At 64.2% G+C, this 57,671-nt stretch carries 45 protein-coding genes (1 of these 45 running past the window's edge); 17 read left to right on the top strand and 28 right to left on the bottom strand.

The genetic code is table 11. From position 1 onward, the window contains the following. Both E4L98_RS00445 and smpB read right to left on the bottom strand, forming a co-directional pair. On the bottom strand, positions 1 to 103 hold the 5' end (the start) of the coding sequence (locus E4L98_RS00445; protein WP_135199589.1) for a hypothetical protein. It extends 590 nt beyond the left edge of the window; only the first 103 of its 693 coding nucleotides appear in the window; its start codon is at positions 101 to 103; its stop codon lies beyond the left edge, outside the window. Between the two features lie 152 nt (positions 104 to 255). Further along, positions 256 to 705, bottom strand: a complete 450-nt coding sequence (smpB, locus tag E4L98_RS00440) for an SsrA-binding protein SmpB (protein ID WP_135199588.1) — start codon at positions 703 to 705, stop codon at positions 256 to 258. 75 nt (positions 706 to 780) lie between these two features. On the opposite strand from smpB, the gene E4L98_RS00435 reads away from it, so the two are divergent. Both E4L98_RS00435 and E4L98_RS00430 read left to right on the top strand, forming a co-directional pair. Next, the gene (locus tag E4L98_RS00435; protein ID WP_135199587.1) at positions 781 to 1,215 is read left to right on the top strand and encodes a type II toxin-antitoxin system RatA family toxin; all 435 of its coding nucleotides are present in this window, start codon (positions 781 to 783) and stop codon (positions 1,213 to 1,215) included. Next, positions 1,205 to 1,495, top strand: coding sequence for an RnfH family protein (locus E4L98_RS00430; protein ID WP_135199586.1), 291 nt, complete (start codon positions 1,205 to 1,207; stop codon positions 1,493 to 1,495). Before E4L98_RS00435 ends, E4L98_RS00430 begins: the two co-directional genes overlap by 11 nt. On the opposite strand, the gene E4L98_RS00425 is transcribed toward E4L98_RS00430, so the two are convergent. Continuing rightward, complete coding sequence (locus tag E4L98_RS00425) at positions 1,492 to 2,712, bottom strand: esterase/lipase family protein (protein ID WP_135199585.1); 1,221 nt, start codon at positions 2,710 to 2,712, stop codon at positions 1,492 to 1,494. The two genes, E4L98_RS00430 and E4L98_RS00425, sit on opposite strands and share 4 nt — an antisense overlap. A gap of 128 nt (positions 2,713 to 2,840) precedes the next feature. Here E4L98_RS00425 and E4L98_RS00420 point away from each other — a divergent pair, with 128 nt between their 5' ends. Beyond that, positions 2,841 to 3,677: a substrate-binding periplasmic protein gene (locus E4L98_RS00420; RefSeq protein WP_135199584.1), complete on the top strand. Its 837-nt coding sequence runs from the start codon at positions 2,841 to 2,843 to the stop codon at positions 3,675 to 3,677. Positions 3,678 to 3,684: 7 nt separating this feature from the next. On the opposite strand, the gene E4L98_RS00415 is transcribed toward E4L98_RS00420, so the two are convergent. The 8 genes from E4L98_RS00415 to E4L98_RS00380 form a co-directional block, all read right to left on the bottom strand. Further along, entirely contained in the window at positions 3,685 to 5,895 is a 2,211-nt protein-coding gene (locus E4L98_RS00415; RefSeq protein WP_229257163.1) for a beta-glucosidase family protein, read from the bottom strand. Between the two features lie 77 nt (positions 5,896 to 5,972). Continuing rightward, positions 5,973 to 8,342 (bottom strand): GH36-type glycosyl hydrolase domain-containing protein, encoded by a 2,370-nt coding sequence (locus E4L98_RS00410; RefSeq protein WP_135199582.1) that lies wholly within the window; start codon positions 8,340 to 8,342, stop codon positions 5,973 to 5,975. Between the two features lie 14 nt (positions 8,343 to 8,356). Further along, positions 8,357 to 9,694 carry an MFS transporter gene (locus E4L98_RS00405; protein WP_229257162.1) on the bottom strand — a complete coding sequence of 446 codons (1,338 nt, stop codon included), beginning with the start codon at positions 9,692 to 9,694 and terminating at the stop codon, positions 8,357 to 8,359. 66 nt (positions 9,695 to 9,760) lie between these two features. Then, positions 9,761 to 10,300, bottom strand: coding sequence for a gluconokinase (locus E4L98_RS00400; RefSeq protein ID WP_229257161.1), 540 nt, complete (start codon positions 10,298 to 10,300; stop codon positions 9,761 to 9,763). Positions 10,301 to 10,394: 94 nt separating this feature from the next. Beyond that, the gene (gntR, locus tag E4L98_RS00395) at positions 10,395 to 11,423 is read right to left on the bottom strand and encodes an HTH-type transcriptional regulator GntR (protein ID WP_135199580.1); all 1,029 of its coding nucleotides are present in this window, start codon (positions 11,421 to 11,423) and stop codon (positions 10,395 to 10,397) included. Positions 11,424 to 11,489: 66 nt separating this feature from the next. Next, positions 11,490 to 11,978 (bottom strand): DUF4124 domain-containing protein, encoded by a 489-nt coding sequence (locus E4L98_RS00390; RefSeq protein ID WP_135199579.1) that lies wholly within the window; start codon positions 11,976 to 11,978, stop codon positions 11,490 to 11,492. Positions 11,979 to 12,052: 74 nt separating this feature from the next. Beyond that, positions 12,053 to 12,535 carry an FxDxF family PEP-CTERM protein gene (locus E4L98_RS00385; RefSeq protein WP_135199578.1) on the bottom strand — a complete coding sequence of 161 codons (483 nt, stop codon included), beginning with the start codon at positions 12,533 to 12,535 and terminating at the stop codon, positions 12,053 to 12,055. A 240-nt stretch (positions 12,536 to 12,775) separates the two neighbouring features. After that, positions 12,776 to 13,321 (bottom strand): FxDxF family PEP-CTERM protein, encoded by a 546-nt coding sequence (locus E4L98_RS00380; RefSeq protein ID WP_205746638.1) that lies wholly within the window; start codon positions 13,319 to 13,321, stop codon positions 12,776 to 12,778. Between the two features lie 248 nt (positions 13,322 to 13,569). On the opposite strand from E4L98_RS00380, the gene guaB reads away from it, so the two are divergent. Together guaB and guaA are read left to right on the top strand one after the other, a co-directional pair. Then, a complete protein-coding gene (gene guaB, locus E4L98_RS00375) occupies positions 13,570 to 15,033 on the top strand; it encodes an IMP dehydrogenase (RefSeq protein WP_135199577.1) in 1,464 nt (487 codons plus the stop codon). Positions 15,034 to 15,111: 78 nt separating this feature from the next. Beyond that, positions 15,112 to 16,722: a glutamine-hydrolyzing GMP synthase gene (guaA, locus tag E4L98_RS00370; RefSeq protein ID WP_135199576.1), complete on the top strand. Its 1,611-nt coding sequence runs from the start codon at positions 15,112 to 15,114 to the stop codon at positions 16,720 to 16,722. 160 nt (positions 16,723 to 16,882) lie between these two features. Here guaA and E4L98_RS00365 read toward each other — a convergent pair whose 3' ends face one another. Further along, a complete protein-coding gene (locus E4L98_RS00365; protein WP_135199575.1) occupies positions 16,883 to 17,158 on the bottom strand; it encodes a hypothetical protein in 276 nt (91 codons plus the stop codon). Between the two features lie 237 nt (positions 17,159 to 17,395). Here E4L98_RS00365 and E4L98_RS30290 point away from each other — a divergent pair, with 237 nt between their 5' ends. Both E4L98_RS30290 and E4L98_RS30285 read left to right on the top strand, forming a co-directional pair. After that, entirely contained in the window at positions 17,396 to 17,572 is a 177-nt protein-coding gene (locus tag E4L98_RS30290; protein WP_205746637.1) for a hypothetical protein, read from the top strand. Next, positions 17,560 to 18,099 carry a methyl-accepting chemotaxis protein gene (locus tag E4L98_RS30285; RefSeq protein ID WP_371857154.1) on the top strand — a complete coding sequence of 180 codons (540 nt, stop codon included), beginning with the start codon at positions 17,560 to 17,562 and terminating at the stop codon, positions 18,097 to 18,099. Before E4L98_RS30290 ends, E4L98_RS30285 begins: the two co-directional genes overlap by 13 nt. Here the strand turns inward: E4L98_RS30285 and E4L98_RS00355 are convergent. From E4L98_RS00355 to E4L98_RS00345, 3 genes are read right to left on the bottom strand one after another with little or no spacing between them, the layout of a single operon-like run. After that, on the bottom strand, positions 18,021 to 20,147 hold the full coding sequence (locus tag E4L98_RS00355) for a hybrid sensor histidine kinase/response regulator (RefSeq protein ID WP_135199574.1): 2,127 nt from the start codon (positions 20,145 to 20,147) through the stop codon (positions 18,021 to 18,023). The genes E4L98_RS30285 and E4L98_RS00355 overlap by 79 nt on opposite strands. Next, positions 20,131 to 20,484: an Hpt domain-containing protein gene (locus tag E4L98_RS00350; protein WP_167761237.1), complete on the bottom strand. Its 354-nt coding sequence runs from the start codon at positions 20,482 to 20,484 to the stop codon at positions 20,131 to 20,133. The genes E4L98_RS00355 and E4L98_RS00350 overlap by 17 nt, the downstream gene beginning before the upstream one ends. Then, positions 20,481 to 21,569: a sensor histidine kinase gene (locus E4L98_RS00345; RefSeq protein WP_135199572.1), complete on the bottom strand. Its 1,089-nt coding sequence runs from the start codon at positions 21,567 to 21,569 to the stop codon at positions 20,481 to 20,483. The genes E4L98_RS00350 and E4L98_RS00345 overlap by 4 nt, the downstream gene beginning before the upstream one ends. 41 nt (positions 21,570 to 21,610) lie before the next feature. On the opposite strand from E4L98_RS00345, the gene E4L98_RS00340 reads away from it, so the two are divergent. After that, positions 21,611 to 24,667: a hybrid sensor histidine kinase/response regulator gene (locus tag E4L98_RS00340; RefSeq protein WP_167761236.1), complete on the top strand. Its 3,057-nt coding sequence runs from the start codon at positions 21,611 to 21,613 to the stop codon at positions 24,665 to 24,667. A gap of 331 nt (positions 24,668 to 24,998) precedes the next feature. Then, positions 24,999 to 25,760, top strand: coding sequence for a meso-2,3-butanediol dehydrogenase (budC, locus tag E4L98_RS00335; RefSeq protein ID WP_135199570.1), 762 nt, complete (start codon positions 24,999 to 25,001; stop codon positions 25,758 to 25,760). A 178-nt stretch (positions 25,761 to 25,938) separates the two neighbouring features. Here the strand turns inward: budC and E4L98_RS00330 are convergent, their stop codons facing one another. After that, positions 25,939 to 26,385 carry a DoxX family protein gene (locus tag E4L98_RS00330; RefSeq protein ID WP_135199569.1) on the bottom strand — a complete coding sequence of 149 codons (447 nt, stop codon included), beginning with the start codon at positions 26,383 to 26,385 and terminating at the stop codon, positions 25,939 to 25,941. A 62-nt stretch (positions 26,386 to 26,447) separates the two neighbouring features. Between E4L98_RS00330 and E4L98_RS00325 the strand changes: the two genes are divergently transcribed. Further along, on the top strand, positions 26,448 to 27,395 hold the full coding sequence (locus tag E4L98_RS00325; RefSeq protein WP_229257159.1) for a LysR family transcriptional regulator: 948 nt from the start codon (positions 26,448 to 26,450) through the stop codon (positions 27,393 to 27,395). Between the two features lie 150 nt (positions 27,396 to 27,545). Here the strand turns inward: E4L98_RS00325 and E4L98_RS00320 are convergent, their stop codons facing one another. From E4L98_RS00320 to E4L98_RS00310, 3 genes are all read right to left on the bottom strand, one after another. Then, a complete protein-coding gene (locus E4L98_RS00320; protein ID WP_229257158.1) occupies positions 27,546 to 28,916 on the bottom strand; it encodes an efflux transporter outer membrane subunit in 1,371 nt (456 codons plus the stop codon). 53 nt (positions 28,917 to 28,969) lie between these two features. Beyond that, positions 28,970 to 30,211, bottom strand: a complete 1,242-nt coding sequence (locus E4L98_RS00315; RefSeq protein ID WP_229257157.1) for an efflux RND transporter periplasmic adaptor subunit — start codon at positions 30,209 to 30,211, stop codon at positions 28,970 to 28,972. A gap of 66 nt (positions 30,212 to 30,277) precedes the next feature. Further along, the gene (locus E4L98_RS00310; RefSeq protein WP_135199567.1) at positions 30,278 to 31,045 is read right to left on the bottom strand and encodes a substrate-binding periplasmic protein; all 768 of its coding nucleotides are present in this window, start codon (positions 31,043 to 31,045) and stop codon (positions 30,278 to 30,280) included. A 533-nt stretch (positions 31,046 to 31,578) separates the two neighbouring features. Here E4L98_RS00310 and E4L98_RS29875 point away from each other — a divergent pair. From E4L98_RS29875 to E4L98_RS00295, 4 genes are all read left to right on the top strand, one after another. Beyond that, positions 31,579 to 31,749, top strand: a complete 171-nt coding sequence (locus tag E4L98_RS29875; protein ID WP_167761235.1) for a hypothetical protein — start codon at positions 31,579 to 31,581, stop codon at positions 31,747 to 31,749. A gap of 131 nt (positions 31,750 to 31,880) precedes the next feature. After that, positions 31,881 to 34,730 (top strand): outer membrane beta-barrel protein, encoded by a 2,850-nt coding sequence (locus E4L98_RS00305; RefSeq protein WP_135199566.1) that lies wholly within the window; start codon positions 31,881 to 31,883, stop codon positions 34,728 to 34,730. Next, positions 34,660 to 34,848, top strand: coding sequence for a hypothetical protein (locus E4L98_RS00300; protein WP_135199565.1), 189 nt, complete (start codon positions 34,660 to 34,662; stop codon positions 34,846 to 34,848). Before E4L98_RS00305 ends, E4L98_RS00300 begins: the two co-directional genes overlap by 71 nt. Positions 34,849 to 35,144: 296 nt before the next feature. Further along, positions 35,145 to 38,132: a TonB-dependent receptor gene (locus E4L98_RS00295; RefSeq protein ID WP_135199564.1), complete on the top strand. Its 2,988-nt coding sequence runs from the start codon at positions 35,145 to 35,147 to the stop codon at positions 38,130 to 38,132. 24 nt (positions 38,133 to 38,156) lie between these two features. Here the strand turns inward: E4L98_RS00295 and E4L98_RS00290 are convergent, their stop codons facing one another. Further along, positions 38,157 to 38,690 carry a DNA/RNA non-specific endonuclease gene (locus E4L98_RS00290; protein ID WP_135199563.1) on the bottom strand — a complete coding sequence of 178 codons (534 nt, stop codon included), beginning with the start codon at positions 38,688 to 38,690 and terminating at the stop codon, positions 38,157 to 38,159. A 211-nt stretch (positions 38,691 to 38,901) separates the two neighbouring features. Here E4L98_RS00290 and acnB point away from each other — a divergent pair, with 211 nt between their 5' ends. Further along, complete coding sequence (acnB, locus tag E4L98_RS00285) at positions 38,902 to 41,487, top strand: bifunctional aconitate hydratase 2/2-methylisocitrate dehydratase (protein WP_135199562.1); 2,586 nt, start codon at positions 38,902 to 38,904, stop codon at positions 41,485 to 41,487. A gap of 130 nt (positions 41,488 to 41,617) precedes the next feature. Here acnB and E4L98_RS00280 read toward each other — a convergent pair whose 3' ends face one another. From E4L98_RS00280 to E4L98_RS00270, 3 genes are read right to left on the bottom strand one after another with little or no spacing between them, the layout of a single operon-like run. Further along, positions 41,618 to 41,992 (bottom strand): acetyltransferase, encoded by a 375-nt coding sequence (locus tag E4L98_RS00280; RefSeq protein WP_135199561.1) that lies wholly within the window; start codon positions 41,990 to 41,992, stop codon positions 41,618 to 41,620. Beyond that, a complete protein-coding gene (locus E4L98_RS00275) occupies positions 41,992 to 45,405 on the bottom strand; it encodes a DUF4450 domain-containing protein (RefSeq protein ID WP_135199560.1) in 3,414 nt (1,137 codons plus the stop codon). Before E4L98_RS00275 ends, E4L98_RS00280 begins: the two co-directional genes overlap by 1 nt. Positions 45,406 to 45,407: 2 nt before the next feature. Next, positions 45,408 to 48,917 carry a TonB-dependent receptor gene (locus E4L98_RS00270; protein WP_229257156.1) on the bottom strand — a complete coding sequence of 1,170 codons (3,510 nt, stop codon included), beginning with the start codon at positions 48,915 to 48,917 and terminating at the stop codon, positions 45,408 to 45,410. A gap of 162 nt (positions 48,918 to 49,079) precedes the next feature. On the opposite strand from E4L98_RS00270, the gene E4L98_RS00265 reads away from it, so the two are divergent. Beyond that, positions 49,080 to 49,460 carry a hypothetical protein gene (locus tag E4L98_RS00265; RefSeq protein WP_135199558.1) on the top strand — a complete coding sequence of 127 codons (381 nt, stop codon included), beginning with the start codon at positions 49,080 to 49,082 and terminating at the stop codon, positions 49,458 to 49,460. A gap of 7 nt (positions 49,461 to 49,467) precedes the next feature. Here E4L98_RS00265 and E4L98_RS00260 read toward each other — a convergent pair whose 3' ends face one another. The 5 genes from E4L98_RS00260 to E4L98_RS00240 all read right to left on the bottom strand — a co-directional run bounded on the left by E4L98_RS00260 (position 49,468) and on the right by E4L98_RS00240 (position 56,412). Then, positions 49,468 to 50,403, bottom strand: coding sequence for a FecR family protein (locus tag E4L98_RS00260; RefSeq protein WP_135199557.1), 936 nt, complete (start codon positions 50,401 to 50,403; stop codon positions 49,468 to 49,470). Beyond that, positions 50,390 to 50,974, bottom strand: a complete 585-nt coding sequence (locus E4L98_RS00255; RefSeq protein WP_135199604.1) for an RNA polymerase sigma factor — start codon at positions 50,972 to 50,974, stop codon at positions 50,390 to 50,392. The genes E4L98_RS00260 and E4L98_RS00255 overlap by 14 nt, the downstream gene beginning before the upstream one ends. 61 nt (positions 50,975 to 51,035) lie before the next feature. After that, entirely contained in the window at positions 51,036 to 52,853 is a 1,818-nt protein-coding gene (locus E4L98_RS00250) for a glycoside hydrolase family 28 protein (RefSeq protein ID WP_135199556.1), read from the bottom strand. A 41-nt stretch (positions 52,854 to 52,894) separates the two neighbouring features. Further along, on the bottom strand, positions 52,895 to 55,024 hold the full coding sequence (locus tag E4L98_RS00245; protein WP_205746636.1) for a glycoside hydrolase family 65 protein: 2,130 nt from the start codon (positions 55,022 to 55,024) through the stop codon (positions 52,895 to 52,897). Next, entirely contained in the window at positions 55,021 to 56,412 is a 1,392-nt protein-coding gene (locus E4L98_RS00240; RefSeq protein ID WP_135199555.1) for a glycoside hydrolase family 28 protein, read from the bottom strand. Before E4L98_RS00240 ends, E4L98_RS00245 begins: the two co-directional genes overlap by 4 nt. A gap of 295 nt (positions 56,413 to 56,707) precedes the next feature. Here E4L98_RS00240 and E4L98_RS00235 point away from each other — a divergent pair. Next, positions 56,708 to 57,671 (top strand): CFI-box-CTERM domain-containing protein (locus tag E4L98_RS00235; RefSeq protein ID WP_307722065.1); only part of this gene is annotated, 964 nt, incomplete at its 3' end.

Genomic DNA, 57,671 nt, shown 5'->3' with positions numbered 1-57,671 from the left:
TGGTGGTCGGAAAGTTCGCGGCCAGCGGGGTCGGCGTGTAGCGCGACGCGCATCCTGCCAGCAGCATGCCGGCTGCCAGAGCCATTGCAGTTTTCAGCGCCATGATTGCCTCATCGTAGTAAGTCGCGGCCATGCGGCGGCCGCGAATGTAAAATCGCACTTCGGCAGTGTAGCATGGATGTTTCTACTTAGAAATTCGTGCGGCCATAAAAAACCCGGTGCGGGACCGGGTGGTGTCCGCGCTGCGCAACAGTCTCAGCGCTTGTGCACCTTCATGGCTTTTTCCACCTCGCGCTTGCCGTCGCGATCTTTCTCGGTTGCACGTTTGTCATGCATTTTCTTGCCCTTGGCCAGGCCGATCTCGCATTTGATGCGGCCGCCCTTGTAGTGCAGGTTGAGCGGCACCAGGGTGTAGCCGGAGCGCGTGACCTTGCCGATCAGCTTGTCGATCTCCTGGCGGTGCAGCAACAGCTTGCGGGTGCGCACGGCCTCCGGGCTGATGTGGGTGGAGGCGGTCGGCAGGGCGCTGATGTGGGCGCCGAACAGGAACAGCTCGTCGCCCTTGACGGTGACGTAGGCTTCCTTGATCTGCACCTTGTTGTCGCGGATGGCCTTGACTTCCCAGCCTTCGAGCGCGATGCCCGCTTCAAAGCGGTCTTCGATGAAGTAGTCAAAAAAGGCTTTTTTGTTATCGGCTATGGTCATGTGTTGGTATCGGTTAAACTACTGCTGCGCGCCGTTCAGCGCGGATAATTCGACATCATAGCAAATGGTTAGATAATGGCAGTAGTACACAAATCAGTTTTACTCGGTTACAGCGCCCGGCAGATGTTCGACCTGGTGGCGGGCATCGAGGACTATCCCAAATTTCTGCCGTGGTGCGGTGGTGTGGAGGTCAAGGAACGCAATGGCGACACGGTGGTGGCCAGTGTCGGCATCAACTACCATGGCGTGAAGCAGAGTTTTACCACCTCCAACGAAAACGTGCCGGGCGTGTCGATCAAGATGACGCTGGTGGACGGGCCTTTCAAGTGCCTGGACGGGGTGTGGACCTTCAAGGCGCTGCGCGAGGACGCGTGCAAGATCGATCTGGATCTGCATTACGAATTTTCCAGCGCGCTGCTGGCCAAGCTGGTGGGACCGGTGTTCGGCATGATCGCCAACAGCATGGTGGATTCCTTCTGCAAACGGGCGGAAACGGTGTATGGCGGCTGAGCTGATCAACATCCAGGTGTGCTACGCCAGCGACGCGGTGCAGTTCCTGCGCGCGCTGCAAGTGCCGGCCGGCACCACCATCGAGCAGGCGCTGGCGCTGAGCGGCGTTCAGCAAGCCGTGCCCGGCCTCGACCTTTCTGCGCTGCAGGCCGGCATCTACGCCAAGAAGAAACCGCTGGATACCGTGCTGCGCGAGCACGACCGCATTGAACTCTACCGTCCCCTGATCGCCGACCCCAAGCATGCGCGCCGCCGCCGCAAGGCAGCGGTGGCTGATTAATCGCGGTTCGTCAGGATTTGAAGCAAAAAGTCGCGGGTGGCGGCTTGCCGGAAAAATTCGGTGTGCCAGACCTGGTTTTGCTTGTGCTCGGCAGTGCCGAAGTTGAGGATGTGGTCGGCGGCCGGAGCGGCGCCGGGAAGCAGGACGCCGGCGTAGGGGACGACCAGGTCGTTGTCGGCCTCGATCAGGGCGCGGCTGAGCAGGGCGCCGGTGCGCTCGAGCGCCGAGCTGCCGTAGTCGAAATTCGCGCGGGCATACCAGCTGCGCTCCGGAGCGATCAGGCCGCCAGCCCGGTTCAGCGTGGCAATCAGCGCCGAGTCGTCGGTCAGCGCCTGCACAGCGGGACGGTCGTAGCCCAGTGAAACCACCATGCGCGCCAGCCCGATCACCACGTCCAGTCCCATGCCGGCGCTGAAGGAGGCCAGCATGGCGGCCACATTCAGGAATTCCAGGATATCGTCCGGCGACGCCAGCTTCGAGCCCTGATTGGCCGCCGCGACAAAAGTCACCTTGCCCACCCTGGCAATGCGCCCAGCGCGCTCGCGGCCGATCTGCGCCAGCACCGCGTCGCCGTCCGCGCCGTCCGCCAGCAGCGAACGCAGCACCAGACCGCCACGGCTGTGGCAGACCACGTCCAGTGCCCAGTCCGCCGCCGGCGGCATGTGCTGCAACAGATCGAGGGCGTTTTGCTGCGGCGTCTTGGCGATGGTCCAGTGATCCCAGCCGAACACGCGACCTTCATACCGCTCGATCAAGGGCTGCAGATCGAGCGCGCCAAAGCCGCCCTCGGTCGAACTGAACAGCCCGTGCACCAGCAGCAGCACCCGCTTGCCGCGTGCCGCAGCGAGGTCGGCCGGTCGTGCGCTCTGCTGAAATCCGCGCGACAGCGCCAACAGCCGTTCCGGCTTGTGATGCGCCTCGATCTTCTCGACCATGGCCTGCGTCATGTGCTCGCCGGCGCGCAAGGTGGCCTGCACGATCCAGTCCCAGCCCTCCTTCAACAGCGGCTGACCCGGCGGCGGAAAGACGAACTGCACGCAGCCGCTGTCCTTGTGCCGCACCACATGAAGTTCCTCGTCGGCAATGTGCGCCAGCGGCAGCGGCGGGGTGCCGATCAGGGGTTCCACCCCGGGCGGGGCCGACAGCAGGGCGTGGTCTGCCAGCGCGTCATCCAGTGCGCGCTGGAGTTCAGCTTGCTTGGCAGGCGGCAGTTTCATGACGCTAGTGTAGCGCTGTCCCGGCGGCGGGCTTTGCACTGTTGCAAAGTGGCTTTGCAGGTTTGTGGCTTCCTCGCCGCAACGCACCAACCTAAGATACACTCATCGTTACTACCTGCAAAGAGTCCATGATGACGCGCAACCGGTTGCTTGTGATTGCCTGTTTATGCTCGAGCGCGTCCACCGCGTACGCCGGGACGGCATGTCCGCCGCTCACCCGCGTCGGTTTCAGCGACCTGGGCTCTGCATCGTTTCGCGAGAATGGCCAGATCAAGGGGCTCACGGTCGATATCGCCAGCGAACTTGCGCGCCGCACCGGCTGCAAATTCGAATTCCACTGGTATCCGCGCCAACGCTTGTTCGTCGAGCTGTCGGCCGGCCGCATCGACATGACGCTGGGCGCGATACGCGCACCGGAACGCGACGCCTATGCCACCTACCTTCCTTACGCCTGGCTGCAATACGATCTGGTGCTGCGCACCACCGCCGACAGCCATTACAACAGTCTGACGGACTTCGTCGAACGGGGCAGCGGGCGGCTGAATGTCACGCGCGGCGTCGTCTACGACAGCGCGGTCGAGACCCAACTGGCGATCCTGCTGTCGCGCGGCAGGCTGGAGTTGGTGAACGATTACGAAACGGTGTTCGGCAAGCTGGAGATGGGCCGCGCCGACGGCACGCTGGCCACGCCGCCGATTTATACGCGCTATGTGAAGGACCGGCATCTGAAGAATCTCAGCGTGATCCCGATGCCGGAGGCGGCGCCGCGCTTCACCGGCATCTATGTCTCGCGGCAGACTGTGCCGACGGCGGCGCGCTTGCGCTACGCCGCGGCCTTGAAGGACATGATAGTCGACCAGCAGATCGCGCGGCTGTACGAACGTTATTTTGACGAGCCCACGGTCAGGCGCATCTTCCGGCCAGGCACGCCAGCGTTGCTGACGGCCTTGTCCAACGTCGAATAAGGCCGGATCAGCGGCCGTTGACGTCCAGCGTGCGGGCGTCCAGCTTGACCTTGACGGTGGCGGCGGGCTTGGCGCCGGCCGATTCCGCCAGGGTCACGATGTACTCGCCGGCGGCGATCTTCCAGGTCTTGCTGGCGCTATCGTACACGCCCAGCAGACGTGGATCGATCTGCACGGTGGCCTTGCCGCTGGCGCCGGCCTTCACATCCAGCTTGTCCCAGCCGCCCAGGCGCTTGGGCGCTTCCCAGCCGCCGGCCGCCGACGAGACGTAGACCTGACCGACCGCCTTGCCATCACGCTTGCCGGTGTTCCTGACGCTGAAGCTGACTTCGATGCCTTTGCCGCCTTCGGCCGGCTTGGCGCTCAGATCGCCCAGCGCGAAGCTGGTGTACGACAGGCCGTAACCGAACGGGAACAGCGGCTTGTGGTTCTTCAGATCGAACCACTTGTAGCCGATGGCCGCGCCTTCGATGTTGTAGTCGGTCTGCACCTTCTCGATGATGTTCTCGTCCTTGGTCTTGCTGTCGCCATCGATGGTCGGACGCGGCAGTTGTGCCACCGAGGCCGGGAACGTGGCCGGCAGGTGGCCGGACGGATTGACTTCGCCGGTCAGCACGCGGGCAATGGCCGCGCCGCCGCTGGTGCCCGGATACCACGCTTCCAATACCGCGCCCACCTTGTTCAGCCATGGCATCACCACCGGGCCGCCGGTCTGCAGCACCACCACGGTCTTGCTGTTGGCCTTGGCCACGGCGTCGATCAGCGCATCCTGCTTGTTCGGCAGGTTCAGGTCTTCGGCGTCGAAGCTCTCTGCCAGCCACTGGGTGCCGAACACGATCACCACGTCGCTGCCGGCAGCCAGTTTGGCGGCGGCGGCGACGTCCTTGCCGTCGTTGTAGGTGATCTTGGCCTTGGTCAGCTTGGCCAGTTCGCCCATCGGCGACGAGCGGTGATAGACGATAGGACCGGGGAAATGCGTCGGACCTTCATTCGGCACGGCCGAACCGCCGATCGGATACACCTGCGCCGAGCCGCCGCCCGACAGCACGCCCACGTCCGCGTGGCCGCCGATGATGGCGATGCTGCGCACGCCGGACGACAGCGGCAGCAGGTTGTCGTGGTTCTTCAGCAGCACGATGGCTTCTTCGGCGTCGGCCTGGGTGACCTTGGCGTGGGCGGCGAAATCGATGCCGGCATCGGCGGAGGTCGGCGTCGTCACCGGATGTTCGACCAGGCCGTTGGCGAACATGGCGCGGGTGATGCGCTTGACCATGTCGTCCAGACGCGCCATCGGCACGTGGCGGTTGGTCACGGCTTCCTTCAGCGCGCCGTTGAAGTAGTCCGACTTGTCGAACGGATGGCCGGACTGCTGATCCAGCCCGCGGTTGGCGGCCGGGATGGTGGAGTGGGTCGCGCCCCAGTCGGACATCACATAGCCCGGATATTTCCAGTCCTGCTTCAGCACCTGGTTCAGCAGGTAGTCGTTCTCGCAGGCGTAGTCGCCGTTGACGCGGTTGTACGCGCACATCACCGAACCAGGCTGGCCGCGTTCGATCGCGAACTGGAAGGCCAGCAGGTCGGACATGCGGCCGGCCTTGTCGTCGATGTGGACGTTGACGTGATTGCGGTTGGTTTCCTGGTCGTTGAAGGCGTAGTGCTTAACGGTGGAAATAATATGGTTCGATTGCATGCCGCGAATCTGCTCGCCGACGATCACGCCGGCCAGCAGCGGATCTTCGCCGCCGTATTCGAAGTTGCGGCCATTGCGCGGATCGCGCATCAGGTTGACGCCACCGGCCAGCTGCACGTTGAAACCGGTGCTGCGCGCTTCGCTGCCGATCATGGCGCCGCCGGCGAAGGCCAGCTTGGGGTTCCAGGTCGCTGCCGTGGCCAGGCCGGCCGGCAGGGAAGTGCGTTCATACGGTTTCTTGGACACGGCCTGGGTGGCGACGCCGACGCCGGCGTCGGTCTGCCACTGCGGCGGCAGGCCCAGACGGGCGATGCCCGGCACATAACCGGCCGAATCGGGACGGCCTTCCTTCGGCGCCTCGAATTTCTTGGGCGCGAACTCGGTCGAGAAGTAGGCGAACACGGTCTGGATTTTTTCGTCCAGCGTCATGGCCTTCACCAGCTGCTCGGCGCGCGCATCCGGCGACTGCGCAGCGTCGAGCCAGGGTTGGTTTGCGTCTGCGGCGTGCGCGGCGCCGGTTAACATCATTGGATAAGCCAGTGCCAGAGACAGCCAGAGACGCTTCTTCATTTGTTACGTGTCCTTATACTTGTTTGTAGTGATGGTCAGCGGGGGATCAAAACCTCCACCGCGTATGCTCCGCCCGCAACGATACCGGTGATGCGCGCTTCAGTCAAACGATTACCGTCGCACCAGACCTGGATTTCCTCCACATCCGCGCGCTGGATGAAGACATTGAATGTCGCGTGGCGGAACTGGCGCTCCACCTTGATGCCGTCCCAGTCCTTGGGCAGCTGCGGCTGGATGGTCAGGCCGTCGGCATCGCCCTTCAGACCGCACAGTCCCTCGACGAAGCACAGGTAGACCCAGGACACGGTGCCGGTGTTGAACAGCTGGCTGGAGCGGCCGGCCGTGCGCGGATATTCGCGCCACGCGCCGCGGTAGTAATTCGGGATGAACACCGGCAGCTGGCCGCGCTGCAGGTAGTCCGCCTCGCTCGGGCCGGGCAGCATGCGGCGCAGCAGATCGTAGGCGCGCTCGCCTTCGCCGGCGGCGTACAGGCTGTAGATGTAGAACACGGCGGCGTGGTTGTATACCGCGCCGTTTTCCGCCGAACCCGGATGCTTCTGCGTCACGCGGCCGACGTCGTCGCGCATGGCGCTGAATGGCGGCGCGAACATCTGCACGCCATAGGGCGTGTACAGCTGTTGCTCGACCTGCGCCATCATCGACGCGCGCTGGCTGTCGCTGGCGGCGCCGCCCAGGATGGCCCAGGCCTGCGGATTGAGCCAGATCCGGCCTTCCTTGTCGTCGCGGATGCCGAAGGTGACGTCGTCGTCGGTGATGCCGCGCGCGAACCATTCGCCGTCCCAGAAATGCTCGTTGGCGGCGCGGTTGACCGCGTGCGCGCCGGCGCGGAAATGTTTGGCGCTTTCCGCCAGCGAGGAGCTGGCGCCGGTGGTTTCGCAGATCTCCGCCCACAGGTTCAGCGCGTAGGCGGTGGCCACGGTCAGCCAGCCGGACACGCCGCGGCCCTTGTAGCCGACCATGTTCATCGGATCGCACCAGTCGCCCTGGGCGATGTAGCTGAGGCCACGCTTGTCGCGCGCCTGCAGCAGCCAGTCCATGGCGCTGCTCACGCGCTCGGAGACGGTGAGGGCGACCCCGCTGTCCTTGCCGATCACGTCTTCGTGCAGGATATCGTAGTCGCCGGTTTCGTCCAGGTACACCTTGAGCGCCACCGGCAGCCACACGCAGTGGTCGGTGTGCGGCACCTGGTTGATGTATTTGAGCTCCGCGCCTTCGACCAGCAGAATCCCGTCCGGCATGGCGCCGCTGGCTTCCTGCTGCGACAGCGCGTGCAGGAAGGCCGCGCGCATCACGCTCGGCTTGATGAAGCTCATGCCCATGTTGTCCTGCAGGTAGTTGCGGGTCTGCGGATCGGTGCTGAGGCGGTTGACGTCGCCGTGGTAGAACACCTGGCGCGGCAACCAGTGATTGACGAAGTTATCCAGGTCGGCGTCGGGCGTCTGGATGCGCAGGCATCCGCGGCCGCTGGCGACGTAGGCGGCGTATTCGTCCTGCGCGGCCTTGAAGGCGTCCGCGCTCAGGTACTTGTCGCGCATGGCGCGGATTTCGTTGTCGTCGAAGGCAGGACCGAACAGGAAGCGGTAGTCGCGTAATTCGCCCTCGGCCAGCGCCAGGCGGTACTGCACCGCGGCGGTCGGGGTCTCGTAGCGTGCATCGCTGCCGGTCAGCAGCTCGGCGCCGACCGCGCACGGATAGTGCAGACCGCCTTCGCCTTCGAATGCGGACTGGCGCACGTCCCAGGCGTCGGGCGCATGCTCGCACAGGAAGTAGGTCTTGTCCTTGAAGTCCTTCTGCTTGAAGTAGTCGGCCACCTTCTGGTACGGTGTGACGCTGCTGGCGACCACGCCGCCCAGGTCCGGACGGTATTCGCCCGACTGGTTCATCCACGACATGTAGCCGATCGGGAAGTAAGGATAGACGCTGATCTTGCGCTTGCGGCCGGACAGATTGGTGACGCGCAGCGACCACAGTTCCACCACCTCGCGCGCCGGCAGGCTCAGATTCAGCTCGATGCGGATGCCCAGGTGCTCGATGGTCCAGGCGATGTCGCTTTTGCCGACCGAGAAGGCATAGCTGTCGACCGGCGTGCGTACCGGTTCGTAAGGCGCGGAAAACAGTTCGCCCGTCTCCTCGTCCTTGACGTAGAAGAAGCGGCCCGGATGATGCGCGTAGTAGTTCTGCTCCGGCTGCATGAAGGTCTTGGCCTCCAGGTTGGGCGCGTGCGCATACTTGGCCGGTTCCGGCTGCATGAACTGGGCGGTGGCGTAGCCGCGGCAGGTGATCTGTATCATCATCTTCTGATTCCACAGGAAGCCGGCCGCCTGCGGCATGGCCGTGGCGCTGGTCAGTTCATAGCGGTCGCCGTTGTGGGTGGGGCGTAACATTGGGTCGATCTCCGTCAGGATTTGCGCGCTTCCAGGTCGGCCTGGATCTGCCGCAGCTTGTTGTTGTCGAGGTTATAGAAGAACATCACGGCCACCGCCAGCAGCGCGAAGGCGGCCGGGATGAAGGACATCAGCCAGACGATGCCGGCCTGCGAACCCTCGGTCTGGGCGGCGTTGGCGACGTAGCCGAGGCGGGTGAAGATCCAGCCGATCACCGCGACGCCGATGGCGGTGCCCAGCTTCTGCGAGAAAGTGGCGGCGGCGAAGGTCATGGCGGTGGCGCGGCGGCCGGTGCGCCATTCATTGTAGTCGGCGGTGTCGGCGTACATCGAGAAGGCCAGCGGCGACTTCGGTCCCAGCGCCAGGCCCATGCCGATCTGCAGCGCGAACATCAGCCAGATGTGGTCGCGCGGGACGAAGAAAAAGGCCGAGGACAGCACGGCGGTAATGCTCATCAGGATGATCATCAGCTTCTTCTTGTCGACGAAACGCGTCATCACCGGCGTCAGCGAGGCGCCGGCGGCGGCGGCCAGCATATACGCCGGGACGAAGCCGGCCATCAGGTCCGGGCGCTGCACCACGTACTTGAAGTAATACGCCGCGCTGCTGGTGCGCAGGGTGATGGTGATCATGATGATCAGCGCCAGGAAGAACAGCGCCACCCACGGGCGGTTCTGCGACAGGTCGCGCACGTCCTGCCAGACATTGGATTTCTGCTCGGCCGGCGGGGCGATGCGCTCGCGCGTGTTCAGGAAGGTCAGCACGAACAGCATCGTGGCCAGCACGCTCCAGGCCAGCATGGTCAGCTGCCAGCCCAGCTTGTCGTTGCCGCCGCCCAGCCAGTGCACCATCGCCGGCGTGGCGGCCGTCACCAGCGTGCCGCCGGCGAAGGCGAAGATGAAGCGCAGGCCGTTGACCACGGAGCGTTCCTGCGCGTCTGCCGAGAGCACGCCGGACAGCGCGTTGTAGGGGATGTTGACGCCGGTGTAGCACACCATCATGGCGAGATACGTGGCGTAGGCCCAGGCGAGCTTGCCATCCGCCGACAGGTCCGGGGTGGTGTAGGTGAGGAAGGCCGCGCCGGCCAGCGGCAGCGGCATCCACAGCAGCCATGGACGGAACTTGCCCCAGCGCGTGCTGGTGCGGTCGGCGGCGGCGCCGATCATCGGATCGGTGAAGGCGTTGACGATTTTGATCGTGAACATCATCGACGCGGCGGCGGCGGCCGAAATGCCGAAGGTGTCGGTGTAATAAATCAGCAGGAAGGTGGCGATATTGGTCCAGTAAAAATTGAACCCCATGTCGGCCACGCCGTAGCTGATTTTTTCCCGCCAGGTCAGTTGTGTGTTCACGATCGCTTTCATACGCATGTAAAAACAGGCAGTAAGATTATCACTGCCTGAACAGGACGGCGGATCTCACCGTCCCGGGAGAGCCCGGATGTTTGATAGCGGTAACGGCTGCATGATCTGTTGCACCAGCTGGGCCGGCGCCTGCGTGATATCGAGCACCACGCCGGCTTCGTCGTCTTCCAGCGGTTCCAGCGCGGCCAGCTGGCTGTCGAGCAGCGCCGGCGGCATGTAATGGTCCTTGCGTGCGGCCATGCGTTCGGCGATCAGCTCGCGCGGGCCAGCCAGGTGGGCGAAGCGCAATTCCGGGTCGGCGCTGCGCAGCAGGTCGCGATAGCGGCGCTTGAGCGCGGAGCAGGACAGCACCACGCCGTTGCCCTTCAGGCGCGCTTCGCGGATTTCGCGGTGCAGCGCCCACAGCCAGTCGGCGCGGTCGGCATCGGTCAGCGGCACGCCGGCCGACATTTTGGCGACGTTGGCGTAGGAATGGTAGGTGTCGCCTTCGAGAAATGGCACTTGCAGCGCCCCCGCCAGCTGCAGGCCGACCGAACTCTTGCCGCAACCGCTGACCCCCATGACGACCCAGCGCCCCTGATTTTGTGTACTCATTGCCAAATAATGATAGCGCTAACAGATGCAGGGAGTTTAAAGGGATGGCGAAATTTGTAAAGAAGAATCGATGCTGCGTCGCACCAAGCCGTGCTCAGGCACTTTCACGCGCCATCAGTGTAAAACCGAGGTCGATCTGTTTGTTGACCGGGACTTCACCTTTGATGACGCTGCGCAGCAGGGTGGCCGCTTCGTAGCCGATGCGGTAGCGCGGGGTGCCGATGGTGGTCAGCGAGGGGTTCATCCAGGCCGATGCCGGCAGATCGTTGAAGCCGCAGATCGCCAGCTGCGCCGGCACCGCAATGCCGCGCCGCTGGGATTGGTAAATGGCGCCGTGTGCCAGGTCGTCGTTGCAACAGAATACGGCGTCGCAATCGGGCGCCTGCGCCAGCATGCGGCCCAGCAGCTCGGCGCCCAGCGCGATGGTGGACGGCTCGGCCACCATCACTTCCAGCCGCGGGTCGGCGCGGCCGGCGTCCTGCATGGCCTTGCGATAGCCTTCGGCGCGGCGCAGCGTTCGTTCGTCCAGCTGGGCGCCGATGAAGCCGATGCGCTGGTGGCCCTTGTCGAGCAGGTAGCGCGTCATGGCGTAACCGGCCTGAAATTGCGAAAAGCCGACGGTCATCTGTTCGGGATCGGTGGACATGTCCATCATCGACACCACCGGCACCCGCGAGGTGGTCAGGATCTGCTGCACCCTGGGGCTGTGCGTCAGGCCCGACAGCAACATGCCGTCGGGATTGGATTGCAGATAGGTGCCGATCAGCTTTTCCTCTTCCTTGTCGGAATAGCGCGTGTTGCCGATCAGGATCTGGTAATCGTCGGCATCCAGCGCGTCCTGGATGCCGGCCAGCACGTCGGTGAACACGGCGTTCGACAGCGAGGGCACCAGTACCGCGATCACCTTGGACTGCGACGAGGCCAGCGCGCGGGCAGCGCGGTTGGGGACATAGCCCAGCTCGGCCACGGCCTTGTCGACACGGTCGCGCAGCGCCTGCGAGACCATGTCCGGCTGGGTGATCGCGCGCGAGGCGGTCATGGTCGCCACGCCGGCACGTTCCGCCACCATCGCCAGGGTGATACGGCCACTGGCCCGGCTTTTGCCCGCTTGAGTCTTTGTCATTCGCTAGTTGTCTATAGTGATGTTGATAGCGATATCATACGGCAGGCCGGCCGAAAGGGAGAGTGGCTATTTGCAGTCAGCCAACACTTTTTGCGTCTTTTTACGCAAATCCTCGCGTTGCTCCTCGTTCATGTAGCCGCGTTCGCCGTTTTTGTCGATGCTGCTCAGGCGCAGTCCCTGGTCCAGCGCCATCTGGTTCTGGCGCGCGGCCTCGCAGTTGGCGGCGGTGTCGGCCTTGCGCTGGGCCTCGGCGGCGGCACGCTGCTGCGCTTCGGCGGCCTCGGTGCGGCGCTGATTGAAATCGGCGTCGCGTTCGGCCAGCGTGGGCGCGCGGGGCGTAGCCGGGGAGGCCGGCTCGACCTGCAAATCGGTCACCGCATCGGGATTGAAGGATGGTTTGCCCGGGGCTTTCAGGATGCGCTTGTCCGGCACGTTGGGCGGAGGCGGGCGGTCGGACAGGTGTTTGATGCCCTTGTCATCGACCCAGACGTATTGGGCCAGGGCCGGCAGGGCGGTGAGCCACAGGGTGCAGCAGAGGGTATAGCGGAAGATCATAAGGCGCTCCAGTGATGCCTGGACAGATTTCGCCATGTCTGGCGAAACATGTCAACTGGAGCGCCGCAGCGCGATTAAGCTTGTTTCTTGCGGCGGGCAGCAACGGCGCCCAGGATACCCAGGCCGCCCAGCAACATGCCATAGGTTTCTGGTTCCGGCACGGCGGTCACGGTGATCTGGCCGGAATACGCGGCCAGCGAGGCGTTGGTCAGAATGCCGTTCAGGCTCAGCGTCAGCGGCGAGCTGGTGGTGATCTCGAACAGGGCGCTGGCCGACTTGCTGCCGTTCACCAGGCTCAGTGGCATTTCGTTGTTCAGCCAAGCCGAGCTCAGCTTTACGTAGTTGCCGCTGAACGACAGCACTGCTTCGTACATGCCTGGGGCCAGACCTTCAAAGGTGATGGTGTCGTTGCCACCCGACAGCAGGCCGTCGGTCGGCGTGGAGATGCCCTTGAAGTCGTAGGTCAAATCTGGCGTGATCTGCACGACTTGATCCGCAGCGCTGGCGGAGAAGGCGGCGCAAGCCAGAATAGCGGCAACAGCAAACTTGAATTTCATCGTAGAACCCCTTTTACTTGCAGTTTATAAGATTAGCTTAGATAGCTAGATTGTCATTTCGCCAAAAGGCAAGTAAGGATAGCAATTTTTAAAAATTAGTGCCGAAACAACGTCAATTCCGCGCGGCAACTCTTTAAATTGTTATTCAATCAGCTTTACTTTGTTATCTGCAATGCAATCGGGACGAAAAAAAGCCGCAACCGGTTTGGCCGGATGCGGCTTTCGGGAAAGCGCAGCTAATTAAGCCTGGCTGGCTTTTTTGCGACGCGCCATCGCGCCTACCAGACCCAGGCCGCCCAGCAGCATGCCGTAGGTGGCTGGCTCAGGTACCGGGCTGACTTCCAGGGTCAGGTTGCCGCCGTAGCTGCCGGCTTTGTTCGCCAGGGAGGTGGCGCCGGTCAGGTTGAAGCCGTAATTGCCGGCAACCAGCGACGACAGAGGGAAGAAGTCATGGCCATCGATGGTGGTGCTGATGGTGGTGTGGCTGCCATCGCCATTGACTTTGAAGAAGCTGATCGCGCTGAAGCTCACGTTGTCCAGCTTGGAGCTGCCGACGCGCACGGTGCCGGCGATCACGTTGCCGGTCGGGTCGCCGATGGTGCCCGCGCCGATGCTGAACAGGTAGTCGTCCGAGAACGAGCTGTTGGCAGCGAAGCTCTGGTTGAACGAGGCCGCGCCCGAGGAGACATCCAGCACATAGGTGCCAGCGGAAGCGGCGCCGGCGGCCAGCAGACCGGCGGACAGAACGGCCGAAGCCATGACTTTGGAGAAGAACGAGGTTTGCATTAAAACTCCTGGTTGTTTTTGTTGAAAAACGTCGAAGGGCAACGCTTCAAGTGCAGCTTGGTGCTTTTACAACTATGGTCAGTGTATCAAGTAAGATATGCAGAATGCAAGTGCAGTTACAATTTCGTAAATAAATATTTTGCGCTGCAAGATTGCAGGATGCTAGTCACAAGCGAGTCCTTGCGGAGGTTGCAGACAAAAAACCTCAACCGGCGTATAATCTGCTTTTGCGCCTATAGGAAAATGCTATGCGTCTACTCCAAAAAGCACTCACCTTCGATGACGTGCTTCTCGTCCCAGCGTACTCCAATGTTTTGCCCGCGGAGACGTCCCTCAAAACCCGTCTGACTCGCAATATCAGCCTGAACATCCCGCTGCTGTCGGCCGCGATGGATACGGTCACCGAGGCCCGCCTGGCGATCGCCATGGCGCAGGAAGGCGGCATCGGCATCATCCACAAGAATCTGAGCCCGAAAGACCAGGCGCGCGAAGTGGCGCGCGTCAAGCGTTTCGAGGCCGGCGTGCTGCGTGACCCGATCACCATTCCGCCGACCATGAAGATCCGCGAAGTCATCAAGCTGACCGAGCAGTATGGCATTTCCGGCTTCCCTGTCGTCGAAGGCAAGGAAGTGGTGGGCATCATCACCAACCGCGACCTGCGCTTCGAACAGGAACTGGACGCCGAAGTGCGTTCCAAGATGACCCCGCGCGAAAAGCTGGTCTACGTCAAGGAAGACGCCGACACCGCCGAAGCCAAGCGCCTGATGAACAAGCACCGCCTGGAGCGCGTGCTGGTGGTCAACGACGCGTTCGAACTGCGCGGCCTGATCACCGTCAAGGATATCCAGAAATCGCACGAGCACCCGCTGGCGTCCAAGGATTCGCAGGGCAAGCTGCTGGTCGGCGCCGCGGTCGGCGTGGGCGCCAAGGATGAAGAGCGCATCGACCTGCTGGTCGCCGCCGGCGTGGACGTGCTGGTGGTCGACACCGCCCACGGTCACTCGCAGGGCATCCTCGACCGCGTGAAATGGATCAAGAGCAAGTATCCGCAAGTGGACGTCATCGGCGGCAACATCGCCACCGCGGCTGCGGCCAAGGCGCTGGTGGAGTACGGCGCCGACGCGGTCAAGGTCGGCATCGGTCCCGGCTCCATCTGCACCACCCGTATCGTCGCCGGCGTCGGCGTGCCGCAGATCACCGCCATCTCGAACGTGGCCGAGGCGCTGGAAGGCACCGGCGTGCCGTGCATCGCCGACGGCGGCATCCGCTTCTCGGGCGACATCTCCAAGGCGCTGGCCGCCGGCGCCTCGACCGTGATGATGGGCTCGATGTTTGCCGGCACCGAAGAGGCGCCGGGCGAAGTGATCCTGTACCAGGGCCGTTCGTACAAGTCGTATCGCGGCATGGGTTCGCTGGGCGCGATGTCGGACGGCTCGGCCGACCGCTACTTCCAGGACGCCACCATGAAGGCCGACAAGTTCGTGCCGGAAGGTATCGAAGGCCGGGTCGCCTACAAGGGTTCGGTGCTGGCGATCATCTTCCAGCTGGTCGGCGGCGTGCGCCAGTCGATGGGCTACTGCGGCTGCGCCACCATCGATGAACTGCGCAACAAGGCCGAGTTCGTCGAGATCACCTCGGCCGGCATGCGCGAATCGCACGTGCACGACGTGCAGATCACCAAGGAAGCGCCGAACTACCGTTCGGGCGACTAAGACGTCCTTGCAACGCCGGCTCGCCGTGAACAACGCAGCCGGCGTTTTTCTATTCTTCTAGCTTTTCAGTCCATATCCATGCACTCTAAAATCCTCATTCTCGATTTCGGCTCCCAGGTGACCCAGCTGATCGCGCGCCGCGTGCGCGATTCCGGCGTGTTCTCGGAAGTCTACCCGTACGACGTCAGCGACGAATTCGTCCGCAACTACGGCGCCGCCGGCGTGATCCTGTCAGGCAGCCACAGCTCGACCCTGGGCGAAGACGCGCCGCAAGCGCCGGCCGCCGTATTCGAACTGGGCGTGCCGGTGCTGGGCATTTGCTACGGCATGCAGACCATGGCCGCGCAACTGGGCGGCAAGGTCGAGAACGGCAAGGTGCGGGAATTCGGCTATGCGGAAGTGCGCGCGCGCAACCACACCAAGCTGCTCGACGGTATCGCCGACTTCGTTACCGACGAGGGCCACGGCATGCTGAAAGTGTGGATGAGCCACGGCGACAAGGTGCTGGAAATGCCGCCGGGCTTCGTCCTGATGGGCAACACGCCAAGCTGCCCGATCGCCGCCATGGCCCACGAAGAGAAGCAGTTCTACGGCGTGCAGTGGCACCCGGAAGTCACCCACACGGTGCAGGGCAAGGTCATGCTGAGCCGCTTCGTGCACGAAATCTGCGGTTGCAAGTCGGACTGGAACATGCCGGACTACATCTCCGAAGCGGTCGAGAAAATCCGCACGCAGGTGGGCACGGATGAGGTTATCCTGGGCCTGTCGGGCGGCGTCGACTCGTCGGTGGCGGCGGCGCTGATCCACCGCGCGATCGGCGACCAGCTGACCTGCGTGTTCGTCGACCACGGCCTGCTGCGCCTGAATGAAGGCAAGATGGTCATGGACATGTTCGCCAAGAACTTGGGCGTGAAAGTGATCCGCATCGACGCCGAAGAACAGTTCATGGGCCACTTGGCCGGCGTCACCGATCCCGAGCAGAAGCGCAAGATCATCGGCCGCGAATTCGTCGAAGTGTTCGACCGCGAATCGGCCAAGCTGGTCAACGCGAAATGGCTGGCGCAGGGCACCATCTATCCGGACGTGATCGAGTCGGCCGGCAAGGGCAAGAAGGGCCAGACCATCAAGTCGCACCACAACGTCGGCGGCCTGCCGGAACACATGAAGCTGCAGCTGCTGGAACCGCTGCGCGAACTGTTCAAGGACGAAGTGCGCAAGCTGGGCGTGGCGCTGGGCCTGCCACATGACATGGTCTACCGTCACCCCTTCCCAGGGCCGGGTCTGGGCGTGCGCATTCTGGGCGAGGTGAAGAAGGAATACGCCGACCTGCTGCGCCAGGCCGACGCCATCTTCATCGAAGAACTGCGCAACACGCCGTACGAATTCGTCGCCGGTCAGGCGGTGGATCAGGAAAATCTGCCGAAGAACTGGTACGAAGCGACCTCGCAAGCGTTTGCCGTGTTCCTGCCGGTGAAGTCGGTGGGCGTGATGGGTGACGGCCGCACCTACGACTACGTGGTGGCGCTGCGCGCCGTGCAGACGCAGGACTTCATGACCGCCCACTGGGCGCATCTGCCGCATGCGCTGCTGGGCAAGGTGTCTAACAGGATCATCAATGAAGTACGCGGACTCAACCGTGTGGTCTACGATATTTCCGGCAAGCCACCTGCGACCATCGAGTGGGAATAATCCGCGCGCCAGCAGCGGCTGGCGCGGCTTGGCAAATGGCTGAGATTAAGCCCCTGATTTTCAGGGGCTTTTTCTTTTTGTGCGGGCGAATATTGGCAAGCTCAGGCAATCATTGGTGAGGTACGATTAAAAACACTTCTTCCGCACAACCGCTGCTGACTCAGTGCGCGATGCCGCGGAAGGTGCGCAGCCGCTCGTCCACAAGTTGCGCCACGTTTAGTATCTTTTGTTCGCGGGCTGAATGAAACTTCGCGAGTAAATCCTTAAAGACCCTGGTCTTGTCACGGTCGCGCGAAATATCGGATTCGTCAAAATCGAGTACGAACTTGGTCTCCATGGCGGTCAGCCCGGTAAAAACGGTCTTACCGTTTTCGTCTATTGCGAGAATGCCGGCACCGAAAAGGGCGGCACGTGTGTCATCTTCAAACTGGATCATGACCTCTCCTTGGCGTCGTACAATCGTTGATTTTATACCGCAACGCACAAACTGCAAGCAAACTTCGGGGTTGTTGCTGTCAACCGACACACAGGTTAGCGGTTATTCCGAGTAAGAGTTGATCGGGGCACCGCAAAATATCGTGCGCCACCCGCATATGCCGCGAAGCCCATCAGGAACGGTAGTCTGTGGACCAGTTGGCTACCTGTCGGCGCGTACAAGCCCAGTCGTGAACAGGTGCGCGAGGCGGAACTTGCCTACCGTGACATCCGCTCCGGCAATCCGCACCGCTTGCGCGTGCTCGATGGCCGCGTGGTTTCGACCGGCATGGTCGCGCGCGTGAAGGAAAAAATGCGCATGTCGCGCGACCGTCAGATCGGGCGGTGCGCACCGCGGCCGGCATGGAGCAGCTGACATCGACGGCCAAGCAGAGCGCCAGCAGTGTGGACCTTGCCAACCAACTGGCCGAGCGCGCGCGGCAGATTGCCGCGGAAGGCGGCGACATCGTGTCGCAAGTGGTGCGACCCATGGGCGACATCAGCAGGTCCTCCGGCTGGATACGGGACATCATCGGCATCATTGACGGAATCGCGTTCCAGACCAACATCCTGGCGCTGAATGCCGCCGTTGAGGCGGCACGCGCAGGCGAACGAGGAGAGTCATGGCATCGGCCAAGTCAACCAAGCCGTCATACGGATCGACGACCTGACGCAACAGAATGCGGCGCTGGTGGAGCAGGCCGCGGCGGCGGCCGGCAATCTGGCGCAGCAGACACGCTGCGTGTCGCAAGCCATTGGCCGTGTTCAAGTCAAGCAGGACCTGCGCACACGCCAAAACTCGACGGCCAAGGTCGGTTCCCCGGTCACGACAGGGTGGGTGTTCCGCTCCAGCGCGCCAGCATCGCGGTGAAGGCCGCCGCGGTGAAGGGTTTACTCAGATAATCGTCGGCCCCCGCCGCCAGGCAGCGTTCGCGCTCGCCCTCGACCGCGCTGGCGGTCAGCGCCACCACTGGCACGCGTGTCCGGGCGTGCGCCGTTTCCAGCGCGCGCAGGCGGCTGGTTGCCTCGTAGCCGTCCATGACCGGCATCATGCAATCCATCAGTACGATGTCGTACACATTGGTTTCCAGCGCTGCGAGCGCCTGTGCGCCGTCGTGGGCTTCGTCGACTTGCCAGCCCATGCGCTGCAACAGGATCCTTGCCAATTGACGGTTCATCTCGGTGTCTTCCACCAGCAGCACGCGGCGCGCGTTGGCGGACGATGCAGGCACGGGCTTCGTCGGCGGCGACGCCGCAAGCTGACAGCGCAGCTCGAAACTGATGCATGAGTCATGGTCCGCCAGGCTGCTGCAGGTCAGCCTGGCGCCCATCAGGTGCAGCAGCCGGTTGCAGATGGCCAGACCCAGGCCTGTGCCGGTATCGAGTGTATTGCCGACTTGCGCGGCTTCGCACCATGGTTCGAACAGCCGTTGTGGCCGCAGCGGGCCGACGCCGTTACCAGAATGGCTCACGCTGTAGCGCAACAGCCAGCCGGCGTCGTCGGGATGGGCGCTGCAGCGCAGTGCAAGCGTACCGGGGGCGGCGCACGTGATGGCGTAGCCGACCAGCTTGTTCAGGACCTGGCGTAGCCGGCCACCATCGCCATCAGCCAGGCCCGGTGGGGCGGCCAGGCTGGTGGTGATCAGCAACCCCTGGCGTTGCGCGGCCAGGCGGTGGCGCGCCGCCACCTGCTCCAGCAACTGGGCCGGGTCGTAAGGGCGCGGTAGCAGACGGAGCCGGTCGGCGTCCAGTTCGGCAAAATCCATGACATCGTCGACGATATCCAGCAGCGCCAGCGTGCCGTCGCGCAGGCTGCCGACATAGGCGCGCTGGGTGATGTCGAGCTCGGTGTCGAGCAGCAATTCCGACATGCCGAGCACCGCGTTCATGGGTGTGCGGATTTCGTGGCTCATCATGGCCAGAAAGCGCGACTTGGCGGCGTTGGCCTGGTCGGCCCGGGCCTTGAGCGCGAGCGCATGGCCGGCGTCGAGTTCGCGCCGCCTGAGCAGCCGCGCGACCAGCGCAAATGCCACCAGCGTGGCCGTCAGTCCGGCCAGCGCCACAGCGCCCAGCAGGGTCATCGCGCCCCACCAGCCCGCCAGCACGGTATCGCGGCCGACACCTGCGCTGATCACCAACGGATAGTCGCGCACCGCGCGCACCGCGCTCACGCCGCCGGCGGCGTCGGTGAGTACGGCGTGGCCCAGGCCGGCTGTGAGCACCTGGCGGGTTGCGGCGTCCAGATCGGGACCGGCCGGCGCGGCGGTGACGGGCCAGGACGCCAGCGGGGTATGGTCGTTGCGGTAGATGGCGATGGCGGTCGTGCCGGACGGGCTGGCGTTGCGGAAGCTATCGCTGAAGAATTCGCAGGCCAGGCCCACCACCACCACGCCGGCGAACCGGCCCTGGGGATCGTCGATGCGCTGGCTCAAATAAAATGTCCAGCGGCCGTCGCTGGGGGAGCGTTCCGGCCCGCTCAGGTAAGGCTGAGCGAGCGGGTGGCTGCGGTGATGGCGAAAATGTGCGCGTGCGGCGTGACTGGTGCCGATCGCCGGATAGCCGCGCGTCGTGTTCAGGACCGTGCCGTCGGCGCCAATGATGGTCGCCACCGCCACCTGCGGCAGCGCGGCGGCCTGGTCGCGCAGGCTGCGGTAGACTTCCGCGCTGGCCAGCGTGTCGCGGCTGGTGCCGTGCGCCAGGCCAGCCAGGCTGTCGAGCAGCAAATAGCTGGAACCCATGGTTTGCGCCACATTTTCAGCCATCAGCCGGCTCAGGTTGTCCAACCCAAGGCGCCAGTCCGCCACCTCGTGGCGGTACAACAGCCAGGCGGCCGCTGTGGCGGAGGCGGCCAGCAGGCACAACATGCCGGCCGCGATGGCGGCGATGGGCCAGCGCCTGTCGGGTCGCCAGCGCGCGCGGCGGGGCGTGCCGGTGTCAGGCGCCGATGCCATCGTCTTCCAGGCTGGCGGTGACTTCGGCCAGCACCTGCAGGAAAACCTGGCCGAGTTCCGGCGCATCGGTCACCGACTGCCGGCGCGCGGCAGCTTCCATCGACCGTAACAGTTCCGCCAGGCGCTCGGCGCCGACCAGGCTGGCCATGCCCTTGAGCGTGTGGCAACAGCGACCGATGACCGCGTGATCGCGTTGCTGCAGGGCCGCCACCAACTGGCGGAATTGCTCGGGTGCGTGGTCGACGAAGGTCTGCGCCAGCAGACGGAAGGTGGCAAGGTCGCCGGCCAGCTGCAGCAACACCGCCGGATTGATCGCCCGATAGCTGATGGCATTCACGATGCTGCCTCCTCGCTCTGGATGATGGCGCCGGCCGGATCCTGCAGGCGCAAAAAGGGTAGGGACACGCAGAACGCCGTACCGGCGTCGGCCGCGTCGTCGAGGCGCAAGGTGCCGCCCATCAGTTGCGCCAGCCGTGCCGCGATCGCCAGGCCGAGTCCGGCGCCGCCGCGCGGCCGGCTTGGACTGTCGTCGGCGCTGGCGAAGTGCTCGAACAGGCAGGAGCGCACCGCGGCCGGCAGGCCGGGGCCCTGATCGCAGACGCGGAACAACAGTCGTCCTGGCGCACTGCGCACCTGCAGACGGATTTCGCCGGTGCTGCTGGCCTGCACCGCATTGTCAAGCAGGATGTCGAGCAGGCGCAGCAGTTTGCCGCGGTCGCACACATAATGGCGCGGCAGTTGCGGACCCAGTTCCAGACGCAAAACCAGCGCCTTGTCGCGCGCAGCCGCACGCTGGCCGGCGAGCGCGCATTGGGCCAATTCGCCCAGCCGTTCCTGGCGCAGCGCCAGGGCGGTCTGGCCCGCTTCCAGACCGCTCAGCTCAAGCACGGCTTCCACCAGGCCCAGCAGCCGCATGCCGCACTCGTGGATGCGCAGGGCGAAATTGCCGGCCTGGCCGTGCAGTTCCTCCCGCCGCAGTTCGGCGTACCCCAGCACCCCGTTCAGCGGTGCGCGCAGTTCGTGCGACATGTTGGAGAGGAAGCGCGATTTGGCCAGGCTGGCTGCGCGCGCCGCCTCGCGACTGGCGATCAGGCGCCGTGTGAGCCCGCTGAGGATGGCCGTGAAACCCAGTACCAGCGCGCCGCTGAGTCCTGCCAGCGCCAAGGTCGTGCGGCGACGCGTCTCGAAGTCGGCCAGCCGTTCCTCACAGTCGAGGCCGACCAGCGCGTACAGCGGCAGTCCCGGCAGCGGCATATACGAATAGAAGCGTGGCCGGCCGTCGATCGGGCCGGGCAGCACGGCGCTGCCGGCGCCACGCCGCATGGCGGCAAACACCTGGCTGGCGCCGATATCCTGGCCCAGGCTGTCGCGCGTGCCGACGCGGCGCGCGCGCACGATGCCGTCGCTGCCGATCAGCGCCACCGTGCCCTGGGCCGTCGCCGGCCGGGATTTTCAGCGCCGGCGTGATCATCACCGTGGCGCTGAGCACATTGCTGGCGGTCGCGGAGGCCGGCCGCCGGCGCCGGCATGAGGTCCTGGCCGGCCAGGCGCGACTGGCCGCCATCGTCGACAGTTCGGCCGATGCCATCATCGGCAAGGATTTGCAGGGCCGGATCACCAGCTGGAATCGCGGCGCCGAGCGCCTGTTCGGCTACAGCGCCGAGCAGGCGCTGGGACGGACGGTGGGCGAACTGCTGGTGCCGCCCCACCTGCAACACGAGGAGCGCGCGATCCTGCGCCGGCTGTCCGCCGGCGAAACGGTGCCCGATGTCGAAACCCAACGCCAGCACCGCGATGGCCATTTGATCGACGTGTGGGTGGCGGTGGCGCCGGTGCGCCATCCGGACGGCAGCGTCATCGGCGCCGCCAAGACGGTACGCGACATCACCGAACGGCGCGCGGCCGAGCTGCGCGTCCGCGCGGCCAACGCGCGCCTGGAAGATACGGTGGCGCAGCGCACGGCGCAGCTGCGCGATACCAATCTGATGCTGAGCAACGTCTTGGACGCGGCCACCGGCGTGGCCATCATCGCGTGCGCCAATGACGGCAGCATCACGGTGTTCAACCGCGGCGCCGAACGGATGTTGGGCTACCAGGCCGATGAGCTGTTACACCGCGCCACGCCCATGCGCTTCCATGATGGCGACGAAGTGGCGGCCCGCGCCGCCGAGCTGAGCACCATGGAGGGGCGGCCGGTGGATCCGTTCCGCGCGGTGGTGCTGGTGGCCGAACGGGCCGGCGCCGAGACGCGTGAGTGGACCTATGTGCGGCGCGACGGCGGCCGGCTGGCGGTGTCGCTGATCGTCACCGCGATGTACGGCGCACAGGGCGAGCGGGCCGGCTATCTCGGGGTGGCGATGGACATCACGCAGCGCCGCGAACTGTTGAGTTCCCTGGAACAGGCCAAGGAGCAGGCATTGGCTGCCAGCGCCGCCAAATCGAATTTCCTGGCCAACATGAGCCATGAGATCCGCACGCCGATGAACGCCGTGCTGGGCATGCTGCAACTGGTGCAGGGCACGGCGCTGGCGCCGCGCCAGCGCGACTTCGTGGCCAAGGCGGACAGCGCCGCGCGGGCGCTGCTGCAATTGCTCAACGATGTGCTGGATTATTCCAAGATCGAGGCCGGCAAGCTGCAACTCGACCCGCATCCTTTCGACGTCGACGCGCTGCTGCGCGATCTGGCGGTCATTTTGGCGGGCAACCAGGGTGACAAGGACGTCGAAGTCATTTTCGATCTCGACCCGCGCCTGCCGCCGATTCTGATCGGCGACCGTTTGCGGCTGCAGCAGATATTGATCAATCTGGCCGGCAACGCGCTGAAGTTCACCGCGCGCGGCCACGTGACGGTGGCGCTGCAGGTGCTGGCCTGCGATGGCGGTCGCCTGCGCTTGCAGGTCAGCGTGGCGGACAGCGGCATCGGCATCGGCGCCGAACAGCAGGCGCGCATCTTCGACGGCTTCACCCAGGCCGAGGCCTCGATTTCCCGGCGCTACGGCGGCAGCGGCCTGGGCCTGGTGATCAGCCGCCGCCTGCTGGCGTTGATGGACAGCCAACTGCAGCTGGAGAGCCGTCCCGGCCACGGCAGCCGCTTCTGGTTCGAGCTGACGCTGGGCTACGGCGAGGCGGCGCCGTCGCCGCAGGCCGGCCCGCTGGCAGTGCTGGTGACGCATGCGCACGCAGCGGCTGGCGCAGCGTTGCAGCGCATGTGCAACGGGCTGGGCTGGCGCGTTGCCGTGGCTGCCTGCGCCGGCGAGGCGTGCGCCTTGCTGCGCAGCCAACCGTTCGACGCGGTGCTGCTTCAGGCCGCATTGGCACAGCGCGAGGAGGTGGTGCAACAGCTGGCGGAGCAAGCGCAGCCACCGGCGCTGGTGCTGCTGACCGCGGCCGGTAACGCGGCGGAAACGGCCACAGTGCTGGGTCTGCCGGCCACCCCGCAACAACTGGCCGCGGCGGTGCGCCACGCGCGCGAGGCGCCGGCAACGGACCTCGCGGCGCCGCCAGCGCCGCAGCGTCTGGTCGGCCTGCGCGTCTTGCTGGTGGAGGATAACGCGCTCAACCGCGAAGTGGCGGGGCAACTGCTGGCCAATGAAGGCGCGCTGGTGGAACTGGCGGAAAACGGCAGCGATGGCGTGCAGCGCGTGCTGCGCGCCGCCACGCTGCCGGACGTGGTGCTGATGGATATGCAGATGCCCGAGATGGATGGATTGGAGGCGACACGCCGCATCCGGGCGGCGGTCGGCTCCGGCCTGCGCATCGTGGCGATGACGGCCAATGCCGGCGATGGCGACCGTGCCGCCTGCCTGGCGGCCGGCATGAATGAGCATGTCGGCAAGCCGATTGATCTCGAGCTGCTGGTTCGCTGTTTGCGTCAGCCAGGTGCGGTGGCGCCGTCGGCGCCGGCCGGCGTCGACCCCGGCGATGGCGATGAACCGCTCGCGGCCACCCTGGCGCGCTTCGGCGGTGATACCGGCCTCTACCGGCGCGCGCTGTCGATGTTCGGCGCGCAGAGCCAGCAACTGGCCGACCAGGCGGTCATGGCGCTGCGCCAGGGGGACCGCGCGGGCGCCGCGGCGGCGCTGCACACTTATAAGGGACTGGCGGCGACGCTGGGAGCGCGCGCTCTTGCGGCCGAGGTGAAGACACTCGAGCAGGCGCATCGACAGGAGCACACTGACGCCGGCATGGCGGAGCGGATCAACGCGCTGTGTCAGCTTGGTGAGGAAACGCGCGCGCGGCTCCTGCGGCGGCTCGACGGGGACCAGCCGGCGCCGATGACCGACGCCATGGCAACGGTCGCTGCGTCAGCCGGTGCGGTGGCGCTGGAGTTGGACGTGCTGGAGCAACTGCTTGCCAGCGCCAATATGCGTGCCCTGCAATGGGTCGAGCGCCTGGCCGGCGAGGGCGATCCGGTGCTGGCGCAGGTTGCGCGCTGTCTGAACGAACTGAATTTCGCGCGCGCGCTGGATTTGCTACATGGGCGCGTGCAGGTTCCAGTGCCGGCAGTCGCGCCGGTCTGACCGGCGTGCGGCAAACGTTGCCGGTGGGATTTGTGTGGAGCCCGCCCGCAGCGGTCAACATCAACATTGTACGCGGGACCCCTGGCGTTGCCACCGGCGCGTCCGAGGCGGAAACTTTCTGGTGCGCAGTCGGACCCGCCGTGGCCTGCGCGGCGTCAAGCTAGCTTTTCGGCTCCGGTACCGGTCGTCCGTCACTGCGCGGGTGCGACTTGCCGCACCGATGGCTCCGCAGCTGAAATGATAAGGTTAAGCCGACTCTGTCGATCGCCGCGCGCTTTGGTGGCGCCGGATTCCACGGCCCTGGCTGCCGTCACCTACTGAAAGGAAGACGATGAATCGTTTCAAGGATAAGACTGTACTGATCACGGGGGCCGCGTCCGGCATGGGCCTGGCTGCCGCGCGCCGCTTTCTCGATGAGGGTGGGCGCGTGGTCATGCTCGACATAGACGAATCCAGCCTCAAAGAGGCGGCAGGGAAATTGCCGCAGGACCGTGTGCTGGTGCATGTGGGCGACACCGCCGAACAAAAGACAGCAGTTGCCGCCGTCCAGGCGACATTGGCTCGCTTCGGCGGTCTGGATGTGCTGATCAACAATGCCGGGGTCGCCAGCGAGGGCGATATCATGCAGACCAGCGCGGAAGACTTCGAGCGCGTGATGGCGGTCAATGTTGCTGGTTATTTTCACATGGCCAAGGCGGCGATGCCCGAGCTCGTGAAAGCGCGCGGTGCGATCGTCATGACGTCCTCGGTGTCGGGCCTGGGTGGAGACTGGGAGATGTTTGCCTATAACACGTCGAAGGGCGCGGTCAGCAATATGGTGCGAGCGATGGCGCTGGACGCCGCAAAGGATGGCGTCAGGGTCAACGCGGTCAATCCCAGCTTCACGAAAACCGGCATGACCGAGGATATGCTGAAGGATGAAAAACTGGTGGCCAAGTTCAGGGAACGCATGCCACTCGGCGCCCCCGAGGACGCGGATGGCGTCGCCGCGGCGATGGCTTTCCTGGCCAGCGACGACGCGCGTCTCATCACGGGTGTCAATCTGCCGGTGGATGCGGGGCTGCGGGCGTCCAACGGGCAGCCACCCCAATAACAGTCAGGCCTAGGCTTGGGAAAGTCGGTGCGCGTGGGCTGCTGACGAACCAGCGCGATGCCGCGCTGGATGCGGCTGTGCCGGTGCCGCTGGCCGGCTGGCGCGCAGCGACGATCCACCCGCTCGGCTCGCCGCCGTGATTAACTGGTCGGAGCGCCAACCGCGCGAGGATCACATCTCATGCCCCACGCCCGGGCGCCGCATCCTTTGCACGCGCGCTGATCGGCATGCGTCTGCCGCGCCCCCATAGCACCAATACGCATAGCGGCAACAGCACGAAATTCAGCGGCAGCACGGAGAACTCGCGCCGACTTGCGTGAAAGGCGATTGCCAGCACTTGCAGCAGGACGCAGCCGCCCGCAGCAAAAACGGTCAACTGCGGACGGATGCGGGTCAGCGAGGGGAGTAACACGCCGGCAGCGCCAAGCAGGTCCACCAAACCGATCGCGCGTACGAAGGGTGATGGGTAGTCTCCCGGCCAGGTCATCATGGCGGCGAGATCGGCAATCGGCATAAACAGTTTGAAGAAACCCGAGGCGGCAAATACGATAGCCACGGCGACCTGGGCGAGCCACAGGCCCGCGGTTAAATAGCGGCAGTGGCCGGAACGTGGAGAGGAAGTCATGTGGGAGCTGATCCAGAGTTATTGATGAGCTGATACTATGTTTTCTTTTCCCGGAAATCGATATGTCCAAAGGCAAATCATCATTTCTCAACCAGGAAACATTGACGACGATCGACCTGATTGGCCTACGTGTTTTTTGCGAGATCGTTGACAGCGGAAGTCTGACTGCAGCAGCTCATCGCCTAGGCATGGGAGCGCCGATGATCAGTAAGCACCTGGCGCGCCTTGAACGCAGCCTTGCCGCGCGCCTGCTGAACCGCACCAGTCGCAGCATGAGCCTGACCGAGGCGGGCAGGCTGTTCCACGAGCAAGCCATGCAAGCGCTTGAGATTTTGGATACTGGTGTCGCTGCCGTCGGCCAGGTCACTGGATCGCCACGTGGCGAGCTGAAAATCAGCGCGCCCGTGTGGATCGCGACGCCGCGCTTCGCGGCGCTCATCGCCGACTATCAGCGGCGCTGTCCTGGTGTCCGTCTCGATGTCCACTTGGAAAACCGCATGGTCGACCTGGTGGCCGAAGGTTTTGATCTTGCGCTGCGCATGAAGAACGATGCTTCGCAAAGTCTGATCTCACGGCAACTATGCGATGTGCAATTCTATTGCGTCGCCACACCGGAATTTTTGGCGCGATCCGCCGCAAAAAGCCAGGCTGGCGCCGCTCACTTGCCCGCGATGATCATGCCGAATCAGATGCAGTTCGGACGTCCCAAGATGCCAGCCGAGGGGATGTTGCTCGCGCCGGACCAACCAGTAGCAATGCGCTCGAACGACACCACCTTGAGCTACCATGCCGTCATGGCCGGAATCGGCGCCGCGTTTTTGCCTGGCTGGCTGGTGGCTGATGACCTCGCCAGTGGTCGCCTGCTGCACTGCGGTGACGTCGATAAGACCTATCAGGGCCGGGTATTTGCCGTCTATCCCAGCCGGCGGCATCAGGCGCTCAAGCTCCGTAGTTTTATCGATTTTTTGGTGGAAAATATGGACAGGCTTGAATCGCCACGAGTCGGCTAGACACGGCGCGCCGTACCACAGGGCTTCGCTGAAACGCGGTTCGCGACAGCCTGTCATTGAATCCGTGCCGGCGCCTTCCTCAAAATCGCGGCCGGCCTTGCCGGCGGCCTGTGATCCCGTCGAATAACGATCAGAGGCGTTATCCTTCGCTCAGCCAGCCTGCCAGCCGCCGCCGAGGGCCTTGTAGAGCGATACCGTGGCCTGCAGGCGCTTGAGTTTCAGTTTCCCCAGCTCGTTTTGCACGTCCGACAGGTTGCGTTGGGTATCGAGCACGGTCATCAAGTCTTCCGCCCCCGCCTTGTAGCGGATCTCGGACAGATTGAAAGCCACACGCGTCTGTTCCAGTTCCACCTCTTTCAAGCGGCGCTGCTCATCCAGACTATTGATCTGGCCCAGCACCGTGTCCACTTCCGCCAGGGCCGAAAGGACGGTCGAGCGGTAGTTCTGCACCAGTTCCTGCTTTTGTTCGATGGCCAGGTCACGCTCGGTCCGGAGGCGCCCGCCATCGAAAATCGGCGCCACCAGCGAGGCGCCCACATTCGCGAACAGAGTCTGGGCATTGAGCAGCGACGTCAAGGCACTGCTTTGCGTGCCGGTCGATCCGGTCAGACGTATGCTGGGAAACAAGGCCGCGCGCGCCGCTTCGACGTTGGCGCTGGCGGCCGCCAGCATCGCTTCCGAACGGCGGATATCGGGACGCCGCGACAGCAGTTCGGACGGCATACCGGCCGTCACCTGCGGCAGGTGGATGCTGGCGAGTCCGTGATCACTGATCCTGAAGGTTTGCGGCGAGCGGCCGAGCAAAATGGCCAGCGCGGATTGCGCTTCGCGTTCCTGCTGGAGCAGATCGGGGATGGCGGCGCGTTGGCTGGCCACAGCGGAACGCTGACGTGCCAAATCGACCGTGGTGGCGGCGCCGACGCTGCTCTGGGCCTCGACCAGCGTCAGCACCCGCTCAGCGGTCCTGGTGTTTTCGCGTGCCATTTCCAGGCGGTCGTGCAGGGACAGAACCTGCAGATAAGTCGACACGATGCCACTGGTCACGGTGAGGGCGACGGTTTGACGATCGTAGAAATTGGCCCTGAGCGATGCCTCCGCGGCGGCGGCGCTGGCGGCATTCTTGCCCCAAAAATCGAGTTCGTACGACACCTGCAACTGGCCGCTCGATGCGAGATTGGCGTTGTGATGGCCGGCGAGCGGCAAATCCCGGCTGGCGCCGGCGTAAGCATCGACGGCGGGCAACAGGGCGACCCCGGCAATCCGCGCCTGCGCCTCCGCCTGGCGTACCCGCGACAGCGCGGCCGCCAGCTCCAGGTTGCTTTCCTGGCCCTCGCGCACCAGCTGGCTCAGCTCGTCGCTGCCGAAGCGTTGCCACCAGTGGCTGTCCGGCCATTCCTTGCTGCCCGCCTGGCTGGCCTGCGACCAGCCGGCCGGCAAGTCGACCGCCGGCGCCGGTTCCGTGGCCGGAATCGTGTGTGCACAGCCGGCCAGCAAAACCGCGCCGAGGCAGCCAGCCAGCATGTTTGTGTGCGGCATCGCCGAGAGTCTCAAGCGCCTAAGCGCAGTACCTCGGCTCATGGCATCCCCTTCGGCGCGGCCGGCCTAAGCGTAGGCGCTGGCGTCGGTACGGGACCGGTCAACACCTGCTCGCCCACCTCCAGGCCGGACAGCACTTGTGCCTGTTGTGCGGTGCGCATGCCGATTTTCACCTTGCGCGCCACGATGCGCCGATCGGGGTTCAGCACATGGACCTGATATATTCCCGCCGCGTCTGGTTTGCCCAGCAGGTTGACGGGCAGCAGCAACGCATCCTTGGCCTGGGCGACGATGAACTGCACCTGGGCCGTCATGCCGCTCATGAGCTCCTGTTCCGGATTATCGACCTCGAACAGGACGTTGTAAAAAGTCTGCTTGCCTTGCTCTCCGGTCCCCTCGGCCGGAACGGGAATCACCTGGCGCAACTTGCCTGACCAGGTGCGGCCGGCATAACCGGGGGTCGTGAAATTGGCCGTCATGCCGCGCCGCAGACGCGTCACATCGACTTCCGCGACGCGCGCCTGGACCGTCATTTGCGACAGGTCGGCAATCCGCAACAATGGCCCGCCCGTCTGGCCGATGCTCACCGTTTGTCCGGCGCGCGCATTCAGCGCCACCACGGTTCCGGAGAGCGGCGCCAGTACCTGCGTGTGTCGCATGCTTTCCTCATCGGATTTCAGCGTCGCCTCGAGCTGTTGGATTTGCGCGTGGATGGCGTCCATCCGGGCGCGGGCTGACGACAAACTCATGCGGCTGGCCTCGAAGCTTTCTTCGCGGGTGGCATTTTGTGCCTTGAGCTGCGTCTGGCGCTTGAACTGCAGCTCGGCGAAATCCGTCTGGGCTTGCTGATCCGCCAGTTCCGCCCGCAGGCGCGCCATTTGGGCGCGGTTGTTTTCCATCTGGTTGGCGCGGATCGTGGGCGAGATCTCCATCACCAGCTTGCCTTCGCGCACTGCGTCGCCGACGGCAACCGGCACATCCTTTATCTGGCCGGCGACCTGGACATTCACATCCGCAAACTGGTGGAATTGCAGTTTTCCGGTCGCTTCGACGGTTTGCTGCAGGTCGCCGCGCTGCACCGTGACCGTGTCTGACTTGACATCAGGTTCAGCCGAAGAGTGCGGCAATTCCTCGACGGCCGCCGGCGGGGCATCCGGCGTCTGGGCCAAGGAAATGTCGGCCTGTAGCGCCAACAGCGCCGCGGCCAGGCAAGTAAGCCGGCGGGGCCGGAAGGCAGTGGAGAAAATCGGGCGGCGGGAGCCGTCTGTTTCGTCGTTCATCGGTTTTACATCGTTAAAAACAGCGGCCATTCTAGCGCATTCAAGCGCAAGCATGATGCCTGGTCATCACTGGCTTTTTCCGCCCGCATCCGACGCCGCAGCGCCGTGGTGCTTGATGATCGCCGCGGCGCTGCCATCTTTCTGCATCGATGCACAGGCCGACTGCCATTTTGCGGTCAGCTGCGGCGCGGCGCCGGGCGCGCTGACCAGATACAGTCCGATCCTGCCGAGCTCCTTTCCGGTACGAAGCGTGCCGGCCGCTTCCCCGAGCTTTTGCTGCGTCGCCTTCAGCACCAGTGAAGTGGCGATCCAGGCGTCGATGCGACCCAGCGCCAATTTGCGCAGGTTGCTCTCCGCATTGGTGGCGCTCTGTATATTCTGCAAGCCGCTGCTGTGGGCAACCGTCTCTGCGGGGGAGCCGAGAATGACGCCGATGCGCAAGTGTCTGGCCGCTTCCAGTGAAGAGATGTCGGCATGGCTGTCTCTCGCCGCCACCAGGAAGAAACTGGTGTCATACAGCTTGCACAGCCACCGGTGCCTGTCCTCGGATTCGGCGGTGCGCCACATGGTGCCGATCGCATCGTTATCGGTACTGAGCAAATGGTGCAGCCGTTTGAGCGGCAGCGGTACGATCTGACCGCCGTACTGCGCGCGCCGGCCCATCTCCGTCATCATGTCGTATAACAGGCCCTGCGGAATGCCGTTCACGCGGTAATACAGTGGCGCGACGTCGTCGATGTAGACCTGCGGGGCGCCGTTGGCGAAACCGGTTCGAAGGAGCATAAGGCAGCAGAGTGCGCCCCTCAGCAGTATGGCTTTCTTGAATGTAAGCATAGATTGACCTGTTGAGGCAGTGCGAAAAATCGGACCAGCCGGCGCCGAGTAAACATCATGGCCAGTTTGCTGCCGATCATTCTAAATACCATCACGACATCGCAGCGAGTGGCCACAACGCAAGACACCATTTCGTTGCCCGTAATGACGCGGGCGCCGGCGGCGATCGACTACCTGCGGTTTTCGGAACGTTTGTTATATGATCGGCACATTTGCCATCTTATAATCGGTCCTACGTATTTTCTGGAAAGTTACCTTCGACCCGGCCGATATCGATCCCGGCCGCAGCCGGCGCGACGGTGTGCGGCGTGAAGAGGGACCGATACCCATTGAGGAAGTGGCCATGCGTCTGGCCGCCTGCTTCGGCAAGGAGAAAGCAGGCAGCCGCATCCTGCCCTGTCGCGGGCACAAACGGCCGGTGGCGGTCTGCTCAGCGATGGCGTGTTCTGGTTCGACAGGCGCACCTCGACAGTCCACCGGTACGGGACCGCTCGAATGAAGCCGGCGCGACGCTGAAAGCGGCCAGCATTTCCATGCCGGAAATCCAGGCAGCCTTGCGGATCGCGCGGGCGGACAATGCCGGTGGCGAGGACGCCGAGCTGGTGAGGTCGGCGGCGCGTCTGCTGGGCTTCAAACGTGTCGGCACCGAGTTGCAGGAGCGGCTGATGGCGGGCCTGGCCGCACTGGACACCGCGGCGGCTTGAACGCGGAGGCGCGCCAAACGATCAATCCGGTGAATTTAACGGTGTGGCGGGCCCGGGTGATTGACGGGAATCAACCGGCCTTCTAACATCGGCGGAGCTTGGCATGAACACTCAGATGAAACGCCGCTGACATGAACTTTGAATCAACTCCCTGCCGCGCCGCGGCGATGTTGCTCGCCTGCTGCCTGTCGCTGGCGCGCGCCGACGATACGCAACTGATCACCGACGAATTTGCCGGCGACCGCCTCGGCGCGCAATGGTCCTGGCTGCACAAGGTGGACGATGCCGGCTGGAGTCTGCGTGATCGTCCCGGTTATCTGCGCCTTCAGGCCACGCGGCCGCTGACGCTGGCGCAAAGCCTGTCCGGTCCGGTCTCGGGGATGCGCGTGCGGCTGGACATCGGCGCCCTGGCCGAACACCAGCGCGCGGGCCTGAGTCTGCTGGGCGCGCAGTCGGCATCCGTCGGAGTGGCGCGCGAGGGCGGCGTCAACTATCTGGTGTTCGCCAACGGCGCGCAGGAAACCCTGGGCAGCAGAATCGACGGCGATGCCGTTATTCTGCGTATCGAGGTGGTGAACCAGCAGACCCTGCAGTTTTCGTACGCGCTGAATGAGCAGGATGGCTACCACCAGGTAGGGCCGGTCACCCAGCTGTCCGATCCCGCGTGGTGGAAGGAGCGCCGTGTGGCGCTGTACAGCAATGTTACATTGGCGCAGCGGGCGGACCGCCGGCATCATGTCGACATCGACTGGTTCCGGATGACGCTCGAGCAGCCGCCGGCCGCCGCGGAGGAAATGTCCAGCGTCGAGGTGGTGGCCGCCCGCCCGACCAACAAGGTCGACCGCGATGTGTATGAGTTAAAGAACGATATCAGCGTCAGCAATGCGTCCGCCTCCGACGTGCTCAACAACGTGCCCTCGGTCACGGTGGATCAGGACGGCAATCTGACCCTGCGCGGCAATCCCAACGTACAGGTGATGGTCAACGGCAAGCGCGACGCGCAGTTCCAGGGCCAGAACCGGGGTGACGCGCTGAACGCCTTCCCGGCAGAAAATATAGAGTCGATCGAGGTGATCAACGTACCGGGCGCGGAATTCGGCAACGAGGGCGGCAGCGGTCCGATCATCAACCTGGTTCTCAAGCGTAACCGCAAGCCCGGCTCGCGCGCCAACCTGAGCGTCAACAAAAGCGACGGCAACCGCTACAACGCCTTTGGCAACGGCGAATATGCGGCCGGGCCGTACTCGCTGAGCGGCAATATCGGCATACGCCAGGATGAGCGCAGCGCGCACCGGGCGTCGCAACGCGAGGATCTGGACCCGCTGACCGGCGACACCATCGGCGGCAGCAACACCAGTTCCAACAGCCATTCGCCGCGCCGCTCGGTGACGATGGCGTCGACCTTCACCTACAACGTCGGCCAACTGGACCAGGCCGGCGCGACCGCCAGCTATTCGGCCATCCGCAACGCCAGCGACAGCGCCGGCAACACCTACCGCTACGGCCTGGGACAATTGCCGGTGGCGGATTTCAGCACGCGCTCGCACAGCGATTCGCCGGCCGACAACTTCGGCCTGGGGGCGTCCTACCTGCACAAGACCGGAGCACCGGGCGAGGAACTGAAGGCCGACCTGCGTTATACCGGTCAGACCAACAACTCGGATGCGGACGTCTGGTATGACTATCGCTTGCTGCCGCCGCGCGTGGTCACCAACAACCACCGCGAAACCGACCGCCGCAACCGCATCCTCGACATCAGCCTCGATTACCAGCGCACGTTCCTGGGTACCTGGCTGCTGAAGGCCGGCGGCAAATATGCCGACAGCAAGAACAACAACGCCACCAATTATCTGGCGCAAGACCCTGTCAGCGGCGCCTATGTGCCGGTGGCCAACCGCATCAGCGATTTCGTCTCGAATGACCGCAACGTGGCGATCTACGGCATTGTCAGCACCACGCTGCTGCGCGACGCGCACCTGCAGGCCGGCCTGCGCGGCGAATATACCGAGCTCGACGTGCGCCAGCCGCTGCCGGGCGAAGAGGACAAGTATTACTATCTGAATTGGCTGCCAAGTTTCTATGCAACCTACGACGTGAGCAAGACCGCGGTGCTGCAACTGCGCGCCAGCCGCCGCATCGCCCGGCCCAACGAGCGTGACCTCAATCCGAACCTGGTCTACCTGAGCGATTTCAGCGCGCGCCAGGGCAATCCGAATCTGGAGCCGGTGAACAATGACCTGACCGAGCTGTCCTACCGCGACAACTGGTTCGGCATCGACAGCAGCGTCACCCTGTTCAAGCGGCGCGAGTCGCCGGTGATCAGTTCGATCAGCTACCCGCTGGCCAGCGATCCGGATGTGCTGGTGACCTCGCCGCTGAATTTTGGCGCCAACGATTCGACCGGCGTGGACCTGGCGTTCAATATCCGCCGGCTGTTGCTGGATGGGCTGAGCGCCAACATCAGCAGCACGATTTCGAACGACCAGCGGCTGCGCGTTTCCAATCTGGCGTCGAGCCTGACCCAGACGCAAACCATACACCGCGAAAGCGCGAAGCTGCGGCTGGCCTATCAGATCGCGGCCGAATCGCTGCAGCTGATGGTCAATCACAATGGCGCCACGCTGAGCGGGCAGGGCGTCAACAAGGCGTTCACCATGACCAGTTTCTCGTGGCAGCACCGGCTGACGCCACGCATGACGTTGAACATGAATGTCAACAATGTGTTCCGCCTCGGCGATCTGGAAAGTACGGTGGAAAATGAGGTGCTGCGTACGCATAGTCTGACCAGCAGCCAGCCGCGCGTGTTTTCGATCGGCTTGCGCACGCAGTTTGGCGGGGTAACCGGCGATCAGAGGCTTCGCAACGGCGGCGCCCGGCGCGGCGATCTGTTCAATGGCAATAATGGCGAGCGTGGCGGCCCGAATCGCGGCGCCGGCGGCGGCGCTGGCCGTCCTGGTGGCGGCGATCCCGGCGGTTATTGAGCGCTGCCAGCGCCGCAGCGTGATCCAGGTCGCCGAATTGATCGAACAGGATGACTGGCAGCAGGTCGAGCGCGACCGGCCCACCCGTATCGACCTGGCGTGCGACACCGCACCCTAGCGGGCTAACGCGTGCGGTCGCTGCGGAAGGCCGATGTCGGCAACCCCGTTGATTCACCAGATCGGGTTGCGCCGACGCGTGCGAGGCGTCGCGCCCGCCCGCCTTGTCCTATCCAGCGGAACTGGTCCGGTGCTGTCGGCGCGACGGAGACGGCAATGACTCAATAGCGTATCGGTCAAATCGGTGAGCAATCGCGAAATGCTCAAGTGCGTGATCTTTTGCAAGTGTGGCCTATCACGCCGTGATTATGTCTTTAATATATAAAAAAAAGTTTTACCAATAACGGAGAGAGACATATGACGCAGACCCATCATGCAGGACCACGCACGCCCCTACGCCTGATCACACTGGCGGTGCTGGCGCTGGCAGGCGCCACGCAGGCGCAGGCCCAGGAACAAGCCAGGCAGAACAACAACGACGAAGCAGGCACCACCGTGATCGTGACGGGCTTCCGCGAAAGCCTGAATAACGCGCTCAACATCAAGAAAAATTCCGACGGCATCATCGACATCATCAAGGCCGAAGACATCTCCAAGTTCCCCGACGCCAATCTGGCCGAATCCATGCAGCGCGTCCCCGGCGTCTCGGTGGCGCTGGGCGATGGCGGGGAGGGCAAGCAGATCACCGTGCGCGGCTTGAATGCCGGCTTTACGCGCGTACGCATCAACGGCATCGAAGGCAGCAGCGCCACCGGCGCCTCGGACATCAACGGCAGCACCAACCGTGGCCGCGCCTTCGACTTCAGCGTCTTCGCGGCGGAACTGTTCAACAGCCTGGCGGTGCGCAAGACTTCCGACGCCAGCGTCGAAGAAGGTTCGCTGGGCGCCACGGTCGACCTGCGCACTGCGCGTCCGTTCGACTTCAAGGGTGAAACCGGCAGCATCGGCGTGCAGGGCCTGTACAACACCATCTCGGAAAAGACCCAGCCGCGGCTGACCGGGCTGTACACCAACCGCTGGGATACGCCGATCGGCAAGGTCGGCGCGCTGGTGTCGGTCGCGTATGCGAAGCGCAGCGCCATCGAGGATGGCTATGAGGCGGTGGACATCGTCTCGGCCAGCGTCAACGGCGGTTTCTGTTCGCCGGTCGGCGCCGCCACGCAGAACCCGGCCAACAATGCGGTCAAGGGCGTCACCGCGCAGAGCTGCGGCTTCGGCGTACCGCGCAGCAGCGATCCGACGGCTTACAACAGCGTGATCGGCCGCACCGATAACTATGGCGGTACGGTCGCCAACCCCTTGCCCGGATCGGGCGCGTTCCACCCGCGCATACCGCGCTACCGCCGCTCGCAGACCGACTACGAGCGCCTGGGCGCCACCGGCACGCTGCAATGGCGTCCCGACCGCGAAACGGAATTCAACCTCGACCTGCTGGGCGGCCAGTACAAGAACCGCCGCTACGACAACTACATCGAGGCGATTTCCTTCGGCCGTGACATGAGCGAAAACGGCAAGGGGCAGACTTCGATCGTGGACGCCCAGTTCAACAACAACGGCAGCTGGACCTACGGCAAATTCAACGGCGTCGACATCCGCAGCGAAGGGTTGGTCGACGTCTACAGCACCCTGTTCAAGCAGGGCGTGCTGACGGCGAAGCGTGACGTCACCGACAAGCTGACGGTGGATGCGATGTTCGGCGTTTCCAGCTCGCGCCTGAGCAACCCGATGCGCGCCACCGTGCAGATCGACGCGCCCAACGTCAACGGCTTCTCCTGGGACTTCAACCGACCCGGCGTGCCGTTGCTGAACTTCGGCATGGATGTGACCAACCCGAACAACTTCTCGTTCGGCACGCAGGCCGCGGATGGCACGGTGCACGGCAACTTCGTCGGCCGCTATCTGCTGACCACCAATCAGCTGAAAACCAGCTCGGTCAACGCCAGCTACGAGTTGAACGACAACTTCACCTTGCGCGCCGGCCTGTCGGAACGCAAGAACACCTGGTTCAACTATGAAGTGCCCTCGGGCGGCATTCCGACCCAAGGCTTGCCGGCCGGCGTCAACCTGTCCGACCTGACGCGCCAGATCAGCAACTTCGGCCGCACGCTGGGCGGCGGTGGCATTCCATCGTCCTGGGCCGCAATCGACCTGGATAAATTCCTGGCGGTCTACGATATCGAATGCCACTGCTCGAAAGTACCGTTGTCGGAATACCAGCTGGCCAGCCAGACCAAGCGCGAAGTGAAAGAAAAAATCGACGCCGTATTCTTCGCCACCGATTTCAAACTCAACGCCTGGGGACTGCCGCTGCGCGGCAACGCCGGCGTGCGCGGCGCCGACACCACCACCACCGCCATGCAGCTGATCAAGGACCCGGCCGGCGCGCTTGTGCCGCGTGTGGTCGAACACTCGTACCGCGACTGGCTGCCGGCGTTCAACGTCACCGCGACCCTGCCCAAAGACTTGCTGGTGCGCTTCTCGGCCGGCAAGACCCTGTCGCGCGCGGAATATGTCGACCTGTCGCCATCGGCATCGATCAACGTCAGCAACCAGTCGGTCTCGGTCGGCAACCCGACGCTGGACCCGATCCGCGCCGACACCTACGACCTGCAGGCCGAATGGTATTACGCCAAGAATGCCATGATCTCGCTGGGCGCCTTCCACAAGAACATCAAAACCTTCATCCAGCGCACCAGCGAGCTGATGCCGTATTCGGAACTGGGCCTGTCCAACTCCTACCTGACGGCGGGCGGCTGCTCGATCACCGGCGGCACGCCGGCCTGCCTGACGCAGCCCGATACCGAAGTCACCGTCAGCCGCATGGTGAATACCAAGGGCGGGCCGCTGGACGGCTTCGAATTCAACTGGCAGCTGCCGTTCACCTTCCTGCCGGGCGCGCTGAGCAACTTCGGCGCGCTGGCCAACTACACCCACGTGCGCTCCAAGATCACCTACATCACGCGGGTCGACAATCCGAAAACCCCTGCCAACGAACAGCTGACCGAAGTGGCCAACTTCGTCGGCCTGTCGCCGAACGCCTACAACGCCACGCTGTACTACGAAGACCGCAAATTCAGTGCGCGCGTCTCGGTGGCGCACCGCTCGGGCTTCCTGCGCGATGTGCTGCGCGACCAGAACGGTAGCGACCACTCGTTTGCCGATCCCTCGACCACGGTCGGCTTCTCGGCCTCCTACAACGTCACGCCGCAGCTGCGCCTGTCGTTCGAAGCGCAAAACCTGACCGCCGAGCCGCTACGCTACGGCAAGGACACCGAACGCAACGACACCCTGCTGTACGCCGAGCGCGGCCGCACCTACATGCTGGGCCTGAATTACAAGTTCTAACAGATCGGGGCTCTGACCCCGATGTTAGTTGGCGTGGGTGACGATGTCCGCGGGCTGGCCGGGAACGAGCAGTCCCTGGTCGACGGCGACCGGGATGTCACCGCGCATCGACGTATACTGCCAGTAGGTGAAATAAAGCGCACCGGGCGTGGCGACCGCCAGTTTTTCCAACCGGCGGAAGTCGCCTATATTCAATGTGCCCCGCTGATCCACCAGATTGATATCGCATAATCCACCCAACTGGTGCGGAATCACGTGCCCACGATGATATCCGGGCTCCGCCGTCAGCGGATGTCCGCGCATCCTCCCGCGGTCACGCTCGTGCGCCACCGGGCCATTGCTGATCGTCCAAGCGGCGATCAGGTGGCTTGCGGCGACATCAAACAGGTAAGAATAGCCTTCGAGGTTGATGGCCACGATTTCGTGCCTGGGCGTGCGACGCTTGTAATCGGTCAGCCAGATCTCCTGCAGATAAGGGACGACTCGGTTCTTCAGCGCCGAGAGGGATTCGGGCGACCGGCGCGGCGTTTTTCCGTCGATATCGGGATAGTTTGCCATTTGCCACTCCTTCAGCAATCGCGTCATGCAGCAGAGTTTACTCCAGAAGGTCGGCCGATTCGAGCGGCCGGCGGCGAAAATGTCGTAAAAATGCCTTCGTGTCTGCTGTCATATGTCTTATATAAGAGTTGTTGGTGTACAATAGCGGCCGGAACAGGCGCTGGATCACGTGATCACTTGCCTGCGCTGTAATCAACCTGACGAGACTCTTATGCTAGCTGCTTATCGTGACCACGTTGCCGAACGTGCATCCCTTGGTATCCCTCCGCTGCCGCTGTCGGCAGCCCAGACCACCGATCTGGTGGAACTCCTGAAGAATCCGCCCGCCGGCGAGGAACAATTCCTGGTCGACCTGATCACCAACCGCGTGCCGGCCGGCGTCGATGACGCCGCCAAGGTCAAGTGCGCCTTCCTGGCCGCCGTGGCCAAGGGCACGGAAACCTCGCCGCTGATCTCGCGTGAACTGGCGACCAAGCTGCTGGGCACCATGCTGGGCGGCTTCAACATCAAGCCGATGATCGACCTGCTGGCCGATGACGTGGTGGGCGACGTCGCCGCCGCCGGCCTGAAGAAAACCCTGCTGATGTTCGATTACTTCCACGACGTCAAGGAACTGGCCGACCAGGGCAATGCGCGCGCCAAGGGCGTGCTGCAGTCGTGGGCCGACGCCGAGTGGTTCACCTCGCGTCCGGAAGTGCCGGCCAGCCTTACCCTGACCGTGTTCAAGGTCTCCGGCGAAACCAACACCGACGACCTGTCGCCGGCACCGGACGCCACCACCCGTCCCGACATCCCGTTGCACGCGCTGGCCATGCTGAAGAACCCGCGTCCGGGCATCAATCCCGAAGAGCCGGGCAAGGTCGGTCCGCTGAAGCAGCTCGAAGCGCTGAAAGCCAAGGGCAACCTGGTGGCCTACGTCGGCGACGTGGTCGGCACCGGTTCCTCGCGTAAATCCGCCACCAACTCGGTGCTGTGGTTCACCGGCGAAGACATTCCGTTCATCCCGAACAAGCGTTTCGGCGGCGTCTGCCTGGGCACCAAGATCGCACCGATCTTCTACAACACCATGGAAGATGCAGGCGCACTGCCGATCGAACTGGATGTGACCCAGATGGAAATGGGCGACGTCATCGAACTGCGTCCATACGAAGGCAAAGCCCTGAAAAACGGCGCCGTGATCGCCGAATTCAAGGTCAAGTCGGACGTGCTGTTCGACGAAGTGCGCGCCGGCGGCCGCATTCCGCTGATCATCGGCCGCGGTCTGACCGCCAAGGCGCGTGATGCGCTGGGCCTGGCGCCGTCCGAACTGTTCCGCCTGCCGCAGAACCCGGCCGACACCGGCAAGGGCTACTCGCTGGCGCAGAAGATGGTCGGCCGTGCCTGCGGTCTGCCGGAAGGCCAGGGCATCCGTCCGGGCACCTACTGCGAACCGAAGATGACCACCGTCGGCTCCCAGGACACCACCGGCCCGATGACCCGCGACGAGCTGAAAGACCTGGCCTGCCTGGGCTTCTCGGCCGACCTGGTGATGCAATCGTTCTGCCACACCGCCGCGTATCCAAAAGTGGTGGACGTGAAGATGCACCGCGAACTGCCGACCTTCATCGAGAACCGCGGCGGCGTGGCACTGCGTCCGGGCGACGGCGTGATCCACTCGTGGCTGAACCGCCTGCTGCTGCCGGACACCGTCGGAACCGGCGGCGACTCGCATACCCGCTTCCCGATCGGTATTTCGTTCCCGGCGGGTTCGGGCCTGGTGGCGTTCGCCGCCGCCACCGGCGTGATGCCGCTGGATATGCCGGAATCGGTGCTGGTGCGCTTCAAGGGCAAGATGCAGCCGGGCGTGACCCTGCGCGACCTGGTCAACGCGATCCCTCTGTACGCCATCCAGCAAGGATTGCTGACGGTGGACAAGAAGGGCAAGAAGAACATCTTCTCGGGCCGCATCCTGGAAATCGAAGGTCTGCCGGATCTGAAGGTGGAACAGGCCTTCGAACTGTCGGACGCCTCGGCCGAGCGCTCGGCCGCCGGCTGCACCGTGCACCTGGACAAGGCGCCGATCATCGAGTACATGAACTCGAACATCACGCTGATGAAGTGGATGATCGCGAATAACTACCAGGACAAGCGCACGCTGGAACGCCGTATCAAGGCGATGGAAGCCTGGCTGGCCAACCCGCAGCTGCTGGCGCCGGACGCCGATGCCGAATACGCCGCCGTGATCGAAATCGACCTGGCCGACATCCACGAGCCTATCGTGGCCTGCCCGAACGATCCTGACGACGTCAAGACCCTGGCCGACGTGGCCGGCGACAAGATCGATGACGTGTTCGTGGGTTCGTGCATGACCAACATCGGTCACTTCCGTGCTGCCTCGAAGGTGCTGGAAGGGAAGTCCGATATTCCGGTCCGCCTGTGGATCGCGCCACCGACCAAGATGGACGCACAACAGCTGACCGCCGAAGGCCACTATGGCACCTTGGGCCGCACCGGCGCACGCATGGAAATGCCGGGCTGCTCGCTGTGCATGGGCAACCAGGCGCAGATCCGCAAGGGCGCGACCGTGATGTCGACCTCGACCCGTAACTTCCCGAACCGTCTGGGCCTGGAGACCAACGTCTACCTGGGTTCGGCCGAACTGGCGGCGGTATGCTCGGCCCTGGGCCGCATCCCGACCAAGGAGGAATACATGTCGCACATCGGCGTGATCGACAAGAACGCCGACCAGATCTATCGCTACATGAACTTCGACCAGATCGAAGAATTCCGCAGCGTCGCCGATTCGGTGAAGGTATAAATAGACTCAGGCAGCTAGTCTGAGCGGGCCCCAATAAGTCGGTGACGGTTTATTGGGGCTTTTTTCCCCAACGTTGCCGGCAGCCGGATTTTTGTCTCTATATGTTTTGCTTTCGGCCAAGAACAGATATTCAGAAGCTGCTGTGAGCCAAATGGATCAGTGGATAAGGTCTTCCCTGTCCATCCAGTGGAGAGCGGCCTGTCCGTTCGAAGCCCATTTTTTCGTAAAATCCAATAGCTTGACCGTTCTGCTCATTGACATCCGTTGTCATCGCCGGATGGAGCGCTAGGCCGTGACGGACTAAAGCCGCACCAATGCCCAGTCCTCTGACGGTAGGGTCAACGAATAGTGCCTCCATGTGGCCGTTATGAATAAGCATGAACGCTTGAGGATAATCGTTAGCGTCTACCGCCAACCAGAGCGCAGCTTTCGGGAGAAAGTCGCAAACCAATTCCTCAATGGCTTTGCGGTCTTCTGGCTTTGTAGGCAGGCTCTCCGTGCTCATCACTGACCCAGATCGATTGTAAGGCCCATCAATCCTATTAAGACATCATTCGCCAGCGTTCGCAGAATGATTGTTTTCAGTTGCCGTGATGAGTCCAGCGGCAGTTCTAGTACCGTCGCGGCACCGCCGGCGACGTCGCGGCCTGCGCCTTTGACTGTGGCCGGATCTGGAACGCGGACGCGGGCTGTTTTCAGGTCCACGCGCACGGGCAGCCGGCCGCAGAGCGGGAACTGGTAGTCGTCGATGAAGTAGTCTTGTTCGATGGGCCACCAGTTGTCCGGGTTGCGCAGGGCGGTGCGGGTTTGGGTGCCGTCGGTGTAGCTGACGATGATTTCGCCGTTGTCGATGCGGCTTTGCATGAAGTTGGTGGAGCCGGCCATCAGCAGGAAGGCGCGGTGCGCCTGGCCTTTGAGCGGGATGGTGACTTCATGTGGATAGTTGTCCCATTGGGAGGTAAAGACGATGTTCGGGCCGGTGCCCGCCGGCGTGGCGAAGCGCAGGCCATTGGGCAGCGTCAGTATGCCGCCCAGTGCGCGCAGGCCGGTGTCGTCGATAACAGGCAGGGCGTTCAGGTGGCCGGCCCAGGCGCCGATGCCTTGCGACGGCAAAGCCAATGTCACGTGCGGCGCGCGTGGGGATAGGTATTTGCCGGGCTTGAAGATATTGGTCACGCTGTCGTTGAACCAGGATTTCAGGTCCACCGGGACGGCGTTGATCGCGTCTCCGCTATTGGTCCAGGCCGGGCCGGATAATGTGCAGGCAGTCGGTTCCGGCTTGGGCGCGCGGGCATCAGCAACCCACCAGCTAAAATCGCCTTGGCTAACTTGATTGAATCCGTCTTCGGTGGCGCCGGTCAGTTGGGCGTTGAGCGGCACATCCCTCCATGCGATTTCGATGCGGGTCTGGGTGGAGAACGGTAGCTCGATACGCAGCTTGGGAGCACCGATTGCCTCGGCCAGCGATTGCCACGCGACCGGCTTGCCGTCTACCCGGACTTGCGCGACTTTGGCGCTGCGGGCGGGTAGTTCGAGCACCAGATGCCTGAAGCGTGCGCCGGTCTGAGTGACTTCCCATTTGTCCTGTTTGCCGTTGCGGCGGTAGGACAGCGTCAGGTCGGGATGGGTGAGGGTGGCGTGGTCCCACTCGGCCGGCAAGCCTGGCCGCAGCGTCAGCACGCCGGCCAGCGCGTCGGGGTGCACGCCGAACATGCCTTCGATGATGGTGCGCGACATGATGCCGACACCATCGGCAAAGTCGCGCTGTGCTTCGCGGCGGTAGACGTCCAGGTAGTTCAGGGTGCCGATGTTGCCGGGACTGATACCCATGTACAGACTGGCCAGCACGGCGCCCTTGGTGATGTCGAAGGCAGTGTCGGCGCGTCCGGCCTGCCAGTAGGCCAGTGCAGTGTGCAGGTTTTCGCCGAACACCACGTTGTTGATCGACCAGGCATAAGGCATCCAGTCGGACTCGGACAGCATATGGTAGGGGCGGTCGGCCGGTACGCCTGGGCCGCCGACCGGGATCGCCTTCAGGTGCGTGTCGAGATCGGCGGCCATACGTGCGGCCTCGAATGCGGTCGGTACCTTTGAATCGATGGTGTGATAGAAGCTCCACAGACCGTAACTTGGATGCAGCAGCTGCTTGCCCAGCAGGTCCCGGTACTCGGCAAATGCGCCGCGTTCGGGCATCCACAGTTGCTGTCGCATGGCGCGGCGGATGGCGTCGGCTTCGCGCTGATAGGGCGCGGGGTCTTTGCCGATCAGGCGCGCGATGCGGGCGGCCATTTCGTTGTGCCACGCATTGTAGGCGGAAGCATGGGTGGTGCCGCCACCGTTGTAATACACGTCGTCGCTGGCCCAGATGGCGGCGTAGGCGTCGTACAGGGGCAGGTGGTCGGGGCCGAATTCGCGGCGGAACAGACGGCGCTCCCAGGCGAGGTGGCGTTCCAGCACTGGCCACACTTCGCGCGCATAGGCCAGGTCGCCAGTCCACAGCAGATGGCGTAGCAGCGCATCGATGAACACCAGGTTCATGTCGTAGTGCGACTTGCTCATCGCGCCGTTCGAGTGCAGCCCCGGTTCGTTACGGGCGAGGTTGGCTTTCGGATCGGCGGGCGGCGGGGAGGCCGGAATGGCCGAGGTGTCCTGGCGTTCGGTCCAGACGTCGAAGTTGTCGCGTGCGCGTTCGTGCCAGCCGAGGGCATCGAGCGCGTATGGGCCGCGCCAGCCGAGGAGCTTCATGCGCCAGGCGATGGCGCCGTGCATGATGGCGTGTTGTTCTTCGTCCCAGACGGCATCGGCGGCGACGTTGAGCGCGCCCATGGCGGCGTTCAGCCACGGATCGGGAGTGTCGATGCGTACGCGGTTGCGGACTTGGGTGACGTGTTCGCGCGCTTCCGCGAAGCGGCGGGGCAGGTCGGTGGGAGCAAGGCGGGGTAGCAGGGAAGGCGGCGCGGGCATCATGCCGGCTTGCGCCTTCGGCGGCTGCACGGCGATGACCTGTAACGCCAGGTCGATGGTCCGTGCGCCGATCGGCAGTGTGCCGATGGCCACCGCCGGGGCATCGCCGACAGCGGAAGCCAGAAGTGGCGCAGGCTTGTTCCACAGGCCGGCGTCCGCCAGGCGCCAATACATCGCAGCGCCTGCGGCATCGGCGCCATTGCTCCGGCCTGGCCGGGCAAGGCCTGCACCGGCCGGATTGACGTTATTCGCACCGGCCGTCTGCGCGCCGCCGTTCACGGTCGCGCTGATCGTCGCGTGACGCGCCGTCGCCACGAAGCCATGCGCATCCACGCTGTACTGAGTGCTGCGCGCATAATCCGGCGAGAACTGGAAGAATTCGCTGATCGGCACGCGCTCGCTGCCGATGTCGCCGCCGCGCTGGCCTTTCTGGCCGTTACCAGGGCCGAAGGCGATGAGCAATTCGGCGCCGGCAGGCAGGTTCGAGCCGCTGATCTGCAGGCCGAGCCCCTGGGTGACAGCGTAGGCGACGGCCGCCACGCGCAACCGGCCCTGTGGTCCCAGCAACGGATCGGCAATCTCGTACTGCAGCTCGCCGGGACGATAGCGCGTGGTGATGTCGGCCGCGTTGTGCAGCCAGATCGCGCCGGCCTCCGTGCGCAGGCCTAGCCGCAGATTGCCGTCGCGGCCGGGCAGGTAGAGCGAGAACTCCGGCTTGTCGCCGCCATCGACGCGAAAAGCATCGTTGGCGCCGTACAGCGAGCGGTTGAAGAATTCCCCGCCGTTGCGGATCACGAAGTCCGCTCCCTCCGGATGGTAGCGCAAGGGCTGCGCGATCCGCCCTTGCAGGTTGGGCCGCAACGTGGTGTTGCGGATCTCAGGCGAGTCGTCCGCCTGCGCCAGGGACAGGCCCAGGCAGACGATCAGCGGCAGCAGGAGGAAGCGCTTTTTCATGCTCACAAAGTACGGAAGTTCACGCCGACCATGATACGGCGTCCCGCATAGGCATAGTCAAGCAGGTTGGCCGTGCCATCGGCGAAGGGAGCGAACGATTGCTGGCTGTGCGAGGTGGTGGCGTTGCCCAGGTTACGTCCTTCGACAAAGATCTCGACTTGCGGCGACCACTTGTACGCCACCTTGGCGTCGATGAAGCGGGTGGCGTCGGTAAAGTTCGGCGAGCCCGGATTGTACGGCGGGCCGAGACGGCCGCCGCCGGCGTTGGGGTAGTTCAGCATGCTGGTGGACTGGCCGCAGGCGGCGATGCAGTTGAAGTAGGAGCCGACCGCCTGCACCGCCACGCGCGCGGACAAACGGCCATCGTCATACCACAGCGCCGCGTTGTAGGTGTACTTGGACTCGTTCTGCGGCGGCAGCGGCACGCCGGTCAGCAGGTCGACGATGTTGACGGTGCTGGTGGACGAATGCATGCGCGTGTAGTTGGCGTCGAACCCAGTGTAGCGGAACAGCGAGGGCAGGAAGGTGAACGCGGTCTTGGTGCTGAATTCCACGCCCTTGCGGCCGGTGGTGGAACCATTCATCCAGGTCGAATAGTCGAACAGCATCTGCGCCAGCGATACGCCCGTCACAGGATCGACCAGGCTGCTGTCCGCAAACAGCGGCGAGCGCGATACGCCCTGCGCGATCGCCGGTCCGACCTTGCCTTGCTGGCGGAAGCCGGCGACGGTGACCATGGTGTCATTGTTCGGATACCATTCGAGCGAGACGTTCTGGTTGACGTTTTTTTGCGCCTGCAGCGCCGGATTGCCCACGGTACCCGAGCATTTCTGCGGGTCGTCACCCTGGCCGGCCAGCACTTCGTTATAGGTGCAGGAGCCCGACGCCACCAGGCGCGATACCGGCGGCCGGGCCACCGTCTTGGCCGCGCTGTAGCGCAGCACCAGTTGGTCGGGCACCACCCATGCGGCCAGGTTAAAGCTCGGCAGGATGTCGGTGGTCTTGGCATCCGTGCGGGTAGCCTGCTGCACGGTGGTGGTCTGGGTGCCGCCCGGCGCGTCGGGCAGGTTGGGATCGAAGCTGGAGGTCTTGGTGATCGAGGTGAAGCTCATCATGCCGGTGCCCGATACGCGGGTACGCACATAACGCACGCCGATGTTGCCGTCCAGTTGCCAGCCGAAGGGCAGCGGACGGTTGGTGAACGGAATCTGGTCCAGGCCGAAGTCGGTCATCAGGTAGAAAGCGTCGGTGCGTTCCTTCAGGTGCTGCGCCGGCTGGTCGTAGACCTTGCCGTCACTGGCGGTGCAGCGCTTGACGCAATTGAAATCGGTGTTCGGGATATTCAGCGCGCCGAACAGTTTTTCGACGTCGATCTGGGTCCAGTTGTCGATCAGACCATCGGGCCGGCCGCTGGCGCCGCTGAAAAACCGGGTCGGCGTGGCTTTCAGGGTCATCACCTGTTTCATCAGATCGGCAAACTGCTGCATGGTCAGCACGGTGGTGCCGTCCAGCGACTGGCGGATATCGAGTTTCGGTATCCAGCCGTAGACGCAGGCGTTGCCGCCGGGCGCCAGCGATCCCGGTGTGTCGGCGCAGCCGTACATGCTGCTGCGCAGGGTAGGCGAGGGCATCACCAGCGGCGCCACGAAGCCCGGCTGGCCGAAGGTGCCGACCGGGTTGCTCATGTTGTAGCCGCCGTTATTGATGTTCCAGTTGTCGTTGCGCGTGTCGCGCATGTTGTAGCCCGTCTTGAAGCGCTTGAAGAACGGGATGGATTCCGGCGTGGTCCAGGTCAGGTCGGCCTTGGCGGTGCGTTCTTCGCTGAAGTACATGGTCGGCACCCAAGTCAGGTTGGGCGAGGACGTCACCGCGTTCTGCTGCGCCGCCGTGTAGGCCGGCGCGGTATTGCTGGTGTAGGCGGTCGGCAGGATGGCAGCGCTGGCGCCGCGCGGATAGAGTTGGGCGAAGCGGGCCAGGTCCGAGTTGTCGGTAGGGTTAAAGCCGGGGAAGGAATAACCCCACAATCCGTTCGGCAGCATTTTCAGCGTGCCCGAACCGTAGTAGTCGTTCAGCGTGAGCTCCTTGATCCCTTTCTGGAAGTCGGAACGCGCGTCGCCGGCGAAGAATTCGGCCAGCCAGCCTTCGTGCTTGTAGGTGCCGCCCAGTTGCAGGTAGCGCGCGGTGGTCAGACCGATGCCGTGACTCTGATTGGTCTTGGCCACGCCGTTGCTGTCGGTATTGTCGAAGGTGTATTGCAGCACATGGTGGTTGGCGTCCGTGATCACCGATCCTGGCTGCACGTTGGCGACGCCGTTCTTGACGGTGAAGTTCCCCATCGAGAACGCCAACTGGTTGATATCGTCATGGCGTTTGTTGTAGCTGCCCTTGGCGTAGACCGTCAGGTCGTCGTTCACCTTGAAGTCGGCGCGCAGGTCCAGGTTCTGGCGGCGGTCGATTTCGCGCTTGACCACGTAGCGCGGGCCGGATGGGGTGTAGTCGTTCCACTGATTCAGGCAGGTCGTCAGCTCATTGGTGCGCTGGGTCTGCGCAGCGGTGCGCGAGGCGGAGGCAATGCTGTTCAGCTGCGTCGCCGTCAGCGCCGGGAAGGCGGCCTGGCAGTCGGCCTTGCTCTGGGCGGCGGCCGAACGGCTCACCAGGTCGAGCGGCGTGGCCGAGTTGAAGTAGCCGCCGCCGGCCAGCGGCGATTGCAGAATCGGCAGGCCGGTCGCGGCGTCCGCGCGGTTGACGGTGTTGGGCTGGAAGGTGAAGGTCTTCTGCGGCGAGTTGTCGAAATCGTACAAACGGTAGTAACCCTGGTTGCCGTTGCCGGCCACCTGCGTCAAATGGCCTTCGTTGTCCAGCGTGGTGGTCGAGGCGTTCAGCAGCAGGCCGAGACGGCCGTTCATGAATTTGTCGGCCAGGATCAGGTTGGCGTCCGGCTGCCATTTTTTATTCAGGCTGCTCTGGCTGCCGGCCACCCGCAGCGATGCGAACGGCTTCTTGAAATCGAGGCCGGTGCGGGTCTTGATCTGGATGCTGCCGCCCAGCGCCCCTTCCACCATGTCGGCGGTCGAACCCTTGATCACGTCGACGCTCTTGATCAAATCGGCCGACAGCTGGCGGAATTCCACCGCGCGGCCGTCGCCGCCGCCGGCCATGTTGCTGCCGCCGGCCGATTGCACCGCCTGGCCGTCGAGTTCCACGCGGGTCAGGTCGGGGCCGTTGCCGCGTACCGACACCGTGACGCCCTCGCCGAAGTCGCCGCGATCCAGCGCGATGCCGGCCATGCGCGAGATCGCCTCGCCGACGTTACGGTCGGGCAGGGAGCCCACGTCTTCGGCGACGATGGAATCCACCGCCGTGGCGGCGTTCTTTTTGCGCTCGATGCTCGATTGCTGCGAAGCGCGCGTGCCCACCACCTGCACCTTGTGCAGCGGTTCGACGTCGGCCGCCGCGCTTTGCGCATCCGCCGCCTGAGTCTGGGCTTGGGCCAGGGGGGCGCTCATCATCATGACTGCGGCCGAAACGGCGCAGCAGGCCACTTTGCGTTGAGCTGGAATATCCGATCTTGTCATTATCTCCTCCGTCATTTTTAGATCTCCCGGCGCGCTGACAGGGCGCTTCAGGATTACGACGGTGCCGCTGCTACTGATTCGCGCGATCAGATGCGTGCCTTGAAGCAGCCGGTCGACCGCTTCGGGGATGACGAACAAACCAGCCAATGCATTGGTCTTCACACCGTCCAGAACATCGGCCGTGGCCAGGACGTTGACGCCGGCCTGCTTCGCAAATTCCGGAACGGATTGCGTGGCGACGCCTGCCGGTATGTTGAACGGCTGGGGCGCCTCCTGCGCCCGCACAGCGCCGACATGGGCCGCCACGCTCACGGCCAGGACGATCTGCGCTCTGCCGACGTATTCATGCAATTGGGTCATGTCTCCCTCCTGACCTCATCTGATTTTCGGAACCATGCTGCCCCGTTATTGATAAAGACGGAGTGCGCGGCGGTTTCCTCCGACGGCCGGCGGGATGAAGTCATTCGTTCAAAGGATTGATTGAAACTCAGATGCGGCGCTGGCCGATCAGGATGCGCTCCGTGGTGATCACCAGCGGCACGTTGAGTATCATGCTGACGTCTTGCGCGAACAGTTCGGGCGCATCGAGCTGGTATTGGCCGACCAGGCGCCTGTCCAGCAGCGACGGATCGGCGATGACGATGGTCTTGGCGCTGTAGCGGTTGAAATCGGCCACCGCTTCCTTCAGGGTCTGGCTGCTCAATATCAGCTTGCCCTCGCGCCAGGCCAGCCGGCGGTTGATTTCGTCCGGCTGGCGGGTGACGGCGATGGCCTTGGTTTCGTGCGCGAGGAAGGCGTGTTCGCCGGCCGTGACCAGCCGCCGTTGCGCCGCGCCATCCTTGCTCCAGACTTCAACCGTGCCTTCCGTGACCAGTACTTCCGAGCCATCCGGCATGCGGCGCACGGAGAACGCGGTGCCCACGGCGCGTATCAGGGCGTCGCCCGATTCGACGATGAAGGGCTTGGATTTGTCCTTGACGACTTCGAACCACGCTTCGCCCTTGTGCAGGTTGACCTTGCGCTGCTGCCTGGTGAAGGCGACTTCGATCTGGCTGCCGCTGTTGATGTCGGCGATCGACTTGTCCTGCAACGGCACGCGGCGGAATTCGCCCTTGGCGGTGGTAAGGGCGGTGCCGGCCTGCAGCACCGAGTAGCCGAACGTGCCGATAACGGCGGTCATGCCAGCCGCCACACCGCCCATGATCAGGTTGCGCCGCCGCAGCGACAATCGCCCTGAAGGCATAACGTGCTGGCCCGCCGCCAGGTGCAGCGCGTTGTATATCGCCGTCGCCCGCGCGTAGGCGCCCTGATGGCGGATGTCGGCCTCGTACCAGGCGTCGAATGCCGCCGTTTCGGCTGGTGTCAGGCCACGGGCGTGTTCCTGCACCACCCATGCGTGGGCTTGGTGATCAATCTTTGACATTGCTGGTCTTCGCCGCGCGTTGGATTCCGGCGCCGGGCCGCGGCGAACGCCTGGCCTCGATGCCCTGGGTGGCGATCATTTCCGACATCAGCCGCATTCCTTTCATCATTTCGTGTTCGACCACGCTGTCGGTCAGGCCCAGCGTTCGCGCCGTTTCGTTCTGCGACATGCCGTGCAGGCGGCGCGCGCTGAATACGGATTTGCAGCGGTCCGGCAGCCTGGCAATCAGGCCGAAGACCCATTTCAGTTCCTCGCGCGCGAACACCACGCGATCGGGCGACGGTGCGGTGTCGGCGATTTCCAGCTCTTCGAGGTTGGCCATGGTCTCGATGCTCACCACCGCGTCGCGCCTGATGCGGTCCAGGACGATGTTTTTCGCCGTGCGGAACACGAAGGGCTTGGGGTTGTGCACCAGCGCCAGGTCCGCGACGGCCAGGATGCGGTAACAGGTCTCCTGGACGGCGTCGTCCACTTCCGATGGGCTGTTGCAGACGCGGCGCAGCATGGTGCGCAACTCCGCCTCGTGCGGCAGGAAATGTATCGTCAGCCAGTCTGTGACCTCAGTGTCCATACGCTTGCTCATCCGTGCTCCCTGACTGTTAAGACGAACGCCGTGCGGATTTCCTCACGATTTATCCTGGCGCCGATAGCGTTTTATTGACGATCTGGCCGGCGATGGTGACGTTGTTCAGCACCACCTGGCTGGCGTTGTACAGATAAACCGGTTCCGCGCCGTTGCGCGGCGTGCCGAAATCGCTGTCGCTGATGGTGATGTTGGACACGGGCGGTATCGGTGTGCCGGCCGGGCCGTTATAGCTGGCGGCGACCGGGCCGAGTATCAGGACGGCCTGCCAGCAGGAATATTCGCCGTCGGCCGTCTTGACGTTGGCGGCGCGCAGATTGGAGATGTGGACATCCGATACGGCGGTCGGCCGGGTGCGTACGCCGTCGTCGCCTGCCGCGTAGTTGCAGTCGATGGTGACGATGGCGCCGCCGCCGGTGGCCAGGTTCTTGAACGGTTGCTGCGGATCGGGTGGCGCCGTCTTGCGCGCGCGGGCATCCACGCCATTGGGCAGTGTCACATCGCGCACGTACAGGTGGCGCAGGAAGCCGCCGCGGTTCATGTTCGCCTTGAGGCGTATCGCGGAACCGAGCGGGGAGGTGGCCCAATGCGCGTTGCGGAAGTCGATGCGCTGGGCGTAGACGTGTTCGATACCGCCCGCCATTTCGCTACCCAGCGTGATGCCGCCATGACCGCTGTTCATCACGCAATCCTGTATCACCATGTTGCGGGTGGCGCCGTATCGGGTATCGCGGTTCTTGCCGGATTTGATGGCGATGCAGTCGTCGCCGGTGTTGAAGGTGCAGTGTTCGACCAGCACGGTATCGCACGATTCGGGGTCGAAGCCGTCGTTGTTCGGCCCCAGGCTTTCCATGTTCACTTTATTGATGCGCAGATTGCGGCAAGCGACGGGGTGGTGCTGCCAGAATGGCGAGTCATTGACCTGGTAGCCTTGCAGCAGGACGTCGCTGCATTCGATCAGTTCGATCATGCACGGGCGCAGGTGGTGGCCGATACCGAAGATGCGGCGGGCCGCCGGGACGCCGGCTTCCGACAGTGCCGGCAGGTAGCGGGTGTCGCCGTTCCAGCGTGGATGGCTACCCTGGATCAGCGCGCGCTGTTGCGCCGATAGCCAGGGGGCGATGCTCTCCAGCGGGGCGTTGAGCGGATTAGCGCTGGCGGCGTTGACGGTGCCGTCCTTGCGGTCTATCCAGTCCCACCAGGGGCCGCTGCCGGCGTTGGCGTGTACGCCGGCCTGGCCATTGAGGATGCTGGTCCAGTCTTCGCCGGTCAGGGCGATATTGGATTGCTTGTAGGCGTAGACCAAAGGGGAGTAGTTCAGCAGGTCGTTGCCCTGCCAGCGCGACAGCACCAGTTTTCCGGCCTTGCCGCAATCGACGTCGCCGTACATGGCGTAATCGGCCGGGTCGGCGCTGAAGTAGATCTGCGCCTTGGCCGACAGATGCACGTGGACGTTCGAGCGCAGGACGATGGGGCCTTTGCAGTACCAGTTCCCGGCAGGGATCAGGACGCGTCCACCGCCGGCGTCGCTGGCCGCGGCGATCGCGGCGGCGATGGCGGGATAGCAGTCAGGCGCGCCGGGGGCGGGCGTCTGCACCTCCCGCTGCGTGCCGCGCCAGATGGACTTGGCCGCCACCAGCGCGCAGCCCTGCGCACCGTAGCGGGTGATGGGGAAGTCCTGCCGGGGAAATATGAGAGGGCGTGCGCAGCGCTCGACGATCCGCTGCGCGCGCTGCCAAGGTTCGCCGTCGGCTGGCGAGGTGGCGGCGGCAGCCGAAGAAAGCAGCGGCAGGCGTCCGGCGAACAGCAGGGCGCCGGCCGCGGAGGCGCCGTGCAGGAAGCGTCGCCGGGTTGAATCACGGTTCATGTTCATATCTTTCGGTCATGGCGGCGGGACGCCGCGCGCAGTCAGGGCAGCGCCTTGAAGCCTTCGGCGCGCACGACCCAGCTGCCGTCGGCGGGGAAGCCGGGCGCCGGGCGTGACGGCGCGCCATCCCAGCCGCCGGCCATCATGGCGACGGCGGCGAGCAAGGCGCCGTTGCCGGGCAGGTAGACCGGCAGTCGCGTGTTGGGATTGTGGCCGGCCTGGGTGTAGCTGTTGTTCGGGCCATCCGATTTGAGCAGCACGCTGACCGCCTTTTCAGGCTCACCCACGCGCGCCGCTGTCATGGCGATCATCGGATAGTCCCAGCCCCAGATCTTGGTCTCCCAGTCCCAGTTGCTCAGCACCGCCTGCAGCGTACGGCGCATGGTTTCGCGGTCCACGCCATCGCCCGGCAACTGGCCCAGCGCCATCAGGAACGATGGATGGTCATGGCGGCTGTCGATGTTGTCCCAGGTATCGGGATGCGACTCCAGCGCCACGTACTTGCCGTCCTTCTGCGGCAGCGCCGACAGGTGGGTGCGGCGTTTTTCCCATTCCGCGTCGCGCGGCATGCCGAGGCGTTCGCGCCATTCCTGCGCGATTTCAAGTGCCCGCGCCCAGTAGCTGAGCTCATAGGTCGGGTTCATGCTGGTGGCCTGATCGTAAATCTCCTGCGCGATCCACAGCGGCGGCCCGAGCACGTAGCGCTGGCCTTTCTCGTCCCAATGCAGCATGGAGGCCATGCCTTGCGCCGTTTCGAACACCAGTGCGCGATAGCGCTGCAGCGTGGCCGGCGAAGGATCCGCGCGGTACAGCAGCTCTGCCAGATGGATGGCGTGCGGCTGGTTCCAGACGATCAGTGGATTGCCGCCGGGGCTTTCGCGGCCTTCCGGCCCGGTCATCTTCATCCAGCGTGCGCCTTGCAGGCCGCGCGACGCGGCGACCGCACGCGCGGCGGGCAGGGTGCGATTGAACCAGTCCAGCGTGCGCGCCGTGTATTCGGGACGTCCCCACAGCGCGAAGTGGGCGGTATGCCACCACACCATCTCGGTGTGATGCTTGCCGTACCAGGTGGACGTCGTCAGGCCGCTTTCAGAGGCGGGCAGTTCATCGCCCAGCTGGATCGCCGTCAGATACTGCGACAGCACGACGCGTCGCTCCAGTTCAGCGGCACGCGGGTCTTTGCTGCCGCTGAAATCGACCGCGGCGCCGCTGCGCCAGAAGCGGTCCCAATGCGCTTCGCTGGCCTGGAAGACAGCGGCTGCATCGCGCGCCGGTGCCTGTCCTTGCCGGGTAAATGAGATGGTCAAGTCCAACTTTTCCCCCGAGCCGGGCGTGATGTCGAACACGTGTTCGCGCGGATGGCTGATCTTCAGCGGCGCGCCGCTGGTCAGCGTCATGGTGTAGTGCGAGGCATCGCGCGTGTGTTCCAGCACCAGCGAATTGGCCGTTTGCGCCAGCACCCTGGTCTGGTGCGCCTGCGGCTGCGACCAGTCCAGCGGCGGATTGTGATGATCGCCCATCTTGTAGCCCAGCGGCAGGGCGATGCGCACAGCCGCGCGGCCGCTGGCCAGCAGCGGCGAGGCGATGCGCAGCGCCAGAGTATCGCTGTCCGGATTGACGGTGCTGCTGACGCTGAGCGCCTGACCCAGCAACTGCACATGGCTGTCCAGGCGCCCGCGCCACATGTCCAGCCGCTGGTCGATGTTGCTCACATCGGCGGCGGTCAGCGCATGCGCATCCGCGCCGGTCATGACAAAGCCGATCTGCGGCAGCGGCTGGATATGCGGATTCTCGCGCAGCCAATGGCCGGCCGGCGACTTGGTGTTGGTCGGGTAGCCGACGGTGCGGCCCCATGCCGTGTAATCGCGGTTGGCGTCGGACAGCTTGTAACCCTTGGGATTGGCGTTTTCATGCCAGGACCAGCGAGCCTGCGTTTCAACCGGTATGCCCTTGTCGTGATACAGCTCGGGCAAGGTTTGCAGGCCCGTCACGTCGGCCGTGAAGGCGAACCGGCCGTTGCCGACGCTGAGCGGCGCCATGGTGTCGATCGCGCCCAGATGCGGATCGTGACGGGCGACCAGCGCGGGGCGGTCGATCTGCGCCGTCCCGGCGCGCGCGCCGGGCAGCATGATCAGCGCAATGCAGGCCAGCCAGATAGATTGAGTTTTCATCCTTGCTTCTCCGCCGGGCGGACCACAAAGCTACCCTGCGGTAGTCCGCTGATGTTACTATCCGCGCCCACCTCCACCGGCGCATCCGCCGGCAGCCGCAGCCTGGTGTTGGCGAACTGCCAGCCCTGCGCATCGCGGATGTAACCGCCACCCTTGGCCTCGATATCGAGCTGGTCGAACTGGAAGCGCTGCAGCGGTTTCTGCGCGAAAGCGGCCACCTCGAACGCGCTTCTGGCGCCGCTGGCCTTGATATTCCAGACTTTGACGTCCTGGAAGCGCGCCATTCCCTGTTCCTTCGGCACCGGGGTGGCCATGACTTTCCAGTGCTCCGGCACGTCCTTGACATCGGCCGGGATGGCGGCGTAGCTGTAAGCCGGGTTCCAGTTCATGTTCACGCGCATGACCACCGGCGTGCCGGTCATGGTGATGTCGTGCAGCCGGATATCCTCGCCCCAGCCGCCACGCGTGTGGGCCGATTTGAACAGGATGCCCACCGGCGTCTTGTCGTCAAAGCTCAGACGGTAGGCTTCGATATTGCGGAAGCCGCCCGACGTCTCGCTGCCGAACACGATGCCGCCCTTGGAATAGCGTACTTTGACATCGCGGATCACCACATCCTCGGTTGGACGGTTGACGCGCAGGCCATCGGCATCGCGTCCGGCCTTGAGCACCAGCGCATCGTCATTGACCGAGATGTCGGCATTCGCCACCAGCACCTTGCGCGAGGAATCGATGTCGATGCCGTCGGTGGACGGGCCGTGTCCTTCCTCGTTGTTGTTGATGGTGACGCCATCCACCGTCACCTCCTGCGAATAGCAGACATGCACCGTCCAGAAACCGGAACGACGCAGCAGCAGGCCGCCGCCGACCCTGACCCCGGTGGAGTCGAATACCTGCACCAGGCGCGGACGGCGCGCGTCGTAATCCGAAGCCCAGCGCAGGCCGCGCGGTTCGTATTCCTTGCGCAGCGCCCAGTAGTGGTCCCAGAACACCTTGCCATCGCCGTCGATGGTGCCTTCGCCGATGACGGCTGCCTTGTGCTGCCGGTAGACGTTGACCAGCGCCGCCGGCCAGCGCATCTCGATGCCGGCGATCCGCGTCGGCATCATCGGGTAATCGTCGATATTGCGCGAACCGAGCAGGGTCACGCCTTTGTCCACTTTCAGGGTAACGCCGGATTTGACGAAAATGGCCCCGGTCAGATAGGTCCCGGCCGGGAATACCACCGTGCCGGCCTGCTTTGCGGCCGCGTCGATCGCCTGCTGTATCGCCGCGGTGTTGTTGGTGACGCCGTCGCCCTTGCCGCCATAGTCGCGGACATTGAAATCGGCCGCCAGTGCCTGGACGGCCGCGAACACGAGCGCGGCGCTGATGGTCGCTTGCTTCATTGCGGATTTCCTTGATCGGGGGAGTACAGCCATGGTTTTTTATAAATTGTGAGCGAAGTGTAATCTTGTTCAGCATTACTGGCGGTCGTGCCGGTGTTTTACTCAGAAAGATGATCAGTTCGCGCCGCGCGGCTGCCGGCCGTGCTGCCGACACCGACGGCGTGATCGGCCTTCCGGCGCCGGGTCGTACTTTGAGCTGGCGCAAACACGTCGGGCGGCGCCGGACATAAGCTGACTCCACTGGCTATTGAAAAAGGCCAGCAGCGTCTTGATCCAAACTGTCTGGAAGGTTGCCATGAGCATTTTTCTCGATCAGAATCCCGGCCTGTCGGCCGAAGCGTTCAGCGATTGCCTGCGGATCAGTATCTCGGATGGCAACCTGGGCGATCTCCCGGTCGCGGCCGATCCGACCCTGCTGCAACTGACCTACGCCGGCGCGCGGCCGGCGCCACCGACGGCGGCGCGCCTGCACGACATGTGCAACAGCAATTTCGGCGCGCCGACCGTGATCGACGGGACCATCATCACGGCGCTGAGCGGCGGCGTGGACCCGGTCTCGGGCATCGACATCACCGGCAACGGCATCACCTACATCGACAGCAACGTCACGCCGACGGTGATCCGCGTGGTGTACGACATCAATAATTGCAACGGCGGCGGCATCTTCGTGTTCGACACCGATGGCAACAAGATCAGCCTGGCCAGGCCGCCGCTGCTGTACCACGAGCTGTCGCACGCCTTCCGCGGCGCCACCGGCACCCAGCAACCCAACGACGAGCCACCCGCCGAGACCGACGAGAACGTGATGCGCTCGGCGATGGGCTACTGCCTGCGCGACGTCAACAACCACGACGGCGGCTGCGGCCACGGCGACGATTGCAGCGGCCCGCCGACGCCGGACAGCGACGGCTGCTTCATCGTCTCGGCCACGACCGGCTCGCCGCGCTCGGCCGAAGTGGCGCAGCTGCGCGGCCTGCGCGACCGCGTCGCGGCCGCTTCGCCGCTGGGCGCGCGGCTGATCGACCGCATCTACGCCGATTATTACGGTTTCAGCCCGGCCATCGCCGCCCGGCTGGACCAGGAGGCGACACCGCGCGCGGCCGCCCTGCGGGTGGTGGTGCGCCCCTTGCTGGCCTGGTTCACGCTGGCCGGGGTGCTGGCGTTCGAGCACACCGACCGGGTCGCCGTGCGCCAGGCGCAAAACGCGTTGGACGACGCCTGCCCGCGGCTGCTCGGCCGCGCCGCGATCGCCGGCGTGC

Source organism: Duganella callida (assembly GCF_004614165.1).
In the GTDB taxonomy this organism is placed as follows: domain Bacteria; phylum Pseudomonadota; class Gammaproteobacteria; order Burkholderiales; family Burkholderiaceae_D; genus Rugamonas; species Rugamonas callida.
This window is presented reverse-complemented; position numbering and strand designations above follow the sequence as displayed.

Bases quoted from the DNA above. Each gene is read 5' to 3' on its own strand.
- E4L98_RS00255 (WP_135199604.1), bottom strand. From the start codon at position 50,974: ATGGACACTGAGGTCACAGACTGGCTGACGATACATTTCCTGCCGCAC.
- E4L98_RS00315 (WP_229257157.1), bottom strand. From the start codon at position 30,211: ATGAACGACGAAACAGACGGCTCCCGCCGCCCGATTTTCTCCACTGCC.
- E4L98_RS00310 (WP_135199567.1), bottom strand. From the start codon at position 31,045: ATGCTTACATTCAAGAAAGCCATACTGCTGAGGGGCGCACTCTGCTGC.
- E4L98_RS00275 (WP_135199560.1), bottom strand. From the start codon at position 45,405: ATGAAAAAGCGCTTCCTCCTGCTGCCGCTGATCGTCTGCCTGGGCCTG.
- E4L98_RS00435 (WP_135199587.1), top strand. From the start codon at position 781: ATGGCAGTAGTACACAAATCAGTTTTACTCGGTTACAGCGCCCGGCAG.
- E4L98_RS00365 (WP_135199575.1), bottom strand. From the start codon at position 17,158: ATGATCCAGTTTGAAGATGACACACGTGCCGCCCTTTTCGGTGCCGGC.
- E4L98_RS00430 (WP_135199586.1), top strand. From the start codon at position 1,205: ATGGCGGCTGAGCTGATCAACATCCAGGTGTGCTACGCCAGCGACGCG.
- E4L98_RS00415 (WP_229257163.1), bottom strand. From the start codon at position 5,895: ATGATGTTAACCGGCGCCGCGCACGCCGCAGACGCAAACCAACCCTGG.
- E4L98_RS00320 (WP_229257158.1), bottom strand. From the start codon at position 28,916: ATGCTGGCTGGCTGCCTCGGCGCGGTTTTGCTGGCCGGCTGTGCACAC.
- E4L98_RS00420 (WP_135199584.1), top strand. From the start codon at position 2,841: ATGATGACGCGCAACCGGTTGCTTGTGATTGCCTGTTTATGCTCGAGC.
- E4L98_RS00305 (WP_135199566.1), top strand. From the start codon at position 31,881: ATGAACTTTGAATCAACTCCCTGCCGCGCCGCGGCGATGTTGCTCGCC.
- E4L98_RS00425 (WP_135199585.1), bottom strand. From the start codon at position 2,712: ATGAAACTGCCGCCTGCCAAGCAAGCTGAACTCCAGCGCGCACTGGAT.
- E4L98_RS00355 (WP_135199574.1), bottom strand. From the start codon at position 20,147: ATGGCATCGGCGCCTGACACCGGCACGCCCCGCCGCGCGCGCTGGCGA.
- E4L98_RS00250 (WP_135199556.1), bottom strand. From the start codon at position 52,853: ATGAACCGTGATTCAACCCGGCGACGCTTCCTGCACGGCGCCTCCGCG.
- E4L98_RS00330 (WP_135199569.1), bottom strand. From the start codon at position 26,385: ATGACTTCCTCTCCACGTTCCGGCCACTGCCGCTATTTAACCGCGGGC.
- guaB (WP_135199577.1), top strand. From the start codon at position 13,570: ATGCGTCTACTCCAAAAAGCACTCACCTTCGATGACGTGCTTCTCGTC.
- E4L98_RS00270 (WP_229257156.1), bottom strand. From the start codon at position 48,917: ATGATGATGAGCGCCCCCCTGGCCCAAGCCCAGACTCAGGCGGCGGAT.
- E4L98_RS00295 (WP_135199564.1), top strand. From the start codon at position 35,145: ATGACGCAGACCCATCATGCAGGACCACGCACGCCCCTACGCCTGATC.
- budC (WP_135199570.1), top strand. From the start codon at position 24,999: ATGAATCGTTTCAAGGATAAGACTGTACTGATCACGGGGGCCGCGTCC.
- E4L98_RS00240 (WP_135199555.1), bottom strand. From the start codon at position 56,412: ATGAAGCAAGCGACCATCAGCGCCGCGCTCGTGTTCGCGGCCGTCCAG.
- E4L98_RS29875 (WP_167761235.1), top strand. From the start codon at position 31,579: ATGCCGGAAATCCAGGCAGCCTTGCGGATCGCGCGGGCGGACAATGCC.
- E4L98_RS00380 (WP_205746638.1), bottom strand. From the start codon at position 13,321: ATGCAAACCTCGTTCTTCTCCAAAGTCATGGCTTCGGCCGTTCTGTCC.
- E4L98_RS00260 (WP_135199557.1), bottom strand. From the start codon at position 50,403: ATGTCAAAGATTGATCACCAAGCCCACGCATGGGTGGTGCAGGAACAC.
- E4L98_RS00245 (WP_205746636.1), bottom strand. From the start codon at position 55,024: ATGAAAACTCAATCTATCTGGCTGGCCTGCATTGCGCTGATCATGCTG.
- gntR (WP_135199580.1), bottom strand. From the start codon at position 11,423: ATGACAAAGACTCAAGCGGGCAAAAGCCGGGCCAGTGGCCGTATCACC.
- E4L98_RS00400 (WP_229257161.1), bottom strand. From the start codon at position 10,300: ATGAGTACACAAAATCAGGGGCGCTGGGTCGTCATGGGGGTCAGCGGT.
- acnB (WP_135199562.1), top strand. From the start codon at position 38,902: ATGCTAGCTGCTTATCGTGACCACGTTGCCGAACGTGCATCCCTTGGT.
- E4L98_RS00410 (WP_135199582.1), bottom strand. From the start codon at position 8,342: ATGTTACGCCCCACCCACAACGGCGACCGCTATGAACTGACCAGCGCC.
- E4L98_RS00385 (WP_135199578.1), bottom strand. From the start codon at position 12,535: ATGAAATTCAAGTTTGCTGTTGCCGCTATTCTGGCTTGCGCCGCCTTC.
- E4L98_RS00390 (WP_135199579.1), bottom strand. From the start codon at position 11,978: ATGATCTTCCGCTATACCCTCTGCTGCACCCTGTGGCTCACCGCCCTG.
- E4L98_RS00290 (WP_135199563.1), bottom strand. From the start codon at position 38,690: ATGGCAAACTATCCCGATATCGACGGAAAAACGCCGCGCCGGTCGCCC.
- E4L98_RS30285 (WP_371857154.1), top strand. From the start codon at position 17,560: ATGGAGCAGCTGACATCGACGGCCAAGCAGAGCGCCAGCAGTGTGGAC.
- E4L98_RS00325 (WP_229257159.1), top strand. From the start codon at position 26,448: ATGTCCAAAGGCAAATCATCATTTCTCAACCAGGAAACATTGACGACG.
- guaA (WP_135199576.1), top strand. From the start codon at position 15,112: ATGCACTCTAAAATCCTCATTCTCGATTTCGGCTCCCAGGTGACCCAG.
- E4L98_RS00280 (WP_135199561.1), bottom strand. From the start codon at position 41,992: ATGAGCACGGAGAGCCTGCCTACAAAGCCAGAAGACCGCAAAGCCATT.
- smpB (WP_135199588.1), bottom strand. From the start codon at position 705: ATGACCATAGCCGATAACAAAAAAGCCTTTTTTGACTACTTCATCGAA.